Genomic DNA, 55,551 nt, shown 5'->3' with positions numbered 1-55,551 from the left:
CAACGCCACCAATCTGGTTTGAAAACCAAGGAGACTTCAATGCATTGCAAAACCCTGTTCCTGGCCAGCGCCCTGTGCCTGGCCGCCTTGTCCGTCAGCCCCGCGAACGCGGCATTTCCCGACCGGCCGATCGACATCGTGGTGCCCTTCTCGCCAGGTGGAGGTACCGACCAGATATCCCGCACCATCGCCGATGGCATGTCCAAGTCATTGCACCAAACCGTTTTGGTCCTGAACAAACCCGGCGCCGGCACCATCATAGGGACCGGGTTCGTTGCAAAAAGCAAACCCGATGGCTACACCCTGGTCATGGCCACGTTCGCCCATGCGGTGAACCCCAGTCTGTATAAAAACATCCCCTACTCGACCGACAAGGACTTCACCCCCGTAGCCCTGATCGGCACCTCGCCCAATGTACTGGTGGTCAACAGCCACAGCCCTTACAAGAACGTCAAGGACATCATCGACTATGCCAAGGCCAATCCTGGCAAGCTGACCTTCGGTTCCTACGGCACAGGCACCTCCGCCCATCTGGCGGCAGCCCTGTTCGAGAACCTCGCCAAAATCAAGATGACGCATGTGCCCTACAAAGGCAGCAGCCCCGCCATTACAGATCTGCTCAGCGGGCAGATCAATATGGTGTTCAGCACCGCGGCCAGTGTGGCGCAGTACGTCAACAGCGGGCAATTGAGAGCCATAGCCGTCACATCGAAAAAACGTTCTTTCGCCTTCCCCAAGGTGCCCACCATTGCCGAATCAGGCCTGCCAGGCTACGAAGCGGAAAGCTGGTACGGCCTGCTGGCTCCAGCCGGAACGCCTCCCGAGGTCATACAGAAACTGAATGCGGCGACCCAACAGGCCATCAAATCGAAAGCCTTTCAGCAACGGATCGAACAAGAAGGCCTGAATGCCCATACTGGACAGCCTCAGGACCTGCAGGCATATATTTCAAGAGAAGAAAAGCTCTGGCACAAAGTTGTGCAAGACGCACACATTACTCTCGACTAACACACTTACTACCTCGTAAACCCATTACATGACTACTCCACACACTATCCGGCTGGACATTGAAAACGATATCGCGGTCATAACACTGGCCCGACCGGAAAAACGCAACGCGCTCAACGACAGCATGCGGGAAGACCTGTTGGCGGCGCTGCGCCAGGCCGCTTACGACACGTCCGTCAAAGCCTTGATCATTACAGGGAGCGGCCAGGCGTTTTGCGCTGGGGGCGATATCTCCGCCATGCAGGAACGAGCCGGGGCGCCCGCGGGAGAAATCGCGTTCAATGGCTGGAGCCGGCAGCAGAAAACCCATCAGGCCATTGCATTCCTCCATGCATTCCCCAAGCCGGTCATTGCGGCCGTCAATGGGGCAGCCACCGGACTGGGAGCGGACCTGGCCCTGAGCTGCGACTTTATCGTGGCCAGCGACGAGGCCACTTTTGCCTGGAGCTATGTGCTCAGAGGTTTGATACCCGATGGCGGCGGCATGTATTTCCTTCCTCGGCGGGTCGGCCTGAGTAAAGCTAAACAGCTTATTTTTTCGGGCAAGACCATTACCGCACAAGAAGCCGAACGAATCGGCGTCGCCGACCTGCTGGCGCCGGCGGGAACCCTGCTGGCCGAGGCCAGGAACCTGGCGCGCGAATTCACCGGTGGCTCCTCCGCCGCCATCGCGCTGGGCAAATCAATATTGAACAAGAGCTTCGAACTCGACGCCGAAACGATTTTCGCTCAGGGTAGCCAGGCCCAGGCCATCTGCTACACCACCGGCGAACATCAGCAGTCAATCGCTGCTTTTCTGAACAAAACCCAGCGGGGCCGCTAGCCATGGAAGCCATCAATCGTTTATGGAAGCCGCGCAGCATTGCGGTGATAGGTGCCTCGTCGGACGTGACGAAAACATCCGGAAAACCCCTGGCCTATCTGAAGAAACATGATTTCAAGGGCCAGATTTACCCTGTGAATCCAAGCGCGCGCGAGATTGCGGGCTTGCCTTGCTACCCGGATATCGCCTCGCTTCCCGAAGCGCCCGATGTGGCTATCGTCATGCTGAGCGCCGAAAAAGCCATACCCGCCGTACGCGCCCTGGCCGCCATCGGCACCGCAACGGCTATCGTACTGGCCAGCGGCTATGCCGAGCTTGGCGAAGAAGGCGCGAGACGGCAGGAAGAGCTGAAAAAAGCGGCCGGCTCCATGCGACTGCTCGGACCCAATACCATCGGGCTGGTCAATCTGACCGATAACATTCCACTATCCGCCAGCGGCGCGCTGGAGGTCGACTCTTTGCCCAAGGGAAATATTGCACTCGTGTCCCAGAGCGGCGGCATCCTGGGCTCGCTGCTGTCGCGCGCCGCGACGCAGGGCATAGGGTTTTCGAAACTGGTCTCCACCAGCAATGAAGCCGATCTTGATCTGGCCGACTTCACCGATGCCCTGATCGACGACGAAGCCACAACGGTTATCGCCCTGTACATGGAAAGCCTGCGCAATCCGAATAAATTCCGCAAAATAGCAAAAAGGGCCCGCAGTGCCGGAAAACCCATCGTCGTCTTCAAGGTAGGAAGATCCGAATCCGGAGCGCGCTCCGCCGTCTCGCATACCGGCGCCATGGCAGGCTCCGACAGGATGTACGACGCGCTATTCAAAGAAGCCGGCGTCATACGCGTCCAGGAATTCGCCGATCTGCTGAGCGTACCGCTGGGCTTATCGATTGGGCGCCCGCTCAAGGGCAACCGGATTGCCATACTGACATCCACCGGTGGAGCGGGCACGCTTGTCGCCGATAGCCTGGGCCTGGCCGGTTTCGACACTCCGGTGCCCGACGAGGCCACGGCGGAAAAACTGAGAAGCATCCAGAACGGCCAGCAAGCGGCACTGGACCGCAACCCTATCGACGTGACGCTGGCCGGGCTGGATCCGAAGCTGCTGCGCGGCGCCATCAGCACCCTCATGCTCAGCGACTCGTACGATGCCATCGTAGCGATCGTGGGATCTTCGGCCCTGGCCATGCCTACCTTGGTTTCAAGCGCGATCGAGGACTGCCTGAGCCTGAACGGCAAACCGGTGTTCACTTATATCAGCCCCCATGCGCCGCATATCGCAGCCCAATTGAACCGGCTAGGCATCCCGGCATTTACGGCGCCCGAAACATGCGCATCGGTCTTCAAGGCCATGCTGGCCGCCAGCCAGACGGCGCCTGAATATGAACCGACGCCCTCCGCTACCCGCCAGCAGGAAAACATTCCGTCCGGCCCTTTGAATGAAACACAATCCAAGCAACTGTTTGCACGATTCGGCATTCCCGTTACCCGTGAAATCACTGTCGCCAATCCACAGGAGGCCGAACACGCCGCAAAAATTTTCGCCGGGCCGGTTGCCCTGAAGATGCTTTCCGATCAACTCACGCATAAAAGCGATGTAGGCGGTGTGATGCTCAATCTTCGGGCGGACACTATCGCTGAAGGCCTGCTCAAGATGCAAGACACGGTGCGCGACAAGACAGGCGATACACCGCAATCGTTTCTGGTGCAGGAAATGGCTGGAAACGGCGAGGAGCTGATTCTGGGGCTGGCCCGCGATCCCCTGGGCTGCGCCATACTGCTGGGCACGGGAGGCACAGCTGCCGAGCTGTTCAACGACACGGTGCTTGTAATGCAACCCCCAGACCGGGCCCTTACCAGGGTGGAGGCGGATTCCATGATACGAACGCTGAAGTCATGGCCGCTGCTGAACGGCTACCGAGGAAAACCGCTGCGGGATACCGAAGCCCTGGTTTCGGCCATTGTCGGTTTCTCGGAAATGGTTCATTGCCTGGGGCCGCGCTTGCTGGAGGCCGAGATCAATCCGATTTTTGTGAAAGACCAAGGCGAGGGAGTGCTGGCGGCGGACGGGGTTGTGGTTCTTGCGAAGGGCACTTAAAAATAAAGCCTGGCTAACGCATTTTTGGTTCAGGTGTTTTGGTTCAGATGTTTACGGGGGTGGACGAGTTTCCGTGACTTTTGTTTTGAGCTGCCTGTACTGGTTGGAGCGATGGTTTTGGACTGAGCGTTGCTGTGTAGGCGGCGGTTAATTCTATAAAGACGCCGCAGGGTGGGCGGTGCTGTGTAGTCCGGCACGTCCAGCGGTCGTGGTGCTACGCACCCCGACTGCCCGGGTCTGCCTCGTCCAGGCGGGCGTCGGGCCAACTCGCAGTGCCTCGCATGCGAGGCACTGCTCAGACAGGGCCCGCCGAAAGCCCCCGCCTTCCCTTCGTCAGCACCCGGCGCTGGACTACCGCCGGACTACACAGCACCGCCCACCCTGCGGCTTGCGTTGAGGCAATGCAGCGAGGGATACGTTGGGGAAGCCGCGTTGAGCCAATCACAGGCGACATTGAGGCGGTGGGTGCTTTTAGTACATCCAGTCGTCAATCGAGGTAGATGTGGCGACGTGATGGAGGCATGAGTGCAGGCACGTTAACGGTTCTATGGGTGCAGGCCCGTTAACTATCGGTGCAAGCACGTTGATTCCAGGCATGCCATTACGCGAGCCGTCTATCGGGGCTTGGGGTCAGGACCGGCGTAAGGCGTGCGCCGGATTTAGCTCGGCAAGGCGGGGGTAGTCGGCGGGCGCTGTCTGAGCGTCGCCCCGCTCTGCGGGGCGACGCGAGTTCGCCCGACGCCCGCCTTGACGTGCTAAATCCGGATGAAGCACGCCGTGCCGGGCCTGACCCCAAGCCCCGATAGACGGCGTCTTTAAATACCAAAGCTGCCAAAACGTCGAATGCTGCAAACAACTCGAACCAAAAACGCCTCAACGCAGCCAGGCTTTATTAAAACCGAACTTCTATTTCTGAATATGCACCGTAGCCAGCAGTTTTTTGAAGTAGCCCGATTGCAAAGCCATGAAAACGCCGAACACGGACAAATTCTTGATTTTCAGGCTTATATCTTGAAACCTTTTTAAAGAACAGCCAGCATCCCGCCATCCACATAGATGATCTGGCCATTGACATAATTGGATGCCCTGGATGCCAGATAAACCGCCGTACCGGCCAGTTCGTCGGGCAGGCCCCACCGGCCGGAAGGAGTTCGGCCCTTTACCCAGCTATCGAATTGCGGGTTGCTGATCAACGCGGCATTCATGTCCGTTGCCATATAGCCAGGGCCAATGGCATTGATCTGGATATTGTATTGCGCCCATTCGGCAGTCATTGCGCGAGTCAGCATCTTGATTCCGCCTTTTGCCGTGGTGTACGGAGCGACTGTCGCCCGTGCACATTCGCTCATCAAAGACCCAATGTTTATTATTTTTCCACCTTGTTTCCTGGCAATCATCCTTTTAGCGGCTTCTTTTCCCACCAGGAAAGCGCTGGTCAGATTCGTGTCGATCACGCGTTGCCATTCGCTTAACTCGAGATCCACCAGAGGCTTCCGGAGCTGAATCCCGGCATTGTTGATCAGAATGTCGATGATCAGCCCTTTGGCATCCAGCGTCTTGAAGGCCTCGACAACCGCTGTTTGATCGCTGACATCGAACAGCGCTTTTTCCGCCGCATAGCCCTTCGCATGTAAAGACTTGACCGCGCTGTCCAGCCTTTCGGCACTCGTGCCGTTCAGAACAATGGTGGCGCCATGAGCCGCCAAAGCCTCGGCAAAGGCGAAGCCAAGCCCCCTGGATGAGCCCGTAATCAGTGCGGTGGAACCGGTCAAATCAAATAAACCTGGCATTTTTCGAGCCTCACTCAATTATCTTCCCATTACAACAATTTCCCGGCCTGCTACACCGGTTCCAGCGTCGCGAACCAGCTCACCAGGCCCAGCACTCCTAAGCCCAATGCAATTTCCACGCCAACAAGACGGGCGAACATGTTTACGGCATTAGTCGAATCGCTGTTCATCCTTGGCACCAGCACATAGCGGTTGACCAGCGCCAACAACGTCATCAGGCCGACCAGCATTATTTTTACAAGCAGCAGGCGCTGGTAGATCGACGACCATTGCAAAGGCCATGCGCCCAACACCAGCCCTATATTGACCAGGCCGCTGACAACAACGGCAATAACGGCAAAATGACCGATGCTTGAAAAGCGAATGTGAGTGCGGATGACGTCCTGGCGATGCGCTGTTTTCAAATAGGCCATGGTCCAGAGCAAGGGGATCAGGCACCCCAGCCAGTACGCGCCCGAGAAAAGATGCACGGCCTGATTGACGCCCGCGATCGCGTTCACATAACCCTTGTGGCTCGCCGCATGTCCGACAAAGGCCATGCATAGCAACATCAAGGTCGAAAGAACGGGCAATATCCCATGCCGCTGCCGGCCAAGCCCCGTCAGCACGCACAAAAGCGCCAGGCCGGAAAGCCCCAGTTGCCAGCGCCACACTCGACCGAACGAAGTACCCAGCACCGCCAGCCAGGTAGAGGGATCAAAGGCATCCGGCCAGCCATTGCCCATCTGCCCCGCCTGCAAACACAGCAACACCCCGGCGCAAACACACGCGACAATGGTGCATCCATGCAGCATGAGCCGGGTACGGGATCTGGACGCGGGCCTGAACGCGCCTGGCGTCAGGCACTCTACGTAGATGCTTATGCCAAACATCAGGTAAAGCGCGGAAAAATGTATCCAGCGCGTGACTATATAGACTCCGTCGAGACTCATGAAGGCTACTTGAGGCTGAAGCTGTAGTCGCCCTTGGTCTTGTGCCCATCGACCGACACGGCATGCCAGTTCACCCGATATTGCCCCGCGGGCATTGGGCCTTGAACGGAGATAAGCAAACGGGAGTTGTCCTGCGGGTCCACTGTGGGCTGGCTCAGTTTCACCGGCACATTTTTCGGCCCGCTAATGGAAACACCGCTGAATTTCGGTTCGACGCCTTCGGAGAACTTCAGTTTAATCACACTGGGCGCAGCGCTGACGACTGACTTGGCGGCGGGGACTTCCGATTTAAGATGAGCATGGGCAAAGGCCGGTTGCGATATCAGGGCCAATGCCAGCGGCGTGGCATAAGCAACGAGTTTGCACAAGGGATGTTCGATCGACATGGCGGCAATTTCCTGAACATTAATGAGAACCATTACTATAATCCCTGCAACTGTCGCACCGCTGAACCTCCAGCCTCGGCGCGAACATGGCCGGCACATAGTATCGCAAAGCTCTCGTTTCACAACCGCCATGCCGGCGTTGATTCATCTGGTGCGAAAAGATCTGGATAGGCAATAGATCCATACTGCATATTGAAATCGCTAAATATTCCTATAAGTTCTATCTCGCGGGACTTAGAATCTTCAATATGGCTTGCCCCAAGGCAGTCGCCATCCGGCAACACCGTATTGAAGAACACGCTCATGACCCACGACACTTTCGACCCAGCGCAGTTCGACAAGCTGTTGGAACAGATCCAGCAGCTTGTCGGGCCGCTGCACTATGGCACGGTGGAATTGACGTTCCATCAAGGCAAGCTGGTGCAAGTGGAGAAAAAGGAAAAACTGCGGCTTGCCGATGGCAAGGCCCGCGCCTGATTCCAAACCGCCGCATACGCTTTCCCCAAACCAACAATCCGTTTATCTGCTGACTGGACCACCGGAAGCTGAAAATCCCATTTTCATTCTGGAGGTTCCATGTTTTTGCAATTCCGTCATTTCCGATCCCTCGCCGCAAACCGCGCTCAAGCCAAACGCCTGCTGCTCGGCCTGAGCCTGGGCCTGCTGGGCCTGGGCAACGCTCACGCAGACACTACCCTGCTGAACGTATCCTATGACCCGACCCGGGAACTGTACGCTGCCTACAACCCCATCTTTGCCGAGCACTGGAAGAAAACCACCGGCGAGACAGTGACGATCAAAACGTCCAATGGCGGCTCGGGATCGCAGGCGCGCGCTGTCATCGATGGATTGGGGGCCGATGTCGTCACTCTGGCGCTGGCGTATGACATCGAGGCCATCGCCGATAAAACCGGCAAGATTCCGTCCAACTGGCAAAGCCGCCTGCCCGACAACAGCGCGCCCTACACCTCGACCATCGTGTTCCTGGTGCGCAAAGGCAATCCCAAGCATATCCGCGACTGGAATGACCTGATACGCAAAGATGTGCAGATCATCACGCCCAACCCCAAGACATCGGGAGGCGCGCGCTGGAATTACCTGGCTGCCTGGGGCTATGAACTGAAGCAGCAGCTTGGCGACCTGACCGTGCTCAAGGACCCTGCCGCCAAAGACAAAATAGCCGCCGCCCAGGAAAAGGCCAAGGAGTTCGTCGCAAAGATTTATAAAAACACCCCCGTGCTGGACTCGGGCGCCCGCGGAGCGACCAATACGTTCGTCAAACGCGGCATCGGCGATGTGCTGCTGGCCTGGGAAAATGAAGCGCTGCTGTCGAAGTACAAACTGAAGGGCGATTTCGATATTGTCATACCCTCGATCAGCATCCTGGCCGAGCCGCCGGTGGCTGTGGTCGACGGCAACGCCGACAAGCATGGCGCTGGCAAAGTCGCCAAGGCGTATCTGGATTACCTGTATTCCCCCGCAGGACAGAAACTCGCGGCTGCCAATTATTACCGTCCCCAGCATCCCGAATTTGCCGACGCCAAAGATCTGGCCCTGCTGCCCAAAGTGGCTCTATTCAAGCTCCAGGACGTATTCGGCACATGGCAGCAAGTACAGAAAACGCACTTCAGCGATGGCGGCGTATTCGACCAGATCTATCTGAAATAGAATTTCCACAAGCGGTCAACTCCATCCAGAGAGACTAATGGCAACTATCTCATCGACTACCCTGCCAGGCGTGCGTCTGCCGCCTGGCAGCTCCACTCGCCTGAAAAAAAGGCGGCTTCGTTCTTCGTCAATCTTGCCCGGTCTGCGTCCGACATTGGGATATACGCTGGCCTACCTGTGCCTGATCGTGCTGATTCCCCTGTCGGCCCTGGTACTCAAGACCCTGCAGTTGAGCCCCCACCAAATCTGGGCGCTGCTCACCTCGCCTCGCGTGGTCGCCGCATTTCGAGTAAGCCTCGCGTGCTCACTCGCGGCGGCCATCATCACCGCTGTACTGGGACTGATAGTGGCCTGGGTCCTGGCCCGTTATGCATTTCCCGGGAAAAGGCTGTTCGACGCGCTGGTCGACCTGCCCTTTGCCCTGCCCACCGCGGTAGCCGGCATTGTCCTGACCACGCTCTATGCCCCCCAAGGGTGGCTGGGGCAAGGGCTGGCCCTGGCGGGCATCAAGGTTGCATTCACCCCCTTGGGTATTGTCGTGGCCATGATCTTCATCGGCCTGCCCTTTGTCGTGCGCACGATACAGCCTGTCCTTCAGGAACTCGATCCAGCCATGGAAGAAGCCGCGGCCAGCCTGGGCGCACACTATGGCCACACATTTGCCAAGGTGATCTTTCCCAATATCCTGCCCGCGCTGCTTACGGGTTTTGCGCTGGCGTTTGCCCGCGGCATAGGTGAATACGGCTCGGTTATTTTCATCGCCGGCAATATGCCCATGCGGTCGGAAATCGTCCCCCTGCTCATCGTGACCCAGCTCCAGCAATTCGACTACAGCAGCGCCACGGCAATAGCATTGGGCATGCTGCTGATTTCATTCACGCTGCTGTTGATCATCAACCTGCTGCAACTGTGGACTCGGCGCCATGCCGGCAAGGACGCCAAGAAATGACCGCTATCGCCCTTAGCCCCGCTGCCTTGAATGCAAGGGAGCCGCGCTGGATACGCGGCGTCCTGACCGCCGCCGCCCTCGGCATACTGGCGCTGTTCCTGGTGCTGCCCCTGATTGCGGTGCTGACGGAAGCTTTCCATCAAGGGCTGAATGCGTATGCGACCGCGCTGACACAAGCCGACGCCCTGTCCGCGATCCGCCTGACGCTGCTGGTCGCCGCCATTACCGTACCCTTGAATACACTGTTTGGCATCTCCGCGGCATGGGCCATCGCCCGCTTCCGCTTCCGCGGCCGCAGTGTGCTGATGACACTGATCGATCTGCCCTTCTCCATATCGCCCGTGATCTCGGGATTGATCTACGTACTGATCTTCGGCGCGCAAGGCTGGCTCGGCCCCTGGCTGGATGCCCACAATATCCATGTCCTGTTTGCCGTACCGGGCATTGTGCTGGCCACGGTCTTCGTGACCTTCCCATTTGTGGCGCGTGAATTGATCCCGCTCATGCAGGAGCAGGGCCAGGAAGAAGAGGAAGCCGCGCTAAGCCTGGGCGCCGGCGGCTGGACCACATTTATCAAAGTCACCTTGCCCAACATCAAATGGGGGCTGCTGTACGGAGTGCTTCTGTGCAACGCCCGCGCCATGGGTGAGTTCGGAGCGGTATCGGTGGTATCGGGACATATACGCGGCGAAACCAATACGCTGCCCTTGCAGGTGGAGCAGCTTTATAACGAGTACGACTTCGTGGGCGCCTTTGCCGTGGCTTCCCTGCTGGCCTTGCTGGCCATCGTTACCCTGCTGGCCAAGTCGATACTGGAATGGCAGCAAGCCAGGCAGCGCGCCGTCAAGACTCCGCAAGACCCCATTTTATATTCCGAACAGGCCGCATCATGAGTATTGAACTTCTGGACATCCGCAAGCAATTCGGCGGCTTTACCGCACTGGACAATGTCAGCCTCGACATACCCGAGGGTGAACTGGTCGCGCTGCTGGGGCCGTCGGGCTGCGGCAAGACGACCTTGCTGCGCATCATCGCCGGCCTGGAACAGGCCGACAGCGGCAGCGTTGCCATCCACGGCCAGGACAAGACCGATCAGCATGTCAAGAACCGCGGCATCGGTTTTGTATTCCAGCACTACGCGCTCTTTCGGCACATGACGGTATTCGACAATATCGCTTTTGGCCTGCGTGCCAAACCCAGGCGCCAGCGACCGCCCGAAACCGTTATACGCAACAAGGTCGTGGAACTTCTCGATCTGGTTCAACTGGGCTGGCTGGGCGATCGCTATCCCGACCAACTATCCGGCGGACAGCGCCAGCGTATTGCCCTGGCTCGCGCCCTGGCCGTGGAACCCAAGGTATTGCTGCTTGACGAACCGTTCGGCGCGCTCGACGCGAGCGTACGCAAGGACCTGCGGCGCTGGCTGCGCAATCTGCACCAGAATCTTAAGGTCACCAGCATCTTTGTCACTCACGATCAGGAAGAGGCCATGGAAGTGGCCAGCCAAATCGTCGTCATGAACAAGGGCCGTGTCGAACAGGTCGGTTCGCCCGCCGCCGTCTACGATCAGCCGGCTACGCCTTTCGTTTCGCGCTTCATCGGCAACGTCAATGTGTTCCAGGGTCGCATCCGCGACGGCCGCATCGATCTCGGGCACTGGCAGTTGCCCCTGACCGGGCCGGTCAATCCGGACACCGCCCGCATTTCGGCCTTTGTGCGGCCCCATGAAGCGGAGCTTACGCGGCAAGCGGACGCAGGGTTGCCGCCGGTACAAATCGAACATATTCTTCCCTTGGGCAGTGTGGTCCGACTGGAATTGAGCATGGCGCAAGGCGCGAACGCCGACCCTATCCAAATAGAAATCCCGCGCCGCGACTACAACGAACTCAAGCTCCAGGACGGCGGCAAGCTGTTTCTTCGCCTGTTGCAAGGCCAGGCATTTCCATCCGAGGCGACACATTGAATGGAATCGCGGGCGGCTCCTGTGGCTGCCCGCCCACGTCGGGCACTCCTGCTACTAAAATAAACAGACCCAAGGAGACAAAATGCTCAAAGCTCAGCAAAACTACCAGGCCACCTGCCAGGCCTTTGCATGGAATATTCCCGAACACTACAACATCGGGGTCGATGCCTGCGACAAATGGGCCGACGGATCGGGCCGCCTGGCCCTGATCAGCGAAAAATCCCCCACAGAACAAACGCGCTACAGCTTTGACGAACTGAAAAAACTGTCCAATCAGTTTGCCCATGCCTTGATCCGCCACGGAGTGAAAAAAGGCGATCGCGTTGGCATATTCCTGCCGCAGGCGCTGGAAACCGCCGTCGCGCATCTGGCCATCTACAAGATCGGGGCGATCGCCGTCCCGCTGTTTACCCTGTTCGGCACCGAGGCCCTGCAATTCCGCTTAAGCAATTCGGGCGCCAAGGCGCTCGTCACCCACGAGGAAGGCCGGCAGAAACTGGCTGAAATCCGCAGCGCCCTGCCCGATCTGGCAACCCTGTTCAATATCGACGCGGCAAAGTCACAAGCCGATTGTTTATCGTTCTGGCACGAGCTTGAACAACAGTCGCCGGACTTCACCCCCGTCGATACCCTGGCCGACGATCCGGCCGTCATTATTTATACCTCGGGCACCACAGGCAAGCCCAAGGGAGCGCTGCATGCCCATCGCGTACTGCTGGGGCATTTGCCCGGCGTGGAAATATCGCATAATTTTTTCCCTTCGCATGCCGAGCTCATGTGGACCCCCGCCGACTGGGCCTGGATAGGCGGACTGCTCGATGTCCTGCTGCCCGCCTGGCATCACGGCGTTCCGGTGCTCGCCCGCCGTTTCGCGAAATTCGACGCTCCCGCCGCCTACGACTTGATGTCGCACCACGGCGTCACGCACACATTCCTGCCGCCCACCGCCTTGAAAATGCTTAGAACAGTCGAGAACCCCCGCGCGCGCTGGCCGCTGAAACTGGTATCGGTAGCCAGCGGCGGCGAATCGCTGGGCTTGGAACTGATCGAATGGGGCAAGAAAAACCTGGGCCTGACCATTAATGAATTTTATGGACAGACCGAATGCAATATGATTGTCTCCTCGTGCTCAACGCTTTTTCCGCCTTTGATCGGCACCATGGGCAAGGCTGTTCCCGGCCATGTCATCGATATCGTGGACGATGCCGGCCAAGCCGTTCCAAACGGCAAGGAAGGCAATATCGGCGTGCTGGCGCCCGATCCGGTCATGATGCTGCACTACTGGCAGAACCCCCAGGCCACGCGGGAAAAATTTGCCGGCGAGTACCTGGTAACCGGCGATATAGGAATACGCGACGACCAGGATTTCATCCGGTTCCTGGGCCGCAATGACGACGTCATCACCAGTGCCGGCTACCGCATCGGCCCGGGCCCCATCGAAGACTGCCTGTTGGGCCATCCCGCCGTGAAAATGGCGGCAGTCGTGGGTGTGCCCGACGATGAGCGCACTGAAGTGGTCAAGGCCTTTATTATCCTGAACGAGGGCTATAGCGCCAGCGAGGCCCTGGTCCGGGATATCCAGAATCATGTCAAGCGGAAGGCTGCCGCTCACGAGTATCCACGCAAGATCAGCTTCGTCGAATCCCTGCCTATGACGGCAACCGGCAAAATCATCCGCAAGGAACTGCGCAAGATGTAGAGACGGCGCAAAGCGCAGGGGCGGCCCTTGTGCCCAATCCGCGCAGTTGCGAAACGCATTGAAATAAAAATTTCTCCGCAGCAAGCCTTTGAAACAGACAGCCCCGGCAAAGAAGCGCACTATTGGCAGGCCAAGCCACGGAGTGTTTCCCATGTGGGCAAGTCCGCTGAAAACCATACTGAGCGCCGCCGGCCTGCTTGCCGCATGCGGTGTGTTCACGGCTGGCGCTGCAACACCGATCAGCGCCGCGGATCTACGCCTGATACAGCGCGTCACGTTCGGCCCTACGGCCGAAACACTGCAAACATTTTCCCGGGAAGGCCGGCATAAATGGCTGGAAAGCCAATTGCATTATGTGGGCGATCAATGCCTGCCCGCCGAAATCCGCAACCGTATCGAGAAGTTGGATATCGAGCATGACAACCCCGCCGCGGTCTGGCGTGCGCGACAAGCGGCGCTTAAAGAAGCGCGGGAACAGGGTTCGCAGCAGGCCAGGATGGCAGTGCGCCGGGAATACGATCGGCAAAGTCTGGCGCAGGCCTTCGAACGCCGGACCTTGCGTGCCTTGTACTGCAGCAATCAACTGCAGGAAAAACTGGTCTGGTTCTGGTACAACCATTTCAATATCTATGGCCACAAGGGGATTACGCCGATCTTCGTACCCGATTACGAAGAGTGGGCCATACGCCCACATGTGCTGGGAAGGTTCCAGGATCTGCTGATGGCCACGCTGACGCACCCCGCCATGCTCGAATACCTGGACAATGCGCGCAATATCAAGGGCAAGCCCAACGAGAATTACGGCCGTGAAATCATGGAACTGCACACCATGGGAGTCGATGGCGGCTATACCCAAAACGACGTGCAGGAACTGGCCGCAATCCTGAGCGGCGCACGATTCTACGTGAAGGACAAGCCGCTCAAGCAGGTGCGGCGCCTCTCGGCGTACTACCTGGAGCACGGCGCTTTTATCTTTGATCCGGCCAGGCACGATGCGGGCGACAGGATTTTTCTAGGCAAGCAATTCAAAGGTTCGCCCGGCTTCGACGAAATAGAACGCGCCGCCGCAATACTCGCACACCAACCCGCCACCGCGCGCTTCATATCCAGAAAACTGGCCACCTATTTTCTGTCGGACGATCCACCCAAAGCCGTCGTGGATCAAATGGCGCAAACCTATATGAAGACCGACGGGGAAATTGCCTCGGTCCTGCGCACACTGTTCGAGTCGAAGCTGTTCGATGCCAATGTAAAGCCCAAGTTCAAGGACCCTGTTCAATATATTTATTCATCGATCCGCCTGCTGTACGGCGATCGCGTCGTGCGGAATACGGCGCCCATTCAGCGCTGGATCAAGGGCTTGGCCGAAGCCCCGTACGAGCACCTGACGCCGGAAGGCTATGGCATGACCCGCGGCGACTGGGCCAACGCCGACCAGTTGGCCAAGCGACTAGGCTATGCCGGCCAACTGGCGTCGCCTCGAAACAAATTGTTCACTCCAGCCGATTCCGGGCTGGCCTCGCGGGAAAGCAATATCGCCCTTGATCCAGCCAGTGCCGCTTATCTCGAATCCATATCGGAAAATTCCGCTCACAGCTACCTGGACAATGCCAGGCTGCAGGCATTGAAGCCGATCTATGAGTCCCCGAACCTGCCGCCCCTGCTGAACAAAGCGCCCCAGGCAGCACAAAAAGCCGCGCTGATCATTTCCTCGCCGGCTTTCATGGAATATTAGGAATCCCATCATGCGCCCGCCTCCTTATTCACTCCTCGCCCCCGAACTCCCCGGCCAGGCTGCATACGGGCGCCGCGATTTTTTGAAAGCCGCAAGCGCGCTCGCGCTGCTATCTTCATCGGCCAAGGTCTGGGCCGTTCCTTCGGCCCGGGGCGCCAGGCTGTTGACGGTGATGATGCGCGGCGGTTACGACGCGGCGAATTTCCTGGTACCCATCAGTTCCGAAGATTACTACGCGGCGCGCCCCCGCATCGCCGTTGCACGCCCTGACCCGCGCAACCCGGAGGCTGCCCTTGCTCTGGATGAACATTGGGGGCTGAACCCCGCTGTCAAAGAGCATTTTTTGCCGCTTTATCAAGCCGGCCAGGCGCTGCTGGTGCCCTATTCAGGCAACTCCGGCGCACCACGCAGCCACTTTGAAGCCCAGGATTTAATGGAGCTTGGCCTGGCATCCGGCAATCCGCATCCCAACCATCGCAGCGGCTGGATGGGACGACTGATCGAGCGCCTGGGTGTCGCCCACTCCGGCGGCTCGGGCATTTCATTTACGCAAAACCTGGCGCTCTCCATGAAAGGCAATGTCGCCGTTCCCAATATTGCGCTGTCCGGCGGCACAGTGGCCAGAAGCAAACCTCGGCATGACGCCGAAATGCAGCAGCTTTACCGAGGCAGCTCCCTGGAAAAGCTGCTCGATGAAGGTATCGCGACTCGACAGACCGTCGCCTCCACGCTGGATGCCCCCGATACGCTGCAAAAAGAAATGATCGCGGCCAGCCGCGGCGCGCCCGACGCTTCGGCATTCGAGAAACAAATGCATTCAATAGCCCGGCTGATGCGAACCCAGCAGGCCTATTCCGTGGGGTTTGTCGATGTAGGCGGCTGGGACACCCATGTGGGGGAAGGAAACGGCAAAGGCCAGCTATCCGGCAAACTTGGCAATCTGTCCAAAGGTCTGGCCGCTTATGCAAGGGAAATGGGCCCTGCCTGGCGCCACACCATGGTGCTGGTGATCAGCGAATTTGGCCGCACTTTCAGGGAAAACGGCAACCAGGGCACCGACCACGGCCACGGAACAGTCATGTGGGTACTGGGCGGAGGACTACGGGGCGGGCGCCTGGCCGGCCGTCAGGAGCCTGTCACAAACAGCATGTTGAACGAGCAGCGCGACCTGCCCGTCTACAACGATTACCGCGGCGTCGCCGCCGAGGCCATCGCGGCACTTTACGGCTTGGGAGCCAGGGATCTGGACTATATATTGCCGGGCGCGCCCCGACTCAAACTTGCTCTGGTGTAGGAGTGGGCCTTATGGTGCCGAATTTGAGTTCCGACAAAATGGCGGCAAGGATCAGGCCGCCGATCACGGTGAAGTGTTCGAGCACCAGCATCATGTCCAGAAAACTCGCCAAGCCTTGCAGCTTCCAGAACTGATGCGCCACCGGGATCGTTGCCAAGGTGAATACGGCCAGCATGCCCGCGCCCAGCCAGGCCCAGCGCCGCCCGAAAATAAGCAATGCCGAGCCAGCCAACTGCACCAATATAACCAGTGCGGCAATAAGCGCCGGCGGCTTCAGGCCGAACTGCGCCATCTCGGCCTGCGCGGTGGTGAAGTCCCATAACTTGGTGAATCCGCTCGCCCAATAAATGAACGTCAGCGCCGCCACACCCACATAAAACAGCCCATTGGAACGCAACAGGCACGGAATGAATTTGCACATCATGGATGAACCCCTTTTAGAAAGCGGCGCTATTCTGGACCCACGCTTTCCTCCCGCCGCCTGGACAAATCGCAAACGGATCGTAGTAGTATTTTGTTACGCCGTCCAGTCATTTCAGCTTGCTCGCCCACCAGCCATAAGAGAAGAATTCCTCGCCGCCTGCGCAAAAAAACGCGCCGATCCGCAACGATCGGCACGCTTCGATTTCCGGCGACCCCGGCGATTGCGCACCAGGCGCACGACGGCAGCCGGACTTCAAGCGTTCTCGAACTGCGCCGGGCGCCACTTCAGCAGACGGCCCTCGATGTAAGTCAGAATGTACTCGGCGATCAGGGCCACCACCGCCAGCACTATCATGGCGGCAAACACACCGCTGGCGTTGAAGGCGCCCTGAGCCGTGGAAATCAGCAAGCCTATGCCCTCACGGGCGCCCAGGAACTCGCCCACCACGGCACCCACCAGCGCGAAGCCGAAGCTGACATGCAGGCTGGCCAGGATCCAGCTCAAGGCCGACGGAATGACCACTTGCATGGTTACCTGGCGCGGCGAAGCGCCCAGTATCTGCGCATTGGCAATCATGTAGCGGTCGGCTTCGCGTACTCCCTGGAATGCATTGCCGAACACCACAAAGAACACCATCACCACAGCCAATGCCACTTTGGAGGCCATGCCCAGGCCCAGCGCAATTACAAAAATGGAGCCCAGCACGACACGTGGAATCGAGTTGGCAACTTTAATGTACACACTGAATATATCGGCCAGGAACTGGTTGCGTCCAAGCAGAATGCCGCAAATGACACCCGCAACGCCGCCGATCAGGAACCCGATCAAGGTCTCTTCCAGTGTGACCACCACTTGCAGCCACAAGGGCCCCTGCGAGGTGCCTTCCATGGTCCAATCGTAAATCTGCTTGGCGATCAGCGTAGGTTTGGAATAGAAAAAAGGGTCGATCCAGTGCAGGCTGGCGAATAATTCCCAGCCCCCCAGAACGCCGACCAGAATGGCTAGCCGCCAGAAAATAATCAGTTGGGCGCGACGGCGCACCATGCGCTGCGCTTCGGTTTCTGCTTGCTGCAGGGTATCTTTGACGGCATTGGCGCGATCGCTGGCCGTCGTGTAAGTATCAGCATGACTGGTCATGGTGGAGCACTCCTTTAACCGATTTTGACTTCAGCACGCAAATCGTCCCAGATTTCACGTGCATAGCGTATGAATGTTTGTTCGTAGCGCACTTCCGATATAACGCGCGGACGCGGCAATTCAATGTCGTAAATGTGCTTGACGGTCGCCGGGCGGCTCGTCAACACAATGACTTTGTCGGCCAGGGCTATGGCCTCTTCCAGATCGTGGGTCACAAACACCACAGAGCCGCCGCTGGCAGCCCAAAGCTGCAGCAATTCATCCTGCATTACCGTACGGGTTTGCATATCCAGGGCGCTGAAAGGCTCGTCCATCAACAGGATTTCCGGGCTGTTGATGAATGTCTGCGCCAGCGATACCCGCTTGCGCATGCCACCAGACAATTGATGGGGATAGTGCTGGCCGAATTTTTCCAGCCCCACACGCCGCAGCCAGTCCTGGGCCAGTTCCTTGGCCTGCGCCGGCTTCTGGCCGCGAAACATCGGGCCGGCCGCCACATTGTCGAGCACGCTGCGCCACGGAAAGATCGCATCGTTCTGGAATACGAAACCAATCCGCGGATCGATGCCGTCGACGGGCTGGCCCATGACGGTAACCGTGCCTGTGGTCGGTTTCAGCAAACCCGTGATCAGGCTGAGCGTGGTCGATTTCCCGCAACCCGTCGGGCCCACAATCGCACAAAACTCGCCGCGCTTGACGCTCATGCTGAAATCTTGCAAGGCAATGGTGGCTTTGCCGTCGGGAGAGATGAAACGGCACGTGATATTCTGCATTTCGATGGCAGACGTCGTGGATTGATCTTGCATGGTTTACTCAGTAGTTAAAGCATTAGGTTTACGGTGTCGCCCCGTTCGGACAGCGCGCAAGCGGCCTGGCCGCGCGAACCCGAAGGCCGTGGCTACAGAGCCTCTGCCCGGCCCGGAATCAAGGTTTGCGCACATCGCATCCACCGCAAAGCCGGGCCACGCGGCCGTCAACAGACTATTTTTTATTGGCGGCGTCCACAAATGCCGTGGTGTACGTCTTGGACAAATCGATATGAGCCGCCTTCACCTGCGGCTTGAAGGTCGACAGAACCTTCAGGACAGTCGGAGGTCCGTTTTCAGGCATGCGGCCATCGGCGGTGAACATCGGCATGGAGGCCTTCAGCGCCTTGATGTACAAGTCCTTGTTGCCGGCGTAGTAATCCTTGGGCATTTTGTCGGCGATTTCTTCAGCCGAATGCGTATGGATGTACTTCATGGTTTTCACAAAGGCATTGGCCAGTTTCTGGGCCTCGGCCTTGTGGCTGTCCACCCAGGCATTGGGCATGTACAGGCTGGCGGCGGGATACAAGCCACCCAGGGCTTTTTCCGTGTCGGCGGGAGTGCGCATGTCGACCAATACCTTGCCCTGTCCGCTGGCTACAAGCTGAGTGACGGTCGGATCGGTGGTCATGCCGGCATCGATGCGGTTTTGCTGAATGGAAGCAATAAAGGTATTGCCCGCGCCTACCGGCAGAATCGTGTAATCGCCATGCTTCAAACCGGCAACGAACGCCATGTACTGCGTCAGGAAATCGGTGGAGGAACCCAGCCCCGTCACACCCAGGGTCTTGCCCTTGAAGTCGGCCGGGCCTTTGATCTTGCCTGCCTGCTTGGCGGCAATGACTTCCACTTCGCCCGGCGCCTGCGAAAACTGCACTATCGATTCGACGTTCTTGCCTTTGGCCTGCAAATCAATCGAGTGATCATAGAAACCCACTACGCCCTGGACGGCGCCGGCCAGCATTTCGTTTTCGGCATTGACGCCGGCGGGCTCGGAGAGCAAATCGACGTTCAGGCCTTCGGCTTTGAAATAGCCCAGGTTGTCGGCCAGCTTGGCCGGAAGATAAATGATCTTGTTGATGCCTCCCACCATAATGGTGATCTTGTCTGCCGCTTGAGCTGTGCTCATTGCGCAGGCAGCCAAGGCGGAGGCAACCGCGGTATATTTAAGAATACGAGCAATACTGGACATAAGGGTCTCCTGATTGAAAAGCGATTTTTATCGACCTGACATTGGAAATGCCACAATTGCAATGCTAGAGGCGCCGACTTTCATCCAGCTTTCGCCAGGCAAGCGAAAACATAGGGGGAAACCCGTGTTTTGCCCGAAACCAGGCTTATCCACACCAGGCACGGCAATTTCTTTAAGGGCTTTGTCAGTCTGACACCCAATACTGCCCGTATGAACAAAGCCATCCACCCGCCAACGCTCCCATAGATTCAAAAACATGAGACTGCTACTCGTCGAAGACAACCAGGAACTGGCACTGTGGCTGTCCACTGTTTTGCAGGAAGACGCCTTTCGGGTGGATTGCGTGCACGACGCGGAAACGGCGAATGTCCTGCTCAACGACGAACATTACGACGCGGTGCTGCTCGACCTGAAACTCCCCAGCGCCAGTGGGCAAAGCGTCTTGCGCCGCTTGCGGCGCCAGCAGAACCAGACCCCCGTCATGGTGCTGACGGCCAGCGACTCGCTGGACCTGAAGGTCGAGTGCCTGGAAACCGGCGCCGACGATTATCTGGTAAAGCCCTTCGAAGTCCGCGAACTCGTGGCCCGCATCAAGGCCCTGATCCGGCGCCACAGCGGCAGCGCAACCCCGTTGCTGGCCTGTGCCGACCTGAACTACGACACCAATACGCGGCAATTCCAGATCGGCGGCGAAGCCCTGACTTTGCCTCCCCGCGAACACAGTCTGCTCGAAGCCCTGCTCATGCATCAAGGCAAGACCATGAGCAAGGCCAGCCTGATGCAGAGCGTTTTTGGCCTGAGCGCCGAAGCCAGTGAAGATGCCCTGGAAATTTATATTCATCGCCTGCGGCGCAAGCTCGACGCTTCGCAAGCCACCATCGTCACGCTGCGCGGGCTGGGCTACCTGCTGACCCCGCGCCACTCCGCATGAACAGCCTGCGCGTTCGCCTGGCGCTGTGGGTGCTGCTGCCCTTGTCGGTCGCCCTGTCGTTCAGCATCTGGTTTTCCTATCAGGATGGCCTGCAGGATGCACAGGCGCAGCAAGATCACCAGCTCTGGACCTCGGCCCAGATTATTGCCGGGCAGATACAGTGGGTCGACGGCCACCTGATGTCGTCCGTGCCGCCCGTGGCACTGGAAGTATTTGCGTCGGCAAGCCACGACCAGGTTTTTTTTTCGGCCTCTACCGATAACGGCCATCTATTGGCCGGCTGGCCCAATCTACCCATAGAATTCACGCCGACCGCGACTCAGCGCGAAAGCTACCAGGACATGATCTACCAGGGCCAGCAACTGCGCAGCTACAGCATGGTTCGCGATTTTTTCGATTCGGGCAAATCCCGGGAAGTCACGGTAACCGTGGCAAAGACCCAGAATCAGCTTGCCGCGGACGCCCGGGAGCTGTGGTGGCCCAATATGCTGCGCGAAAGCGGCATGCTGGTGCTGGTGCTGGTGCTGATGCTGCTTGGCCTGCGTCACGAGCTGAAACCCCTGGCGGCTCTGCGGGGCGCGGTGCTCAATCGCGAGCACACCGATCTGCGCCCCATACAACTGAAAGACCTCCCTCTGGAACTGCGCCCGGTGGTGGAAACCATCAATCAATATGGCGCACGCATACAAAGGCAGATCGATTCGCGCAAACGCTTTATTGAAGACGCCGCGCACCAGTTGCGCACCCCCATGGCCTTGCTCAGCACTCAATTGCATTATGCGGCCGGCCTGGCCTCGACACCGGAATTGAAAAAAATTCTTGCCGCGTTAAGCCAGAACCGGCAGCAAATTACCCAACTGGTGAATCAGCTGTTGAGCCTCTCCCAGGCGGAAAGCCTGCGCGCCGGGCACGCGGCGCGGGTACCGCTGGATATGCTCCCACTGGTGCACGAAGTGCTGGTCGAACTCGCCCCCTTGGCGGCACACCGCGAAATCGATCTGGGCATCGGCCCCGGAGCCGAGCAGGCCAGGCTCTACGCCCACCGCCCCGCCTTGTATGCACTGCTGTTCAATCTGGCCGACAACGCCATCCGCTACACCCCGCCCGGCGGCAGCGTCACGGTATCGGTCGCAACAACGCCCGAAGGCCATGTCGTGCTGGAGGTGGAAGATACCGGCCCCGGCATCCCGCCGGAATTGCGTACGCGTGTGTTCGAGCGTTTCAATCGCGGCAACGCCACCGACCAGGAAGGCACGGGCCTGGGCCTGGCCATCGTCCAGGAAGCCGCTGCCGCTTGCGGCGGCCATGTCAGCCTGCACACCGGCCGGCAGGGCACAGGATTGCGGGCGATAGTGAAATTCAAATCAGCCTGACCGGCCTGACGAAACCAGCAACGCCAACGCCCTGCCGCAAGACCCGGCATCCGGCGCCCCGCTTCCTTACAAGAACGACCGGACCAACTCCTTGGCCAGTTCGGCCTGATCGTCCTCGACCATCAGCATTTGGGCGTTGAGGCTGTTCGAGATCGGCCCGGGGTACATCGAACTGAATGCCCCGCCACGCATAAAGAATGAAATGCCATAGGCCTGCATCAGCGATGCAATCACAGCCGCCTCGGACTCCGACTTCGGAGAATATACGGGAATCATATCTCGCCCCCTCTGCGTATTTTTATCTGTCCAACGGCTTGCCCGCCCCTGCTTGCGGGCCAAGTCGCCGTTCCGCGAACCATAAGCTTACTCTTTGCCGCGCGCCACGATTTCACGCTCCACGCGCCGATCCGGGATCAACCACATGCAGGCCGCCCCAATATAAAAAGCGCCGGCCAGCCACGACGACACGAACGAACTGCCAATGCCCAGCAGATACAGCACCGGCGAGATCTTGCCTTTTTTGTCCGCGCCGACAGCATGGGCAAGCGGGGAATCCGCCCCTTGCGACCTGACGATCAGGTTCTGCAAAATGACATACGCGATTGCGCAGCACAACAGATTAAGGCCATAGAGAAACAACGCCGCCGGCGCAAAATGATTTTCCCCCATCCAGCCGGTGGTGAACGGCAATAGCGACAACCAGAACAGCAAATGCAGATTTGCCCAAAGTATCGTTCCATTTACCTTATTGACCAGATGCAGCATGTGGTGGTGGTTATTCCAATATATCCCCAGGTAGATAAAACTCAGGACATAGCTCAGGAATACCGGCACCACAGGCACAAGCGCCGCGAAATCCGACCCATGGGGCACCTTCATTTCCAGCACCATAATGGTCAGTATGATCGCGAGCACGCCGTCGCTGAAAGCTTCAAGGCGGTTTTTATTCATGGAACGCTTCCCGGTTCGATTTATTGCCGATTTTAAAGGTTCTGGCCGCTTTGCGGTAAATTGCAGAAAGCCCTCCGGGGCAAACGCCATGCGAGGAGAATTATTGAAGCATGGCGAATGGGGACTGGCGCAAACCCGCGCGAGCTAATACCATTAGCTCGCAGGCCTGTCGCCATTTCAGTTATGGCCGGGGTATTCGATTATAAAATTGGCGGTGCAAAGTATTGCCACGCATCGTAGACGCGTATCAGGTAGAAACCATGTTGAAATTCTCAGCCAATATTTCCATTATGTTCCAGGAACTGCCCGTACTGGAACGCCTGAAGGCCGCCGCGGACGCCGGCTTCAGGGCGATAGAAATCTGGTTCCCTTACGATATCCCTGCGCCGGAAATGAAAGAGCAGCTGCGGAAACACCACCTTGTTTGCGTAGGCATGAACTCGCCGTCCGGCAATGCGGCCGCGGGCGACTGGGGGCTGGCCGCCGACCCCGCCCGGCGCGACGAATTCATGGCAAGCGTGCGCCAGGCCATGGTGTATGCCCAGGCAATCGATTGCCCCAAGGTGCATGTCATGGCGGGCGTTGCACCGCCCTCGCTAAGCGTTGCCGATGCATGGGAAGTCTATGGCGGCAACATCAAGGCGGCGTGCGCCCTTGCACAGGATTACGGCCGCCAGGTCCTGATAGAGCCGCTCAATGCGCTTGACCGCCCCAGCTATCTTCTCACCCGGCAAGCCCAGGCCATCGATCTCATCCGCGCACTGAACTGCGGCAATCTGCAGATCATGCTCGATCTTTATCATGTGCAGCGCGGCGAAGGCAATCTGGTTGAACGGATGCGCGCCAGCATGCCGTTTGCGGGCCATATCCAGATTGCGGATGTGCCGGGGCGACACGAACCCGGAACGGGCGAGGTCAACTTCCCTTTTGTTTTCGCCGAGATTGAGCGCCTGGGCTACAAGGGCTGGATAGGTTGCGAATACGCGCCGCTTGGCGCCACGACCGAAGGCCTGGGCTGGCGGGAACGGCTTGCCGGATCGGCCACATGACGGAAACCCAGCTTCGAGACGAAATCGTACGGGTCGGGCGCAGCCTCTTTGAACGCGGCTACGTGCACGCCACCGCCGGCAATATCAGTTGCAGGCTCGACAATGGCTTTCTGATCACCCCCACCGACGCCTGCCTGGGCTTCCTGGATGCCGATCGCATTGCACGGGTCGATGCGCACGGCTCCTGGCTTGCCGGCGACAAGCCCAGCAAAACCCTGGCTTTGCACCAACACATTTATACCGCCGACCCAGGCGCCGCCTGCGTCATACACACCCACTCCACTCACCTGGTGGCGCTGACGCTCACGCGCACAACAGGCGAACCGGAACTCTTGCCACCCATCACACCCTATTTCGTCATGAAGGTTGGGCACGTCCCGCTTATCCCCTATCATCGCCCCGGCAGTCCGCAAACAGGCGTGCTGGTGGAACAGCAAATTCTGCAGGCAAGGAAAAAAGGCTCACCCATTTGCGCTGTCATGCTGGACCGGCTCGGGCCCAATGTCTGGAGCGAAACCCCGGGCGGCGCCATGGCAATTCTGGAAGAGCTGGAAGAAACCGCCAAACTATGGATGCTCAGCCGGCACAGCGCAACGCCCCTGAGCAGCGATCAGATCGAAGAACTGCGCCAGGCATTCGGCGCGCGCTGGTAATTCCATTTCGCCCCTGGCGGCATTACAACAACTTGCCCGGATTCATGATGTTGTGCGGATCGAACAGTTGCTTGATCTGTTGCATCAGCGCAATAGCGACCGGGTCCTTGTAATGGTGGAAAGCACGGCGCTTGAGCTGCCCTATGCCATGCTCGGCGCTGATGCTGCCTCCGTAAACCGCCACTTCATCGAACACGGCATCGGCCACCGCTTCTTCATGTTCGGCAGCCCAGGTTTTATCGGCGCCCGGGGGACGGGAAATGTTGTAGTGCAAATTGCCATCGCCGAAGTGGCCGAATATATAAGGCCGGCAATCGGGCGCCACCGCATGCAGGCCTTGCACGGCGGTGCGCATGAAATCGGGAATGCGCTCGATAGGCAGGGAAATATCGTGTTTCAGATGCGGGCCGTCGGCGCGCTGCGCTTCCGAGATTTCTTCGCGCAGCCGCCACAAGGTATGCAGTTGCGACAGCGATGCCGAAACGACCGCGTCCTGGCACAGTTCCTGCTCCAGCGCTTGGCCTATCACCTCTTCCAGCAAACGGTTCAGGCCTTCACCGTCGGCGGTGTCGGCCAATTCGATCAGCACATAGGCGGGATGGCGCTGCTCGAAAGGTTCATGCAGGCCCTCGGTATGCGCAAGCACCAGGTCCAGGCAAGCGTCGGTGAAAAATTCAAACGCCTGCAGGCGCGCGCCGCAGGCGCCAAACAGCAGGCGAAATAACTCGAGCGATTGCTGCGCGGACTCGACGGCCACCAGCACCACCGAGCGCACTTGCGTCTGAGCATATAAGCGCAAAGCCACGCCTGTAATAATACCCAGCGTGCCCTCGGAGCCTATGAACAGCTGCTTCAGATCGTAGCCGGTATTGTCCTTACGCAGGGTGTGCAGCCCATTGAAAATCGTGCCATCGGGCAGCACTGCCTCGACGCCCAGCACCAGCTCGCGCGTCATGCCATACCGCACGACATTCACGCCGCCCGCATTGGTGGCCAGGTTGCCGCCGATTTGCGCGGAGTCTTCAGCCGCCAGACTAAGCGGCAGCATGCGCCCAGCTTCGTTTGCCGCACGCCTCAGGTTCCCCAGAATGCAGCCCGCGTCGACCACCAGCGTGTTGGCAATGGTGTCGAGCGAACGAATGCTGTTCATGCGATCCAGACACAGAATGACATTGGCCGGATTGGCGTCGGGCGTGGCCCCGCCGCACAAACCCGTGTTGCCGCCCCGCGGCACCACGGGCACCTTGTGGGCATGGCACAGACGCAGGCATTCGGCTACTTGCTGCGTGGACCGCGGCCGCACAAGCGCCTGTGCCTGCCCTGTGTAGATACCACGCCAATCGCTTAGCCATGGCGCTATTTCCTCGGCTGCGGTTTGCACGACGTCCGGGCTCAGGGCGTTTTTCAATTCTTCCTGGAAACGGTTCATGATATCCATGCTTTCAAAGTTCAGATCTACAAAAAAGAAACATCGAGGCCCAGCCGCTGGCTGGCATTGTGCAAATGTTTTCTGGCCATGCTGCGGGCCAGCGCCGGGTCGTGTTGTTTGATCGCCGCCAGCACGGCTACATGCTCGTCATGCACATAGGATGCCAGTCCGGCTTTGGACGGCGTGGATTTCCGGGCGCGATCGAGCGCCAGGGTATTGAGCCTTGCCGCCCGCACACCATAGCGCCATTGCTCGTTGAGGTATTGCATCAATTGCATGTAGTGCGGATTATGCGTGGCCTTTGCAATGGCCTTGTGAAAAGCCAGATCCCACTCCAGCGCCTGATCGGGCTCGCCCAGGCTTTTTTTCAGGGAGCGCAGAATATCTTCCATCAGTGCAATTTCATCGGGGCCGGCATGCAAGGCGGCCAGGCTGGCCGCCCCCGCCTCGATTTCGCAGCGTAACTCGTAAATATGCCTGAGCGCCGTTTTGTCTACATCCGCGGGTACGATAAGCTGGAAGCCTTCATCGACCGAACTGGCCAGCACGCGGCACCCCGCCCCCTGGCGGCTTTCCACCAGCCCTTTGGTGCGCAAGCGTTCGGTCGCTTCGCGTATGACAGCGGCGCTGACATTGAACTCCTGCGCCAGCAGGCGCCCCGCCGGCAATTTGGCGCCGACAGCATAAACCCCCTGCTGGATACGCTCGATCAGGGCATCGGCCACGCGGCTGGTCAGGGTTTGCGGTGAAATTTGCATAGCGGCAATAATATCAGGTTATCTGATAACTTTAAAGAAGCAACAACTGGGGCATGGCATCGCCGCCGCACCACACTATGGCGTTCTGGCGGAATTTTTCGCCCAAAGCCCGGGCATCCGCACGATCAATGCCCAAAACCAGAAAGCTCGGCTCGCCGGGCCATGAGTTCGATGGATGCCGCCCGACTCCTTGCATACAGGTATACGCGCTTCGATCCAGCCAGTCTTGCAGCTCGCGCTGGCGCCGGCGATTTTCTGGCTCGGGCGTAATCCGGCTGAGCGGATTGAATGCCGTGATGAACGCCGCGCACCGCACGCCATGCCGCTCGAACAGGGCCGACAAGGCAGGGTTCGCAACTCCGACTCGCAGTGTGAAGCCGCTGGCACCGCTCACGATATAGTCCGTTTCGCGATAGGCGCGCAACAGCGTGGGGGAAATCAATGTTGTAGACACTCGATTTGTGGCCATAAGCGCACATCTTAAGGCTTTTCGGGCCCATTTCGCCGCCTGCGCTATTGTCTGCACAGATGAACCCAACCATAATGCAGGCATGGAGACACCTGAACGCGGGCGTCAGGCCCGGCCTTATTCCCTGCTGTTGATCAGCATGCTGTCGATCCTGCTGGCCGGATGCGCCGGCGAGTCGGGCCTCAAGTCATCCCAAGGCCTGCGTTCATATCGACACATCGTTATCGACGGAACAAAGCGCAACAACGTCGCGCTGACAGCCATGGGTTTGGTCGGCACGCGCTATCGCTATGGCGGCTCCAGCCCCGATAGCGGGTTCGATTGCAGCGGCCTGGTGCAATACGTGTTTGAAGACGCCACCAGCGAGCAGCTTCCCCACAACACGGCCGAAATCGCGCAGATCAGCCGGCCTGTATCCCGCGGCGATTTAAGCGTGGGCGATTTTGTATTTTTCAATACGCTCCACAGCGCCTATTCCCACATGGGCATCTATATTGGCGATGGGCAGTTCGTGAATGCGCCGTCCAGCGGCGGCCATGTGCGCATCGATGCGCTCAATAGCCCCTACTTCGCCAAGCGCTACGAAGGCGCCCGAACGCTGTTCCAGCGCTGACAGCCCGGCGCGTGTTACCGATTGCCGCTTGCCCGAAGGGCCAAAAGGATATTAAATAAGCCGCAAGCGACCAGCACAAAAAATATTCCCCAATCCGCCCGAGGAGGCCTCCGTGAAAATCACCCTGATAGCCGCTGCCCTGTCGGCAAGCGCCCTGCTTGTCCTGCCTGCCTCTTCAAATGCCCAAACGCCGTCGAGCCCAGCCGCACCCATTAAAATCGGCGTGCTGACCGATCTATCCGGCGTCGTTGCCGACGCGACCGGCAAAGGATCCGTGGAGGCGGCGCGCATCGCCGTCGAAGAAGCAGGCGGCAAGGTGCTGGACCGCCCCATCGAAGTCATTGCCGCCGACCACCAGCATCGTCCCGATATAGGCAGCGCGATCGCCCGCAAATGGTTCGATGTCGACGGAGTCGATGTCATCGTCGATCTGCCCAATTCCTCCGTCGCCCTGGCCGTGCAGAACATCGCTCGCGAGAAAAAGAAAATCGTGATGTTTTCCAGCGCCGGAACCACGGCTCTCAGCCAAGGCCAGTGCTCGCCTTATGGCGTGCAATGGACCTACACCACGTATGCCCTGGCTCGAGGCACCGCCAGCGCAGTGGTCAAGGCGGGCGAAAAAAACTGGTTCATACTGGCCACCGATTACGCTTTCGGAAAACAACTGGCCAAGGACACCAGCGAGGTCGTTACCGCCAACGGCGGGCACGTGCTGGGCACGGTTTACCACCCTCTGAATACGGCGGATTTTTCGTCCTTTCTGTTGCAGGCTCAATCCTCCAACGCACAGATCATTGCGCTGGCGAACGCGGGCGGCGACACCATCAATGCCATCAAACAGGCTGCCGAATTCGGCCTGGGCACGGGCAAGCAGAAGCTGGCTGCCATGCTGCTCATGATCACCGACGTGCACAGCCTGGGGCTTAAAGTGGCGCAAGGCACCTACCTGACCACGCCCTCTTACTGGGACGCCAACGACGGCACGCGCGCCTTTACCAAGAAATTCGAGGCCCGCGTCGGCAAGCCGCCCACCTTTTTGCAGGCAGGCGTGTACGGTTCGGTCAGGCATTACCTCAAGGCGGTAAAAGCCGCCGGCACCGATCAGTCGGATGCCGTCATGGCAAAAATGCGCCAGTTGCCCATCGACGACCCTTTCAGCCAGCATGCTCAAATCCGCCCCGATGGCCTGGTCGTGCGCGATATGCTTTTGGCGCAGGTCAAAACCCCCGAGCAATCCAAGAAGCCCTGGGATTACTACAATATCATTGCCACCATACCCGGTGAAAACCTGGTGTGGCCTTTAGCCGAAAGCCAGTGCCCACTGCTCAAGAACGACAAGAAATCATAGCAAGGCAAACCCGCCGCCCATGACCGCGTCAAAAACAGGAATAGCCCGATTCGGAAGCTTTTACGCGGGCGGCCGGCAACTGCGCATCAAGGGCGAGCCGGTTCGATCCATCGCCTTTACTCAAACGGCATCGTACGAGTACGATCCGAATGGCCTGTTCCATATCGAACAGGCCTATGTGCAGTACTTCATTCCGGCCGAACAGCGTTGCGCGCTGCCGCTGGTATTGCTGCATGGCGGCGGCATGAACGGAGCCATGTGGGAACACACGCCCGATGGCCGCACCGGCTGGGCGCAAGCCTTTGTCGAACAGGGTTTCGCTGTATACATTGTCGACAACGTCGAACGTGGACGCGCAGGCTGGGCTCCCTTTCCGGGCGTCTGGCCCGATGCGCCTATCATCCGCAGCGCCGAAGAAGCCTGGAGCCTGTTCCGATTCGGCAAGGCACCCGACTTTCCGGCTCGACAGGCCTTTGCCGGCCAGCGATTTCCAGTCGAACATCTGGATGCGTTCATCTGTGGGGCCGTGCCGCGCTGGCTGTCCAACAACGACACGGCCGTAACAACCTTGTGCGCGGCCCTGAATCATATCGGCCCCTGTCTTTTGCTGGCACACAGCCACGGCGGCGAAGTGGCTTTCCGTGCTGCCGCCCGCTGCCCGGACGTGGTGCAAGGCATGGTCGCGGTCGAGCCTTCCGGGTTTTGCCCTGCCGACGCGATTCCATCGCTGGGCCTGCGGGCCGGCCTGTTTGTCTATGGCGACTATCTGGGCGCCACTCCCACCTGGGAAAACCTCATGGAAAAAGGCGCCGCGTTCAGGAATGCCCTGGTTCACGCGGGCATCGGCGCCGAATGGTGGGAGCTGGCCAAGATGGGCATATACGGCAACTCGCACATGCTGATGATGGACAACAACAGCGACGACATCGCCCTGAAAATTGGCGCCTGGCTGCAGGAACATTTCTAATGTGCAGCGGCCGGATAACGCATCGGCCTCGTTGACGATGAGCGTAGAAGCGGCCTTTGCCGCCCCCCGGGTAACGCATCGGGTCGAACGAACGGGCACGGGGCCCGCCCCTACAGCCCGCCTGTCGTTCAGCTCTTATTCCTTGTACTTCGCATCGAAATCCCACACTTCCTTGAACCCCATCAACAGGCACAGTTTTTCGAATGAATACAAATCCGAGGTGACGTTCAAGGTACCTTGGCCGCTCTTGATCTCTGAATAAACCTTCTCCAAAGCCTTGGCAACCGCCAGAAAGCCCGTGCCCGGATAAATCGCCAGGGAAAAGCCCAGGGACTCCAGGTCTTGCGGCTTGAGCTGGGGGGTGCGCCCGCCTTCGACGATATTCACCAGCACCGGCAGGTCAAAAGACTTGCCGATGATTTCGAGTTCTTTTTCCGATTCGGGCGATTCGATGAACAGGATGTCGGCCCCGGCTTTTGCATATTTCTCGGCCCGCCTCAAGGCTTCGTCCAGGCCAAGCGAAGTTCGGGCATCGGTGCGCGCGACAATAAGGAATTCGGAACTTGTCCTGCTGTCGGATGCGACTTGGAGTTTCCTGACCATATCTTCGGCGGAAGTCACCCTCCTGCCCGCGGTATGCCCGCACTTTTTTGGAAACTCCTGATCCTCCAGCTGAATGCCGGCCGCCCCGGCTTTCTCGTAGCCTTTGACCGTATTGGCCACATTCAGCAGGCCGCCATAACCGGTGTCGCCATCGCAAATGATGGGGGTCTTGCTGGCGCCGCAAAACGCCGCTACGCGGTTGACCATGTCGGTATACGTCGCCAGCCCGGCGTCGGGGAGGCCCAGGTACGACGCCACCGAGCCAAAGCCTGTCATGTACAGGCAATCGAAACCCATTTGATCGGCCAGCTTCACCGATATCAGGTCATATACCCCAGGGGCGACAAGTAATTTGCCGCCGTTGAGTTTCTGCTTCAAGCTGCTCATGCAATCTGCTCCCATTTACAAAACATCAATTTCTTCCAGCGTTTTTTTGCGTGTTTCGATGCCCAGCACCAGCATCACGACTGTTAAAAACAATAGGGCGCCGACAATGAGCGACATTACGCTATTGACGCCGCCCACCACATACATGGCCACAATGATCTGCGGCGTCGCAATTCCCGCTATGCGGCCCATTGTGTTGGCGATACCGTTTCCGCGCATCCTGATTTTTGTGGGGAACAGTTCCGGCGTATAAGTCGCTATGCCCAACGCAACAAGCAGGTAGATCAGGGTAAACAGGATAAAGCCCAATAAGGTCGCCACGTATATGGAAGGAGACGACAGATACAGCCAGCCCGTAATGGCGGCCAGCAGGCACACCAGGGCAATACTGTATTTCCTGCCCACCTTGTCCAGAATAAGTGCGCCGATCAAGGCGCCGAAGGGGCCGCCTAAAGACATCAGCGTTGCATAACCCAGGGACGAAGTCACCCCCATGCCCTGCTTGACCAGGAACGTAGGCACCCAAACGATAAATCCGTATATCACGATGTTTGAGACGACATGGATGCAAATACCGAGTATCGTTCTTCTTAAATAGGGCGGCTTGAACAAATCGATGCTTTTCAAAGTGCTGTCTATCGTTGCCTTGACCGGCGCGGGCGGCGGCAATTTCGACTTGTCGTAGCCGGCCTCGACATCGCTGACTATCTTGTCGGCCTCTGCATACCGGCCCTTCGATTCCAGCCACCGCGGCGATTCCGGCATTGTTTTACGCAGGAACCAGACGATCAGCGCCCCAACGCCGGCAATCGCGAACATGAAACGCCAGCCCAGATTCGGAATAACGATAAAGCCCAGCAGTGTCGAGAAGAACAATGCCGAATTGGTAATCAGCGACAAATAAGCCGACCACTTGCCCCTGACCTTGGGAGGAACAAACTCCCCCAGGCATCCGTAGCCAACCACGATCTCGGCGCCAAGACCCAGGCCCATGAAGAACCGGCACACGATAAGCCAGTCTATCGACGGGGCGAAGGCGCCCGCAATCGAGGCTATGCCGAAAATGGCCAGATTGAACTGGTAGGTGAACTTCCTGCCTTTCAAGTCGCCCAAATAACCAGCCGTGAACGCACCGATAAGCATTCCTATGAATGTGACGGATAGAAACGTGGCATTCGAGCCGATCGTCGACCAGCCGCTTTTGACCAGCGCCCCCAGCACGCCCGCGGCCAGATAGATGTCAAAGGAATCGAAGAACATCCCTCCGCCAATAAGCCATATGATTCTCTTGTGGAAGGGGCCTATCGGCAGGCGATCAAGTCTTGGCCCTATGTTCTCGGTTGTCTCCACCTATGTCTCCTTTATTGAATCGTTACTTTTTAAGGTTCAGTAAAAACGAATTCTTGCCATGCAGAATATGGCTTTTCATGATCGATTCCATCAGCTCGGCATTCTTCGTCCGGATGGCATCGATCATTTCAAAGTGTTCGGTGTTGCTGCGGATGCGCTCGTGCTCGGAATAACCTTTGAAGGTCCATTTGATCAGGGGGATCTTCTTGATCGTATTCAGGGATGTGCACAGCACCTGATTATTGGAGCGTTCGGTTATCAGCTTGTGGAACCGGTCATTGGAAACTTGCCGCTGGCTGATGGCCTCGGGCGTATTGCCCTGATTGAGCGACATTTCCTCCGCCAATTGCACCAGTTGTTCAATGTCGTCAGGGCTCATATTGTTTACGCACAGTCTTGCCAGATACGGCTCGATCAACACCCGTGCATCGAATATTTCCTCGATATTCTTCAGGTTCCAGTCATTCACCCTGACACCCTGATTTTTCTTGATTTCCAGCCACCCTTCCGCCGCCAGGATCCTGAGCGCTTCCCTGACGGGCGTTCTGCTGACTTTCACAGTGTCGGCGATCGATTCTTCCCGGATGAATTCGCCCGGAGCAAGACGGCCGGCCTCGATCTCGCGAGTGATGTACTCGTAAGCCGTATTGACCGACTTCGTCATCAAGTGCGCGGACGCATTTTCATTTTGCATACAATTACTAATAAATACCTAGATCAAAGCGTGTTATTTTTTATAATTGCATACAATCTTCCATTCTGGAATGAGGGTTTACGCTAAAAAGCTTGGCCAAACAAGTTGCGCCCCGAGGGCCGGAACGAGTGTCCGGCCCTCGGGGCGCAGATCAAACCAGGAGAATCGCTTTAAACGAAACACCAGGATTTGCAGGGGTGCCTATTTAGGGGCTCGCGGCAACGCATTGGATCGCCCGCTCCCCTAGGCATACGACTACTCATTGACCGTAATGTGCTCGGCCTTGATCAAGGCCCCCCATTTCTTGGTGTCCTGCTGGATCAGTTTGGCAAATGCATCGGGCGAAATAACCGAGGCTTCCACGCCTGAAGTCTCTGCGTACTTCCTGGCATCCTCCGACGCCATGGCCACTTGCATGGCCTTGTTCAGCGCATCGATAGTCTGCTTGGGAGTTCCCGCAGGCGCAAAAATACCGTACCAGTTGCTGGCATACACATTCTTGAAACCCAATTCGTCAAACGTAGGAACGTCCGGCAGCTTGGGCGAACGCTTGGAATCGGCGATGCCGATCGCGGTCAGTTTGTGATCCTGGATAAAAGGGAGCAGGCCGGAAATGTCGCCGAAAAACCCGCCTACCTGCCCCGCCACCGTATCGCGTATGGCCGGCGCCGCCCCCTTGTAGGGCACATGCAAAATATTAGCCTTGGTGGCAATGCGCAGCAGTGAAATGGCCATATGCGGCATGCTGCCGATCCCCGAGGAGGACAAGGTCACCCCTTCCTTCTTGCTTTTGGCCAGATCGAGGAATTCCTTGACCGACTTCACCTTGCTGGTGGCCGGCACCACCAGGACCTCCGGCGTGGACACCAGCGTGGAAATCGGCGCAAAGTCTTTTTCAGGGTTATAGGTCAGATGCGGATAAAGCGTGGGGTTGATGGAAATGGCGCCCGCTGAACTGAGGAACAGCGTATGCCCGTCGGGCGCGGCGCGTTTCACAAAATTCGCGGCAATCGCCCCGTTGCCGCCGGGCTTGTTTTCAACGATAACCGAAGATCCCAGAGAGCTTTCCAATTGCTTGGCCACCACGCGGGCCAAGGTATCGGCCGGCCCGCCGGGCGGGAAAGCCACCACGACCGTGGTCGGCGGGGCCGCATAGGTGCTCAGTGCCGCCAAGGCCAATGCCGCGCCCAGCCCCAGTTTGGATATGAATGAAATTTTTCCAGTAAACATAGTGTCTCCCTTGCGCCCCTTGATCACCCTTGGGGCTGTGTGAATGTAAAAATCAACCGCAACGTGCGCTCATGCCGCCATCGACCAGCAATTCGGTTCCGGTCACAAACCGAGCTTCTTCGGAAGCCAGGAACAAAGCCGCGTTGGCCGTATCCCGGCCGTCGCCCATGAACGGCAAAGGAATCCGGGACTGACGCTGTGCAAGCAATTGCTCCACGTCGCCCCCGGCCCTCTGGCCGGCCAGCCTGGCTTCGACCATGGGCGTGTGCATCTGGCCGGGAATCACCGTATTGCAGCGTATGTTCTTTGCCGCATACTCAATGGCGACGACACGCGAAAACTGGATTACCCCCGCCTTGGCGCTGGCGTAGCCCACCTGGGCCGACCCGGTCCAGCGTATGCCCGAGGTCGACGCGATATTGACGACCGCCCCGCCGCCGTGCTGCTCCATCAGCGGCAACACATGCTTGCACGTCAGGAACACACTTTTCAGGTTGTAGTCGATCTGCGCGTCCCAATCGTCTTCCGACAAATTGACCGGACCGCCCTTGCGGGAGCCGCCCACGTTATTGACCAGGACATCGACCCGCCCATAAGCCTGGACGCAGGCCTGGACCATGTCCCGGACCGAGGCGCTCGAGGTGACATCCGCAATATGCGTCGTGATATCGCCGCCAATCTCCCGGACCCGGGCGACAGTTTCAAGCAACGCCCCGGCATTCAGATCGACGGCAAAAACCTGCGCGCCCTCTTCGGCAAAGCGAAAGGCAATCGCCCGGCCATTGCCCCAGCCGGGGCCTACGCTGCCCGCGCCCGTCACAATGGCTACCTTGTTGTGCAAACGTCCTGCCACGAAGACCTCCTGTGCATTGAATGAGAATTTCAGCCGGCGGCGCCAAATGCGCTCGGCGCCGCGGCATCCGCAGGCGCGACCTCGAAGACATTCAAGGTCATGGAGATCAGCGTGTAGTACCCCGCCAAACCGACCAGATCCACCACATGATCCTGGCCCAACACCTCGATTGCGCGCCGATATTGCAGCCCGGGTATGTGGCGTGTTTCGACCAGGGTTTTAACGAACTCGTAAACGACCTGTTCGTCCTGTTGCCGGAATTCGAGGGGACAGCCCGTGCGTATGCCCTCGGCGATGTCGCTCGATATGCCGGCTTCGATGGCAATGGGTTTGTGCGCCCACCATTCGAATTCAGAACGCCACAAGGCGGCGATGGTCAATATGGCCAGCTCGGACAGGCGCGGCGGCAGGCTCGAGTCGTAGCGGCAGTACTGGCCCAGCGCCTGGGCGGGTTCCGCCAGTCCGGGACGATGCAGCCATATGGCCAGGGGTCCGCGCACGCGCCCCCGGGGCCCCGACTGGATCGCCTGGTAGACGCGCCGCTGGTGCTCGTTCATCCGTTCGGGGTCGGGTGGCAAAAGTCTGGGCATTGCGATCTACCCCCGGCCCGGCGAGACGCCGTCTTTTTTGAACATGGTTCTTTTGGTATTGAAGAAATTGGGCCGCACCCGGCTGCTCCAGTCGGTCGCGCGCACGGCCACCCAGGGCTCCGAACCGAAAGTCTCCAGGGTCTCCAGATCGTAGGCGGCGTAATACCTGGGAGACCCGCTGCCGTCGGTATAGCGCCAGGCCTGGACCGTTCCAGGCACGGCCGCCAGGCCGGGCATGTGTTCAGTCTGGTACCACGCATTGAAATCGCCCTCGGCCTCGGGCCGCACATCCGTTTCCACCACATAGTGCCAGGCGGCTTTCTTGCCAAAGGAATGTCCAGGCAAATCCAGCGTACATTCCAGGGCAATGACCGCGGCGCCAGGGCACAGCCCCATGCATGCCGCCTGCAGCTTTTGGCACTGGCCATCAGTGTCGGCGGCGGCCAGCTTCAGGTACACATAGGTCTCGGCCTGCTCGATGGCACACTGCACGTCGAGCGAGGACAGCACTTCGGCAGACGACACGGCTGTCAGGGCGTGCCGAACTTCGGCGGCGCTCAGCCGCAAGCCTGGAAACTTGATCAAACCATTTTTCATATTGCCACGCGCACCTGTTCCATATAAGCATTCAATAGGGTCATGCCTGAACCTCTTCGTCAAATCCGTACAAAACCTGGGGATTGGCGACCAATATCTGCTCCAGCACCGCCGGGTCCGGACACAAATCGAGCAGAGTATTGGCCGAATCGCCGTCGTCGGGCATATCGCCCTGCACCCGGGGATGCGGCCAATCGGTGCCCCACAACAGGCGATTGGGCATATGCTCGATCAGTGCGCGCATCAGCGGCCTGCCGTCGGCAAAAGGCCGTTTGCCGCTGCTGGACACCCGGTCGATGCCGGAAATCTTCACCCACGCGCCGGGATGGCTCTTCAGATCCAGCAAGGCCTGGAAATTGGGATTCTCCACGCCCTTGTCCGCGGAGACCCTGGCCATATGGTCGATCACGAAAGGAACATTAAGGCTGGTGAACCAGGGCAATACCGAGATCACCGAGGCTTCATCGCCATGTACGCAAATATGCCAGCCATGCGGGGCAATCAAGCCGGCGATATGTTCGACCTCTTCCCGGGTAGAGCCCGCCAGATGGGACATGAAATGGAAGCGCGCACCGCGTATGCCGCCTTCGTGCAACCTTTTTATCTCGCCGGCGCTGACATCGGGCGCCAGCAGCGCCACGCCGCGGCACTGGCCGCGGCTGCGGGCGATGGCATCGAGCACCGCCGACATATCGTAGCCATGGCACGCCGCCTGAACCAGCACGGTACGGCTGATGCCCAGCTTGTCGTGCATGGCCTGCAATTTTTCAAAAGGCGCATCCGGCGGGGTATAAGGCCGTTTTTCGGCAAATGGAAATACAGCGGACGGCCCGAATATATGGCAATGACTGTCGCAGGCATGGGCCGGAAATCGGTGCCGGACCGGTGCAATCTGTTCCAGTGGCGGAGCGTAATCGAACATGGCTTTCTCATCAGTGAATCAACGCCATGATGCGTCAGACCAACTCAGGGCAGCAATGGCCGATATGTGACTTCTGATATACAAAAAACGTATATCATGCCGCTATGGACTTGAAACAAATCAACTATTTCATCGTCGTGTGCGAGCAGCGCAGCTTTTCCCGCGCCGTTGAAATCCTGGATGTCTCCCAGCCCTCGATCAGCCGGCAGATCCAGTTGCTGGAAGCTGAACTGCGACAGCACCTGTTGCGCCGAACCGGCCGTGGCGTGGAACCCACCGAAGCCGGCCTGCGGTTTTTGAATCATGCCAGGGCACTGCACAAGCTGGCCGGCCACGCAAAGCAGGATCTGCAAACCTTTCGCTCATCCGCCCAGGGCAAAGTCAGGCTGGGCCTGCCGCCCCGCGTTGCCCGGCGCCTGACCCCGCTGATCGTCCAGGAATTCAGGGCGCAGGCGCCGAACTCCTCCATCAGCATTGCCGAGGGGCTGAGTTCGGACATGCGCGGCTGGCTGATCAAGAACCGCATCGATCTCGCGCTGCTGTACGACCCTTCCCCCGCCGCCATGCTGGCCTACGAAACCATATATCGCGAAGACATGGTGCTGGCCTACGCAAAAACCTGCCAGCCCAGGCCGCCCCGCCTGATCAAAGCCGTTCAACTGGGCCAGTACCCCCTGGTCTTGCCCAGCATGCCGAACTCCATACGCACCCTGGTGGAAAATATCTGCAACGATTTCGAGGTCAGCCTGAATATCGTGGCCGAAGTCGACGTCGTGCAGACCGCGGTGGAAACCATATCCTACGATCAGGTATTCACGATTATTCCGCGCTCGGCCATCCACGACACCGCGCGCCACCGGGAATTGACATTTTCAGCCATCAAAGACCCGGTCATCATGAACAACCTGGTCCTGGCCATGCCTATCAACAGCCCCAACCCCGAACTGTCCGAGACAACCGCCAATATCTTGCGCAGCATCGATATGGGCAAGCATATGGTTTAAGACGATAGGTGTTTACGGCATGCGACGTTTAGGTATTTAAAGATGCCGTCTATCGGGGCTTGGGGTCAGGACCGGCACGCCCCCCTGCGGCGTCTTATAGATAGACACCCGCCCCAGCCCACACAAACCGCTACCCTACCCTAAAGTTCCCCTTCCCCACGCCGTTAATGTCTGTGAACAGGAAGAAGCGGGCTTGGTTTAAGTACGGGACTAAGGCCCTTGTGCTCAAAACAGGCTTCTTTCTTCTTGGCAACCAGGCGGAGCACCAGATTCGCCGTATTTATTCCTCTCAGGAGTTCTCATGTCAGTTATCAATACCAACACGCTTTCCCTGATTGCCCAAGGCAACTTGCAGAAATCACAATCAGCCCTAGGCAGCGCCATCGAGCGCCTGTCGTCGGGCCTGCGCATCAACAGCGCCAAAGACGATGCCGCCGGCCAGGCCATCGCCAACCGCTTCACCGCCAACATCAACGGCTTGACGCAAGCAACGCGCAATGCCAACGACGGCATTTCGATCGCTCAAACGACCGAAGGCGCGCTGAACGAAATGAACAACAACCTGCAGCGCGTGCGCGAACTGACGGTGCAAGCCGCCAACGGTTCGAACTCGGCGTCCGATCTGAAATCGATCCAGGATGAAATCGACCAGCGCCTGAGCGAAATCGATCGCGTGTCGGCACAAACCCAGTTCAATGGCGTCAAGGTTCTGGCAAGCAATTCCAACCTGAAAATCCAGGTCGGCACAAACGATGGCGAAACCATCTCCATCAATCTGCAGAAAATCGATACGTCCGCACTGAACCTGAAGTCCTTCAGCGTTTCAGGCGTGACCGGCCCCATTACGCAACTGACCGATACCTCGGTATCAGGCACGACCACTATCAAGACCCTGGATACAAGCGCAGTGGATGCGATTGCCGGCACCGGCGGCTTCACGGTTCATGGCGTGGGCACCGCAAACGCAAGCGGCACTTATACCGATTACGTGATCCGCCTGTCCAATGGCGCCCAGTACGAAGGCACGGTTAACGCATCGGGATCCGTGACATTCACCAATGCCGCCATCACCAACGCCGCCACGTTGGCGACCGCCCCGGAATACACACCGAGCGGCGCCGCCACCAGCAGCCCATTGAAAGCGCTCGACACGGCATTGGCTCAAATCGATGCCATGCGCGGCCAGCTGGGTGCGGTCCAGAATCGTTTCGAATCATCGATCGCCAACCTTAACAACACAGTAACCAATCTGTCATCGGCCCGTTCACGCATTCAAGATGCCGACTACGCGGTCGAAGTGTCTAACATGACCCGTGCCCAGATCCTGCAACAAGCCGGTACATCGGTTCTGGCTCAAGCCAATCAGGTTCCGCAGTCCGTGCTGTCCCTGCTGAAATAATCCGGCAGTCGTTCAAGCCCGGTAACGAAGCCGGATTCACCTCCGGTTTCCGCACAGCGCCCCGCTGCGATGAACCCGTTCATCAAGGCGGAGAAAGCCAGCCCCAGGGCTGGCTTTCGTGTATGCGATCGGCTCTGGCAAGCCCGCGGAAAAATGAATAACGAACCGCTAAAAAATCATTGCGGCGTGGGCCCCCGCTCGCACATCAGAAATATGCTGGAGCATAGATCGGGATACTGCTGCCCCAACTGGAAGCACCCGTCCAGGTATTCTTTGGAAATAATATCCGTGCGCAGCAAACGATCCCATTGAAAGTTCGCCAATGCCTTGAAAAATATCCCTGAACGATGCACCACCTTCAGGCCGGCCTTCACCGCATCCCGCTCCAGCGTATCCAGGGAATACGTGTATCGATGCCCATGTTCGGCCTCGGCCGGCGTAACAGCCGCATTATGCGTGATCAGGCCCATCTTGACAGCAATCTGCCTAGATGGCGCATTGGCATTCGGGCAAACCAGGAAAAAGCGGCCGCCTTCGGCCAGCCATTCGTCATTGATTCGCTTCAGCACCAGTACGGGATCATCCAGATGCTCCAGTACATGCGTCAATACGATGTTTTCGTAGCGTTTGGGCAAAACCGCTGTCTCAAACGTGGAATTCACAAAATCGACTTGATTGCCCAACACCCGCTTTGCCTCTTCAATCGCAAGGTCCGATGCCTCTACGCAGGTTACGTCTTCAGAATAGGCAAGAAGCCGTTTGGTGAAGTCGCCCTTGAAACTCCCCAATTCGAGCAGACTGCCCTTTCTGAAAAAGGGTTCAAACGACCTGATCATATAGGGATGCATAACGTCAAAATCAAAGCTATATGCATACTGATGAGTATCAGTGTCGTTTATTTCCGTATTGTAGTTACGCTGCTGTTTCATTCTTTTCCGTATCCCTTACAAGATTCAGGCACATTGTGATCGTCTTGCCATGCAGGCTCTTTTCCAGGAAACCATGTTTTTCGTACAGCCTGATGGCCTTTGTGTTTTCAGAATGCACATCGAGTTCGATCCGGCCTGCCGCCAGGCCCGTGACATGCTCGATGCACTGGCTCACTAAAAGAGAGGCAATGCCACGGCCACCCCACGCCGGCAATACACTGACGCTCGTGATGTAGGCGGTGCGGCACTTGAATTCGTTGCAATACACAGCCAGCAATCCAAGCAGCGCGTCATCTTTCCATGCTTCAAAGCGTATCGCGTTGGCAGCGATCTTCCGTGCATAGTTCTCTATCTCTACCCGTCCGCTCAAAGGCGGCATAAAATTCGTATCGCAATATCGCAAATGATCGGCAAGTTCCCGTTCGGAAGCTCTATTCAGGCGAAACGAGACAGACTCGTTCATGGTTCCAGCACCGCCAGCCCAAAACCATAACGGCCGAATTCATTGCCGTTATAAAGCAGATACACCAGGCCCTCGCATTCGAACACATGCGGGTAACATTGCATGTCGCTATCCCACGCTCCGGGAGAGATATCGAGCAAGGGGTTTTCATCGTCGCGCGTCCAGCTGTCCAGGTCGTCCGAATAGGCATGGCCAATCCGATAGCCTCGACCCTTGTTGTTTCTAAAGTCGAAAGACTGGCGATAGCAAAAGAACAAATGATAGCGGCCGGCGATCTCTATCACGGTCGGTAAAGCCTGGCTCTCATCCGGGCCCAGGCGATCGCCGATAATCTGCCGGGCTTCTTCTTTGCTCCAGTTGACGCCATCATCCGAAACTGCATGCCCGATCTTGTACGTGCGATCGGGCGGAGCATCGGGCGCATACTTTTTCCAGCCCGTGCCAAAGATGTACCACATGTGAAACGTATTGCCGAAGATCCTGACAAAACCGTCGCCAACCAGGCAGGGCTCGTGTATCGATGCGGCAAGAACCGGCCCCTGGCCAATGCGCTCAAAGGTAAGTCCCTCGTCATGGCTGACGGCCAAGCCTATGGCGGTATCGACCGAGACGGAAATCCGCCTGTTCCAGCCGCAAGTGTAGCCATAGACGACGTTGTCGTGGCGCAGCACATTCATCGGGAAAATACCATGCTCGTCGAAACAGCCGAGCCCGCCCAAAGGAATGACTGTCTTGTCCGACACGCGAATGACATCGCGCAAATTCTTGCGCATGTCGACATAGGCAATATGGCTCAGGTATTTGCCATTGTTCCGATCCACCGCGCGGGTGGAAAAATAGATTCTGACGAACTCACCAAACACCAGCGCCTGCGGAGACTGAGCAAACTGTGCGCAACCGTTGGGCAAAGCATATTGCGTCGGATCGAATATCTGCCCCAGTTTTTTCCACTTCATCGCCGCCACCTTATTCGAATGTTCCATCCAGCACGGCCAGGCCAAAGCCGTATCTGCCCACCTGGTCGCCAAGATAAGCCATGTAGATTGCGCCATCGAGTTCGAACACATGGGGATAGCTGATCATCTGCGCATCCCAGCCATGCTCCGATATGCCGATACCAGCCTTCGCATCGTCCCGCACCCAATCGATCAGATTCAGGCTGGAGGCATAACCAATCCGATAGCCATTCTCCTTGCTTCGATAATGGCTGCTGTAGCGGTAGCTGAAGAACATGTGATATTTACCCTTGGCGTAGAACACATCCGGGCTGGCTTGCGCCTCGTCTTCCTCGATGCGGCTGTCGATGAGATCCTTGTTCAATTTAGCCCAATGGATTCCATCGCGAGAAGTCGCCATGCGTATCTTGTAAACAGGCTCGGCTCGGCCGTCGACCCACTTCCACTTGCGCCCGGCGATATACCATAGGTACCAGAGATCATTGAATCGACGTATTTTCGGCCCGCTCAGGACGAACGGCTCGTCAAGCGAATAGCCAAGCACCGGCCCGTTGCCGAGTTTTTTGAATGTTTTGCCGCCGTCTTTGCTGATTGCGCACCCTATGGCAACATTGAATGGAACGGACTCGCAACGCGTCCAGCCGGCATAATAGGCCCGGACATCTTCTCCATCCCGTATAACGGAGACAGGGTAGGTGCCGAACTCGTCGAACTCGCCCAGGCCACCCAGGCTCAATATAGGCTGCTCACTGATGCGCAGCACTTTAAAGAGATCAGTACGATCCAGATCGACATAAGCGGAGTAACTTACATACTGGCCATTTGCGTCGGCCGGTGGCCGGCACGAAAAATAGACACGCACGCAGTCGTCGAATAACAGTGTCGCAGGCGCTTGTGCGAATTCCTTGAGCCAACCGCGGCCTTCGACCTGCTCCGGGGCGAACACCTTGCCTAATTTCTTCCATGTGAACATATGCCTGTATCCCTATCTATTCAGATCAGCTCATAGTTCGATTCGATGCACTCACGAACAGCCTCGGCTCGGTTGAACATCATGACATCCATAATGGAAAGCCAGGGAATAAATTCGTTGTCATATTGGGAATAATCAAACGGCTTCGACCTGATGAAATTCAGCTCGAAGCCCCGGGCCCGAAACGCATCCTTCGAATAAAGATCCACACCGCCAATCGCATTCGTGTAGGAATCGGCACCGGCCGCTGCGCACAAGGCAAATACCTTGTCCTGGCTTTTCAGGCCATGGTCGATGGCCATCTCGGACGATACCTTGATCGTTGTCGCGATTCCCAGATAGTCGCAAACCCTTGTGATCGAATGATGAATGAACTTGAATAAATTATTGTCCTCATGCCTCACGATGCGTTCGATCAATGGAAAGGCCTGTGAAAAGCAAGGTGCGCGCCGATATGCTTCGGCAATCTGTTTAAGCAGCTTTTCGCGGTTGAAATCCGCCGACAACTCCCTGTCGCGCACATCCAGATAATCCGAGCCGCTCTTGAGCGGCAGTGAAAACAATGCCTCTTTGCCGTTTTGCAACATGCGATTGCGATTGATCCAGCCCTTTTTCGTATATTTGATGTTGTCGTACACGATGAACAGATCGACCGCGGCAATCAGCTGAAAATAGCCGATATAGGGAAGAAAATACGGCTGCATGATGGCAAGCTTCACGCCGCGGCCCTACTGGCAATCACTGCGGCGGAATACCCTTGCGGCGCTCTGATCAGTTGGGCAATGGCTTCAATTTGCCCGTTCTGCAGCGCAGGATAAATCGGCAGGCATAATACTTTTTGGGCCGCGGCAGCGGCCATCGGAAGGCCGTCCCGGCGCGCCGACGGCAGCCCCCGATACATGGGAAAATCCGAAATCAGGGGATAGAAATAGCGGCGTGGATGAATGCCATGGCCTTTCAGAGTCTGGTACAGTTCGTCGCGGCCAATCGGGTAGGCCGCATCCACCAGAATTGGGAAATAAGCATAGTTGGCGGCTTTCTCGCCGGCATCCGGCAGGCATTCAATACCTTCTATCCCTTGCAGAAGGGCCCGATAGGCCGCGTCGATTTCTTTACGCCGGGCAAGCGCCTGATCGATGTACTTCAATTGCAGCAGCCCCAAAGCGGCATTGAATTCGCTCATTTTCCCGTTGATTCCCGGTGCCACCACGGTAACCTCGCCCACATGGCCAAAATTCTTCAATTGGTCGATACGGATTTTGGTCTTGGCGTCGGGGCAAATGATTGCCCCTCCCTCAAAGGTATTGAACACCTTGGTCGCGTGAAAACTCAATACCGATAAATCACCATGTCTGAGCAGGCTGCCTCCGCCGTCCTGCACGCCAAAGGCATGAGCCGCATCGTAAATCACCTTGAGATTGTAGTTATCGGCAATCTTCTGGATGGCGTCCACATCGCAGGGATGCCCATAGCAGTGCACAGGCATGATTGCCATGGTCTGGGGCGTTATCGCTGCTTCGATTTTTTCGGGATCGAGGTTGAGTGTCTTCGGGTCGATATCGACAAACACCGGTTTGATGCCATTCCATAACAGGGAGTGCGAGGTCGCCACAAACGAATAAGGGGTCGTAATGACCTCGCCCGTGATGCGCAAGGCCTGCAGCGCGGTGACCAGCGCAAGGGTGCCGTTGGTGAACAACGCAATGTGCTCGACACCCAGGTATTCGCAAAGCGCACGTTCCAATTGCTGGTGAAACGGGCCGCCATTGGTCAGTATTTTGCTTTCCCAGATTTTCTCCAGATAAGGAATGAATTCCTTCAAAGGCGGAAGATAAGGCTGCGTTACATAGATGTTGGCAATATCGTCGCGGCTCATTCTTGCACCTCGAAACTTTCAGGCGGCCTGCCATCGCACCAGCATTGCCACATCTGCCGTAATGCGGCTTCCAATCCTTGCGTTACAAGCCCCTTGGCACTTGACGATGAGCGCTCAATCCGCCCCCGGATATCGGTTCTAAGTGCGGCAAGCTCAGGCCGTTTCATGCTCCAGGCAAGCGCCTTGTCCACGTATTCGTCCTGAGTCCCGGCAACGAAATCGTTCAAACCAAACTGACTCATCAAGGCAACCCCTTGGCGCCCGGGCAAGGTTTGCCCGGCCAGAGTCAGCGTGGGAATACCCATCCACAAACCATGATAGGTCGTCGTTCCGCCTGTATAAGGAAACGTGTCCAGCAGCAGATCCACCTCGTGATGCAAACGCAGGTATTCCTGGATCGAAGTTCGATCGCGGAATACCAAGCGTTCCGCGCCGATTCCATGTTTTTCAAAGCGCGCCGCAATGTCTCGGCACATGCTTTCACCCTGCATATTGCCCAATAGCAGTTGCGAGCCGGGAACCGCATCCAGCACGCGGGCCCATAGCGCAAACACGCCCTCGCTGACCTTGCTTAGGCGATTAAAGCTTCCAAATGTGAATCTCCCCGCGCCCAAGACGGGCAGTTCATTGACATCGGGGCTACCGGCCACCGGCTCGAAGGCAACCGCCAGCGGCAGGCGCACCAGTTTTTCAGTGAACTGATCATCCAGCATGCCAGGGGGCGCAAAATGCTTGTCCACCAGGTAATAATCCATGGCGTCCAGGCCTGTCGTGGCGGGATACCCAATCCAGCTGGCCTGAACAGGCGCGGGCTTTAGCGTGAACATGGGCAAACGGTTGTAGCCGGTATGACCCGACAGGTCGAACAGAATATCGATGCCATCACGCCGAATCTGCTGTGCAAGTGCGGCATCGCTCAAACCGGCAGCCAGGGTCCATTCTTTCGCATAGCGGCGCAAATTCAGGCTGGTATCGTCTTCCAGGTCACTGCAAGTGCTGTATGCATATATTTCAAATAGCTTCTTGTCGAGAGACCGCCACACCGGCTCCAGAAAGTGCGCGACAGCATGGGCTCGAAGGTCGCCCGAGACAAAGCCCACACGCAGCAGCCGCCCAGGATCGCGAGAATTGGCATGCATGGTGATGGGCGCAGCGCCCGCTTTTTCTTCCGCCTTGAGCGCGAAAGACCGATGCGCCTTGAACAGCTCAATAGGGCCGGCTGACTCGTCGTGCGTCATGATGAACAGCCAATTGCTGAACACCCGAAAATTATCAGGCTGGGCGTCAAGTACCTTTCTATACAACATCATGGCCTCATCGACGCGAAGCTGCTCGGCGCATGCATTGCCCAGATTGCTATATACCGCCCAATAGTCGGGCTTTTCCCTGATTGCACGGCGATAGCAGGCCTCGGCCTCCGATATTCTCTTCTGTTGGCGGAAAATATTGCCCAAATGGTTCCATACCGACGCATCATGAGGGTCCAGCCTCAGGGCCCTACGGGCGCTTATCTCGGCTTCCACCACCAATTTCAAAGAAAGAAGAGCCGCGCACAAATCCGAATACAGGCCAGCCTCCATGGGCTGCAAGGCGATCGCCTTGAATAAGGGCTCCAGGCCCTCCTGGGTCCGTCCCGTTTGGCTCAGCACCTGGCTCAACGCATGCCAGCCAAACATATGCCGCGGAAACTGGACAGTAAGTTGCCGTGCCAAGGACTCCGCTTCCGGGAATAGCTCCTGCTGCTGTAAACGCGAAATGCGTTGTATGGTTTCCTGGGCAGGGCTTTGCCCCGCCGGCAAGGCGCGTCGCCCGGACGCTTTCTGGATTTGGGTCGACAATCCGGATTTGTCGGAACTCAGCCCCCCTTGCTTAAGTGGACTGGCATATAGAATCAGCGGATCCAGATAGCCAAGGCCGTTATATCCCTGCCCCGCATTCACCTCCAGCGCCATCGTGAAATAATCCACCCAGGCAGCGCTTGCGCCCATAAGCGCGCCCTGCCGCTTCAAGACATCCACCAAACGCGTCGCCATAAGCCGTGCTTTGGCATCGACCGCATTCTTTTCCGTGTCTTGCGTCGGCATGCCATCAGCTTGCAAGATCTTGCGCAGCAAGGCGACGATCTGCGGGAAATTGTTTTGACCATTGAAAGCCGGCAGCAGAGCGGTCTCTATGTCATTCAGCTTAAAATCCACGCCGTCATGCCAGAGATTGAATCTGGCCACGCCATACGCGGCTTCTTTGCCCGGCTGCGACAAGCTCGCCAGCCCAGGCACCAGGTGCAAATTGCCTGGCGCTACCGTGTCGTAGGGACTGGGCCCGAAGCTATAACGCAACAGGCCTGCCTTGAACAAGACTTCCAGCGTTCGCTGCACCGCTTTCGAATGATCGTGTTCCTCACCGGGCAAAGAGGTCACATCCGCGGTGTTGAGAACCAGGCTTTGAAAGCTTAGCGAGGCGGGCCAGGCATAACTCAAAGCCTCGACGATGGAAATCTCAAGTGGTTCCCCCACCATGATTTTCCTACCGGTGTGGGTGATATAGATTGTTCCTTTCACCGACACGCCGGGTTCCGGATTTGCTCGCCGGAACCCACCGGCCCAGCGCAGATCGGCGAAGCGCGCAAGATCCGGACCTATGCGGATCCCCTCAGCCCGCTCTTGTCGCACGAGCAGACTTTTACGCAACTGGCGGCCAACCGCAAAATCCAGGTACTGCTGCCGCATAACCTTGGGCTGCCCAAAGGCAATCAGGCTGTGGTTAAGCTGTACATTCACCCCATAGCTTGCTGAAAGCTCCTCCTGGGGTTCGGCATCGCCCACGTACGCCAGGCCGGCCTCCTGAGCCAGGCCGGCGAAATCAAGAAAATAGCTAGGGGAACTAAACGCTTCCAGATACTCTTGCGCCGTGCTGTAGTAGTCCGCGTACCTGTGCAACTGCTCCACCGCCGACTTGAGCTCAGCCGCCTGCGGATTGTGTACCGCCACCCCATCCGACAGCAAGGTCAGCATGGTTCTGGCGCTGGCCAGCTTTTCTTCATCGTCAGTGGCCGAGTGGCTGTGCAGCAACATGGCGTCGCGCACTGTCTCGCCGGCCTTCCAGCCAGGATACGTGTGGTAACTGATATAGGCTATGCCTTTGGGCGACAGGTTTTCACTGCAGATGCGCAAGATTGCCTGGCGCACCTCAAGCGGCACCCAGCTGAACACGCTATGCACGATGATGTAATCGAACTCGCCAAAGCTTTTGTCGATGCCTGCCAAGCTCATGGCGTGCAGTTGCAGGTTTTCAACGCCCAAATCCTGCACAACCTTCCTGCCTTGCTGGATCTGCGCCGGCGATAAGTCAACGCCCACGGCCTGCGCGCCGGAATATGCCAGTACAAACGGCAACAGGTTTCCACCCGACCCACAGCCCAACTCCAGCACCCTGGCCTTTTCCAGCGGCTCCGTTTCCACTCCGTATAAATGCGCCGCCGCCCTCAAATGGCCGGGCGACGAATAAAAAAAGGCATTCGATGTGTACGGCGCGCAGTCGCTCTGCCCGGCGATTTGCTGATTGACGGTATCGGGCGGATTCAAGCCAGACTCCTGAAGGTATAAAAACGGATAATGAGCAGTAGCGTAACAGGCGCAGCAACGAGCTAATCCGCCGAACTATGGCGGATTTTGGAGGTAGCTGGACAGGATTAAGCGCTGGCGCAGGCTCGCTCGAAAGGATGAAACGCACTGCCACTGCCCGATCCTTTAAAGAACGCGCCACTTCTGCCGTTAAATTGAAAAAGCGCCAATAAACGAAGGGAAGCGGGACCACGCAAGCCAGGAATCATCATGGAAATCGAAAAATTCAAGCTGCAGCACGTTGAAATACTCACTGCCATTGCCGCCCTAAGAAAATACGCTCACGCCGGCATCAAAGAACATGCCGGCGACATTGCTGGCTTGATTGTGTCCATGAACACCGTAATCAAGGTGCATTTGGCCGTGGAAGATCGTCTCCTGTACCCGGCTCTGCAAGACGGCAAAGATAAAGCCCTGGCCGACATGGGGCGCCGCTATCAGGAAGAAATGAAAGACATTGCATCGGCCTATATCGCGTTCTCACGACACTGGAATACGCCAACACAGGTGGCGCACGACCCTGAAAGCTTCAGGGCCGAAGCCAATACGGTGTTGCGGCGGGTACATGAGCGCATGCAAAAGGAAAACACAGAGTTCTATCCCGCAATCGAGAGATCGCAGAAAGGGTAAAGCGGGAATTCGGGCGGCGATGCAATCGGAAACCGGGCGCGGGACCATGCATCGGATTCGGGGGCCACAAGTGCACCCCTACAGAAGGCTTTGGTATTCCATTTCGCTGGGCGCTTCGTGCCAGTTTTTCCGAGTCAGGGAGGCTCGGATGCGTGCAACGGCTTGCGAACGTATCTGCGACACGCGCCCTTCGCTTACATCCATGACCGCGCCGATTTCCTTCTGGTTGAGGTCCTGCTCGAATTGCAGCGACAGCAACAACTGCTCACGCTCAGGCAGGTTTTTAATGGCGTCCGCCAGGGCTTGCCGCAAACCCTGCGACAACAATTGATTTAGGGGATTACCCTGAGCGACCGGCCGATCCGAATCAAGCACGGTGTGGTCCAGCGCGTCGTGCGAATCGGACTGATGGCGCAACAGGTCTTCATAATGAACGATCTGCACTCCACGCGCATCATCCAGCAGTTCGTGATAATCGGACAGGGGCAGGTCAAGCTTTTGTGCGATTTCCAGTTCAGTGGGAGGGCGCATCAACTGTTGCTCAAGCGCATGAATTGCCTGCTCGATGCTTTTGGCCTTGCTGCGCACACTGCGCGGCAGCCAGTCCTGGCTGCGCAACTCGTCCAGCATGGCCCCGCGCACTCGCGTGACGGCATAGGTTTCAAACTGTGCGTCAGGAGTTTGCTGATAACGGCGCGCGGCGTCCAGCAGGCCGATCATGCCGGCCTGCATTAAATCATCGAGCTCGACGCTGGCAGGCAGCTTGGCAACAAGCTGCAATGCCAGGCGGCGAACCATGGGAGCGTACTGACCGACCAACAGGTCTTCCGAGCTGGACATGCGCGAGCAAACAAAAATACAGACAAGCTATTCTCGCGCCAGACCCGGCACGGCCATGCCACGATCAAGACGGGATTTCATGGACTGTTCCAGGCATTGAGGCATGATAGGCGTGGCCCCGCCGCAGCGATGAAACCCCGAAAAACTAAAGTTCCTGGCGGTGCGGCCGTTAAAGCTTCAGGCAAGCATGTATACCCATGCTCAAACCCATGCGCTGGGCGAAACGCAAAAACGTTGCGCCCAGCGCCCGTTTGGCTACATATCCCAGGAGCGAGTCCCATGATCAGCCCCCTTGCGCCCATTCAGGCCCAGGCCAGCCCGGTACCTGCGGAAGCAGTTCGCCCCGCCACTGTACCCGACCCCGCCCAGCAGGTCACCGCGGCCCAGGATACCTTGAATAGCAATACCGCCACTGCGGGAAAACCGCAGCCGGATACAAGCAGCCAAGCCATGGATCCCCTGGAAAAAGCCCTGAAACGGGTCAATTCCAACTTGCAAGCCTGGTCCACCGGTATGCGCTTCGACGTAGACCCCGATTCCAAACGCATTGTGGTGTCAATTATCGACAACGCCACCGGCGCGGTATTACGTACGGTGCCCAGCGAGACCGTCATACGTGTCGCCAAGATGATTTCCCAATTTCAGGGCACTGGAATCGATACCAAGGCCTGAGTCCCGTGAAGGCAAATGCGCAAAATGGCGCAGCTTATAGCCGCTGACACAGGGATTAAACCCATTCGAACCACAGCACAATAGTCCCACCTGGAGATTTATCATGGCAAACGTTTCTTCCCTCGGCGTCGGGTCTGGCTTGCCGCTGGATACCCTGCTTACCAACTTACGCAATAGCGAAAACACCGCGCTCGTAGCCATCCAAACTCAACAATCCGGAGTCCAGAGCCGGATTTCAGCCTACGGACAGCTTAAAAACACCGTCACCACGCTTCAAGGCACTATCGCCGCGCTCTCCAGCAACGATACTTACGGCGCGCTTAAAACCAGCGTAAGCAGCAGCGCCTTTACGGCCAGTGCCACCAGCCAGGCAATTCCCGGGCAATACAGCATACAGGTCGATACCCTGGCGACAGCGCAAACCCTGATTGGGGCCGGACAAGCCAGCCAGACCGCCGCCAACGGCACGGGCGGCCAGGTAACCATTACCCTGGCCGACGGCACCAGCAAAGTGCTGGACATGACAGGCAAAGACACCTCGCTCAATGGCCTGGTCAGCGCCATCAACTCCGACTCGACCCTGGGCGTGCAAGCCACCCTGATCAACGACGGTTCGGGCACTCCGTACCACTTATTGCTGACTGCCGCCAAGACCGGCACTACCGCTTCGGTGACCAGCATCAGCGTATCCCCCGACAATACAGCCCTGCAGTCTGTAGTGGGCTTCGGCGGTTCCAGCCCAGCCCTGACGGCAACGGCGGCCACCAACGCCAGCCTGCGCATCAATGGCATCGCCATCAGCAGTCAAAGCAATCAGGTCGCGAATGCCATCCAAGGCGTTACGCTCAATCTGAATACAACCACGACCGCGCCCTCCAACCTGTCCATTACCAGCGACAACAGCGCCGTCAGCGCGGCAGTCAATGCCTTTGTCACCGCCTATAACAGCCTGCAAACCACGCTCCAATCGTTGACGGCGTTCGACACCACCGCGAAAACCAGCAGCGCACTGACTGGCGACAGCGTCGCACGCAGCATTCAGAACCAGGTTCGCAATGTGATGAATGTGGTGTCTTCGACAGGAACCGTGCGTACATTGTCGCAACTGGGTATTTCAACCAACAAGGACGGCACCCTGGCCATAGACAGCACCAAGCTGGCTGCCGCCGTCAACAGCAATCCCGACGATGTAAAGAACCTTCTGAGCGGCACCAATGGCGTGGCCCAAACGCTTACGACCGTAACGAATAACATCCTTGGCACCAACGGCTTGTTAAGTACCGCCACCGATAGCGCCAACAGCATCAGCAGCGATCTGCAAAAACAGTACGACGACACATCGGCCCGCATCGATGCGGTCATGGCCACCTACCAGACGCAGTTCACCAATCTGGATACCATGGTGGCGCAGATGAACTCGGTCAGCAGCTACCTTACCCAGCAATTGTCGTCTTTAAGCATTTCTCAGAGCAGCACTAAAAAATGACCTATACCATGCAACAACGCGGAGCCGGGCGGATGAGATCGGCGCAAACCTATGCCAGCATCGGCCTGGAAACAGAGGTGCTCAGCGCCAGCCCGGAACGCCTTATCACCCTGCTGTTCGACGGCGCGCAAGCCGCCATCGGCAAGGCCCGCCTGTACCTGCAGCAGGGAAATATCGAAGGCCGCGGCAAAGCGATATCCCAGGCCATAAATATCGTCGAATCCGGGCTCAAAGCCAGTGTCGATCTGGAAGCGGGCGGCGAACTGGCCAACAACCTGGTGGCTACCTACGAACTGATCGCGCGCAAGCTCCTGTTGGCCAACTTGAATGCCGACGCCGAGAATCTGGCCCTGGCCGAGCAGTTGCTATGCAATATCGGCGATGCCTGGCGCACCGCCGTAGATACCAAAAGACCTGTTATAACAAGCCTTTGAACCCACACTCACGCAGACCTACTATTAATATACTAATCATCGGAATGCCCGCAGGCATTTTTTGGTGAGCGACAAATATGATCATCACAAACTCGGTTTTGCGCCAGTATCAAATCATCGCCGCCATTTCGAACAGTATGTTCATCGCGGCTCACGCCAACCAATGGGACCAACTCGTCGAACTGGGGGATCAATACCATCGGGAAGTCGAAGCGCTGCGCAACATAAGTGAGCTTAGCAACGAAGACCGCATGGCGCGCAGAGACCTGCTGAACCAGATTCTGGCCAACGACGCCCATATCCGGGAATTGGCCAGCCCCGAACTGAAGCGCCTGCGCTCCTTATTGGGCACCATGAGGCGCCAGCAATCCGTGCTGCAGGCCTATTGCGCCCCTGCTGCCAATAAAGAATGAGCATAGGCGGCCCATCCGCCTTGGGCACACTGCTGGTACAAAGGCTGGATGCTGTGCTGGGTACCACGCTGTCGCAGCAAGCCAATATCGTGTCCGGCGCGCGGCCCGACGCCGTCACCCAGCCCGACAATCCTTCCTGGCTGGGAGCCGCTGAAAACGAAATGCTGCGCCATCCGCGCGAAGCCGTGGACCAGGCCAAAGGCCAAGCCGGGCAACAAAGCCCCCTGGACAAATCCCGGCTTGGCGCGAACCGGCCCGACTCCAATCTGGCCTACAGCTCGACGGCAACAGACAGCACGCCTTCGGCCCCCACCACGCTGGGCTACGCCGCCAGAACCATACTCGCCCTGCTCAACACCTTCCCGGAACAGGCCCCGGCCATGATGGGCAAGGCGCCTTTGGCGAATCCTGAGCCGACTGCCGCGAATTCTCAAACGGCAGGCGCGCCGCCGCCCGGCACCCGCGCAGACACCGCTTCGGCCAGCCCGGCCAATGCCGCATCCACCGCACCTGCCGCAGCCGCCACTGCCGGCGCGGGCATGACACGCGGCGCCGGCGAAGCAGGCAACGCGGGAATTCCTGCCCGAGTATTCGTGCAAGCCTTATCGCAGGCACTGCAAAGCAGCGGCCTGTTTTATGAATCGCATCTGAGCGATCTCTCATTTGGCCAACGCAGCGTCGATTCCCTTTTGCCAGAGCCTCAAGCGCAACTGGCCCGGGCCGCACCGGGCCATGCGCAGCCAGATACCTCGGCATACCAGCCCTCCACCGCGGGCGCCACTGCACGCGATGCCGACGCTTCCCTTGCCGGGGCCCCGGCTGCGCGCAGCGACCCGTCTGCCGCCGGCGCGCAGGCCCAGACAACATCCAGCGCAGCTTCCAGTGCTCAAACCGCTCAATTGGCCGGCCTGCACCCCGATACTCACCTGCTGGTGCGCCAGCAACTGGAAGTGCTGGCCAATCAAGCCTTCATATGGCGCGGCGAAGCATGGCCCAATACCCCGATGCAGTGGGAAATCAGGCGCCAGGCAGATTCACCCGACACGCCCGAAGCCGATAATCATTGGGCAACCCGCCTGAATCTGACTCTACCCCGGCTTGGCAATGTCGAAGCGCGCCTGAGCCTGGCGGGACAACAATTGGTGATGCACCTGGTGGCGCCCGAATCCGCCGATCAACTAAGCGAACAAAGCGCCGAGCTGCGTTCACGGCTGCTTGGCGGAGGCCTGCAACTGAGCCGTCTGTCGATCGCCCAGACAGAATCGGCGTCCGCGGCCAGCGAAGAGATCATCCCATGAAAAGCCCGCCCAAGGCACTCGTCCGGCCCAGTGCGGTGGCCATCACATACGACAAAAGCGATTCGGCCCCACGCGTCGTTGCCAAAGGCTATGGCACCTTGGCCGAAACGATTATCCGGACAGCCCGGGAGCACAATTTGTATGTGCATGAATCGCCCGAACTGGTGGGCCTGCTGATGCAAGTCGACCTGGACCGGCATATTCCGCCGCAACTCTACCTGGCGATCGCGGAGTTACTGGCCTGGCTATACTCGCTGGAGTCCAAAACCGGTGCGCCATTCGAAGCCAAAGCAGGAAAACCCTCAGCCTGAGCGGGTAATCGGCAATGCGCGGCCATGCGGCATGAAGCCGCAATATTCACACCGCCATGCTGGCGATTTCCTGGTAGGCGGCCACCAGGCGATTGCGCACTTGCACGGTAGACTGGAACGCGATATTTGCTTTTTGCATATCGATCATCACATTGTTCAGCGATATACCCGGCGCGCCGAGCTCAAAAGCCTGCGCCTGCGTATTGGCGGCGTTCTGCATGCTTGAAACCTGCTGCAAAGAGCGCTGCAGCTCGGCCGCGAACCCGCCGCTGGCGGACGACGATGCCGCCGCGCTGGCCTTGGGCGCAGCCGCCAGATCGGCCACGGCACGCATCTGCTGCAGCACGGTTTCTATACTTGATAAGCGATCAATAGCCATTATTGCAAACCATATGAAGAAGGGGCCGGAGCGGGAAAACAGCCGGCGCATTGCTGTCGATCGAATACCTCGCCGAAGCAAGCCATTTCGCGCACGGCATTCCACACCGACTATGACGTCATGGTACGCAAAAACCAGGCTGGCAAGCGTCGCAACAAATGGCAAAACCCCACCCAATTCGAGGCTTACCAAAAAACCTCAA

General features: G+C 58.0%; 58 protein-coding genes (1 of these 58 running past the window's edge). 28 read left to right on the top strand and 30 right to left on the bottom strand.

Going from position 1 to position 55,551, the window contains the following annotated elements:
• The 4 genes in view from ACYVIS_RS16755 to ACYVIS_RS16740 are tightly spaced (at most 28 nt apart) and all read left to right on the top strand, a layout consistent with a single transcriptional unit that may run on beyond the window.
• Positions 1-22: the final stretch of a D-2-hydroxyacid dehydrogenase family protein gene (locus ACYVIS_RS16755; protein ID WP_460874510.1), read on the top strand. Its footprint begins 926 nt before the window's first position; only the last 22 of its 948 coding nucleotides appear in the window; its start codon lies beyond the left edge, outside the window; its stop codon occupies positions 20-22.
• A gap of 17 nt (positions 23-39) precedes the next feature.
• Positions 40-1,008 (top strand): tripartite tricarboxylate transporter substrate binding protein, encoded by a 969-nt coding sequence (locus ACYVIS_RS16750; protein ID WP_460874509.1) that lies wholly within the window; start codon positions 40-42, stop codon positions 1,006-1,008.
• Between the two features lie 28 nt (positions 1,009-1,036).
• Positions 1,037-1,831, top strand: a complete 795-nt coding sequence (locus ACYVIS_RS16745) for an enoyl-CoA hydratase/isomerase family protein (RefSeq protein ID WP_460874507.1) — start codon at positions 1,037-1,039, stop codon at positions 1,829-1,831.
• A 2-nt stretch (positions 1,832-1,833) separates the two neighbouring features.
• Positions 1,834-3,924 carry an acetate--CoA ligase family protein gene (locus ACYVIS_RS16740; RefSeq protein WP_460874505.1) on the top strand — a complete coding sequence of 697 codons (2,091 nt, stop codon included), beginning with the start codon at positions 1,834-1,836 and terminating at the stop codon, positions 3,922-3,924.
• Between the two features lie 1,022 nt (positions 3,925-4,946).
• Here the strand turns inward: ACYVIS_RS16740 and ACYVIS_RS16735 are convergent.
• From ACYVIS_RS16735 to ACYVIS_RS16720, 4 genes are all read right to left on the bottom strand, one after another.
• Positions 4,947-5,714 (bottom strand): SDR family oxidoreductase, encoded by a 768-nt coding sequence (locus tag ACYVIS_RS16735; RefSeq protein ID WP_460874504.1) that lies wholly within the window; start codon positions 5,712-5,714, stop codon positions 4,947-4,949.
• A 50-nt stretch (positions 5,715-5,764) separates the two neighbouring features.
• Positions 5,765-6,646 carry a copper homeostasis membrane protein CopD gene (gene copD / locus ACYVIS_RS16730; protein WP_460874503.1) on the bottom strand — a complete coding sequence of 294 codons (882 nt, stop codon included), beginning with the start codon at positions 6,644-6,646 and terminating at the stop codon, positions 5,765-5,767.
• Positions 6,647-6,651: 5 nt separating this feature from the next.
• Positions 6,652-7,065, bottom strand: a complete 414-nt coding sequence (copC, locus tag ACYVIS_RS16725) for a copper homeostasis periplasmic binding protein CopC (RefSeq protein ID WP_460874502.1) — start codon at positions 7,063-7,065, stop codon at positions 6,652-6,654.
• 86 nt (positions 7,066-7,151) lie between these two features.
• Complete coding sequence (locus ACYVIS_RS16720) at positions 7,152-7,337, bottom strand: hypothetical protein (protein WP_460874501.1); 186 nt, start codon at positions 7,335-7,337, stop codon at positions 7,152-7,154.
• On the opposite strand from ACYVIS_RS16720, the gene ACYVIS_RS16715 reads away from it, so the two are divergent.
• From ACYVIS_RS16715 to ACYVIS_RS16680, 8 genes are all read left to right on the top strand, one after another.
• Positions 7,336-7,509, top strand: coding sequence for a YezD family protein (locus tag ACYVIS_RS16715; protein WP_232743588.1), 174 nt, complete (start codon positions 7,336-7,338; stop codon positions 7,507-7,509). The genes ACYVIS_RS16720 and ACYVIS_RS16715 overlap by 2 nt on opposite strands.
• Before the next feature lie 99 nt (positions 7,510-7,608).
• Positions 7,609-8,700, top strand: a complete 1,092-nt coding sequence (locus tag ACYVIS_RS16710) for a sulfate ABC transporter substrate-binding protein (RefSeq protein ID WP_460874499.1) — start codon at positions 7,609-7,611, stop codon at positions 8,698-8,700.
• A 37-nt stretch (positions 8,701-8,737) separates the two neighbouring features.
• Positions 8,738-9,649 (top strand): sulfate ABC transporter permease subunit CysT, encoded by a 912-nt coding sequence (gene cysT / locus ACYVIS_RS16705; RefSeq protein WP_460874498.1) that lies wholly within the window; start codon positions 8,738-8,740, stop codon positions 9,647-9,649.
• On the top strand, positions 9,646-10,542 hold the full coding sequence (gene cysW / locus ACYVIS_RS16700; protein WP_460874497.1) for a sulfate ABC transporter permease subunit CysW: 897 nt from the start codon (positions 9,646-9,648) through the stop codon (positions 10,540-10,542). Before cysT ends, cysW begins: the two co-directional genes overlap by 4 nt.
• Positions 10,539-11,612 (top strand): sulfate/molybdate ABC transporter ATP-binding protein, encoded by a 1,074-nt coding sequence (locus ACYVIS_RS16695; protein ID WP_460874496.1) that lies wholly within the window; start codon positions 10,539-10,541, stop codon positions 11,610-11,612. Before cysW ends, ACYVIS_RS16695 begins: the two co-directional genes overlap by 4 nt.
• An 82-nt stretch (positions 11,613-11,694) precedes the next feature.
• A complete protein-coding gene (locus tag ACYVIS_RS16690; RefSeq protein WP_460874495.1) occupies positions 11,695-13,311 on the top strand; it encodes an acyl-CoA synthetase in 1,617 nt (538 codons plus the stop codon).
• A 151-nt stretch (positions 13,312-13,462) separates the two neighbouring features.
• A complete protein-coding gene (locus ACYVIS_RS16685) occupies positions 13,463-15,046 on the top strand; it encodes a DUF1800 domain-containing protein (RefSeq protein WP_460874494.1) in 1,584 nt (527 codons plus the stop codon).
• A 10-nt stretch (positions 15,047-15,056) separates the two neighbouring features.
• Positions 15,057-16,340, top strand: a complete 1,284-nt coding sequence (locus ACYVIS_RS16680; RefSeq protein WP_460874493.1) for a DUF1501 domain-containing protein — start codon at positions 15,057-15,059, stop codon at positions 16,338-16,340.
• On the opposite strand, the gene ACYVIS_RS16675 is transcribed toward ACYVIS_RS16680, so the two are convergent.
• From ACYVIS_RS16675 to ACYVIS_RS16660, 4 genes are all read right to left on the bottom strand, one after another.
• The gene (locus ACYVIS_RS16675) at positions 16,321-16,764 is read right to left on the bottom strand and encodes a DoxX family protein (protein WP_460874492.1); all 444 of its coding nucleotides are present in this window, start codon (positions 16,762-16,764) and stop codon (positions 16,321-16,323) included. The genes ACYVIS_RS16680 and ACYVIS_RS16675 overlap by 20 nt on opposite strands.
• Before the next feature lie 252 nt (positions 16,765-17,016).
• Positions 17,017-17,808 carry an ABC transporter permease gene (locus ACYVIS_RS16670; RefSeq protein ID WP_232744564.1) on the bottom strand — a complete coding sequence of 264 codons (792 nt, stop codon included), beginning with the start codon at positions 17,806-17,808 and terminating at the stop codon, positions 17,017-17,019.
• Between the two features lie 107 nt (positions 17,809-17,915).
• A complete protein-coding gene (locus tag ACYVIS_RS16665) occupies positions 17,916-18,707 on the bottom strand; it encodes an ABC transporter ATP-binding protein (protein WP_232743597.1) in 792 nt (263 codons plus the stop codon).
• 175 nt (positions 18,708-18,882) lie between these two features.
• Entirely contained in the window at positions 18,883-19,899 is a 1,017-nt protein-coding gene (locus tag ACYVIS_RS16660; protein ID WP_460874491.1) for an ABC transporter substrate-binding protein, read from the bottom strand.
• Between the two features lie 256 nt (positions 19,900-20,155).
• Here ACYVIS_RS16660 and ACYVIS_RS16655 point away from each other — a divergent pair, with 256 nt between their 5' ends.
• Together ACYVIS_RS16655 and ACYVIS_RS16650 are read left to right on the top strand one after the other, a co-directional pair.
• On the top strand, positions 20,156-20,830 hold the full coding sequence (locus ACYVIS_RS16655) for a response regulator transcription factor (RefSeq protein ID WP_232743599.1): 675 nt from the start codon (positions 20,156-20,158) through the stop codon (positions 20,828-20,830).
• Positions 20,827-22,203, top strand: a complete 1,377-nt coding sequence (locus ACYVIS_RS16650) for a sensor histidine kinase (RefSeq protein ID WP_460874490.1) — start codon at positions 20,827-20,829, stop codon at positions 22,201-22,203. Before ACYVIS_RS16655 ends, ACYVIS_RS16650 begins: the two co-directional genes overlap by 4 nt.
• Before the next feature lie 66 nt (positions 22,204-22,269).
• On the opposite strand, the gene ACYVIS_RS16645 is transcribed toward ACYVIS_RS16650, so the two are convergent.
• The gene (locus ACYVIS_RS16645) at positions 22,270-22,479 is read right to left on the bottom strand and encodes a putative signal transducing protein (RefSeq protein WP_232743601.1); all 210 of its coding nucleotides are present in this window, start codon (positions 22,477-22,479) and stop codon (positions 22,270-22,272) included.
• An 87-nt stretch (positions 22,480-22,566) separates the two neighbouring features.
• Positions 22,567-23,154 (bottom strand): TMEM175 family protein, encoded by a 588-nt coding sequence (locus ACYVIS_RS16640; protein ID WP_232743602.1) that lies wholly within the window; start codon positions 23,152-23,154, stop codon positions 22,567-22,569.
• A 260-nt stretch (positions 23,155-23,414) separates the two neighbouring features.
• Between ACYVIS_RS16640 and ACYVIS_RS16635 the strand changes: the two genes are divergently transcribed.
• Positions 23,415-24,203 carry a hydroxypyruvate isomerase family protein gene (locus ACYVIS_RS16635; RefSeq protein WP_460874489.1) on the top strand — a complete coding sequence of 263 codons (789 nt, stop codon included), beginning with the start codon at positions 23,415-23,417 and terminating at the stop codon, positions 24,201-24,203.
• On the top strand, positions 24,200-24,856 hold the full coding sequence (locus ACYVIS_RS16630) for a class II aldolase/adducin family protein (RefSeq protein WP_460874487.1): 657 nt from the start codon (positions 24,200-24,202) through the stop codon (positions 24,854-24,856). Before ACYVIS_RS16635 ends, ACYVIS_RS16630 begins: the two co-directional genes overlap by 4 nt.
• A 22-nt stretch (positions 24,857-24,878) precedes the next feature.
• Here the strand turns inward: ACYVIS_RS16630 and ACYVIS_RS16625 are convergent, their stop codons facing one another.
• From ACYVIS_RS16625 to ACYVIS_RS16615, 3 genes are read right to left on the bottom strand one after another with little or no spacing between them, the layout of a single operon-like run.
• On the bottom strand, positions 24,879-26,285 hold the full coding sequence (locus tag ACYVIS_RS16625) for an FAD-binding oxidoreductase (protein WP_460874486.1): 1,407 nt from the start codon (positions 26,283-26,285) through the stop codon (positions 24,879-24,881).
• Between the two features lie 26 nt (positions 26,286-26,311).
• On the bottom strand, positions 26,312-27,043 hold the full coding sequence (locus ACYVIS_RS16620) for a FadR/GntR family transcriptional regulator (RefSeq protein ID WP_232743612.1): 732 nt from the start codon (positions 27,041-27,043) through the stop codon (positions 26,312-26,314).
• 31 nt (positions 27,044-27,074) lie between these two features.
• Positions 27,075-27,512 (bottom strand): DUF3293 domain-containing protein, encoded by a 438-nt coding sequence (locus tag ACYVIS_RS16615; RefSeq protein WP_460874485.1) that lies wholly within the window; start codon positions 27,510-27,512, stop codon positions 27,075-27,077.
• 82 nt (positions 27,513-27,594) lie between these two features.
• On the opposite strand from ACYVIS_RS16615, the gene ACYVIS_RS16610 reads away from it, so the two are divergent.
• From ACYVIS_RS16610 to ACYVIS_RS16600, 3 genes are all read left to right on the top strand, one after another.
• Positions 27,595-28,125: a C40 family peptidase gene (locus tag ACYVIS_RS16610; protein ID WP_232743614.1), complete on the top strand. Its 531-nt coding sequence runs from the start codon at positions 27,595-27,597 to the stop codon at positions 28,123-28,125.
• A 112-nt stretch (positions 28,126-28,237) separates the two neighbouring features.
• Positions 28,238-29,473, top strand: coding sequence for an ABC transporter substrate-binding protein (locus tag ACYVIS_RS16605; protein WP_370635952.1), 1,236 nt, complete (start codon positions 28,238-28,240; stop codon positions 29,471-29,473).
• A 19-nt stretch (positions 29,474-29,492) separates the two neighbouring features.
• Positions 29,493-30,440, top strand: coding sequence for an alpha/beta fold hydrolase (locus ACYVIS_RS16600; protein ID WP_460874484.1), 948 nt, complete (start codon positions 29,493-29,495; stop codon positions 30,438-30,440).
• A 135-nt stretch (positions 30,441-30,575) separates the two neighbouring features.
• Here ACYVIS_RS16600 and ACYVIS_RS16595 read toward each other — a convergent pair whose 3' ends face one another.
• The 8 genes from ACYVIS_RS16595 to ACYVIS_RS16560 form a co-directional block, all read right to left on the bottom strand.
• A complete protein-coding gene (locus ACYVIS_RS16595) occupies positions 30,576-31,430 on the bottom strand; it encodes an isocitrate lyase/PEP mutase family protein (RefSeq protein WP_460874483.1) in 855 nt (284 codons plus the stop codon).
• Between the two features lie 15 nt (positions 31,431-31,445).
• Positions 31,446-32,690, bottom strand: coding sequence for an MFS transporter (locus ACYVIS_RS16590; RefSeq protein WP_232743617.1), 1,245 nt, complete (start codon positions 32,688-32,690; stop codon positions 31,446-31,448).
• 112 nt (positions 32,691-32,802) lie between these two features.
• Positions 32,803-33,474 (bottom strand): GntR family transcriptional regulator, encoded by a 672-nt coding sequence (locus ACYVIS_RS16585; RefSeq protein WP_460874482.1) that lies wholly within the window; start codon positions 33,472-33,474, stop codon positions 32,803-32,805.
• A gap of 255 nt (positions 33,475-33,729) precedes the next feature.
• Positions 33,730-34,704: a Bug family tripartite tricarboxylate transporter substrate binding protein gene (locus ACYVIS_RS16580; RefSeq protein WP_460874481.1), complete on the bottom strand. Its 975-nt coding sequence runs from the start codon at positions 34,702-34,704 to the stop codon at positions 33,730-33,732.
• 52 nt (positions 34,705-34,756) lie between these two features.
• On the bottom strand, positions 34,757-35,557 hold the full coding sequence (locus ACYVIS_RS16575; RefSeq protein WP_232743620.1) for an SDR family NAD(P)-dependent oxidoreductase: 801 nt from the start codon (positions 35,555-35,557) through the stop codon (positions 34,757-34,759).
• 29 nt (positions 35,558-35,586) lie between these two features.
• Entirely contained in the window at positions 35,587-36,147 is a 561-nt protein-coding gene (locus tag ACYVIS_RS16570; RefSeq protein WP_460874480.1) for a carboxymuconolactone decarboxylase family protein, read from the bottom strand.
• A 6-nt stretch (positions 36,148-36,153) separates the two neighbouring features.
• The gene (locus ACYVIS_RS16565) at positions 36,154-36,744 is read right to left on the bottom strand and encodes a DUF4286 family protein (protein WP_232743622.1); all 591 of its coding nucleotides are present in this window, start codon (positions 36,742-36,744) and stop codon (positions 36,154-36,156) included.
• A gap of 40 nt (positions 36,745-36,784) precedes the next feature.
• Entirely contained in the window at positions 36,785-37,666 is an 882-nt protein-coding gene (locus ACYVIS_RS16560; RefSeq protein WP_232743623.1) for an amidohydrolase family protein, read from the bottom strand.
• A 104-nt stretch (positions 37,667-37,770) separates the two neighbouring features.
• On the opposite strand from ACYVIS_RS16560, the gene ACYVIS_RS16555 reads away from it, so the two are divergent.
• Both ACYVIS_RS16555 and ACYVIS_RS16550 read left to right on the top strand, forming a co-directional pair.
• Complete coding sequence (locus ACYVIS_RS16555) at positions 37,771-38,670, top strand: LysR family transcriptional regulator (RefSeq protein WP_460874479.1); 900 nt, start codon at positions 37,771-37,773, stop codon at positions 38,668-38,670.
• A gap of 301 nt (positions 38,671-38,971) precedes the next feature.
• Positions 38,972-40,069 carry a FliC/FljB family flagellin gene (locus ACYVIS_RS16550; protein ID WP_460874478.1) on the top strand — a complete coding sequence of 366 codons (1,098 nt, stop codon included), beginning with the start codon at positions 38,972-38,974 and terminating at the stop codon, positions 40,067-40,069.
• Between the two features lie 176 nt (positions 40,070-40,245).
• On the opposite strand, the gene ACYVIS_RS16545 is transcribed toward ACYVIS_RS16550, so the two are convergent.
• The 7 genes from ACYVIS_RS16545 to ACYVIS_RS16515 all read right to left on the bottom strand — a co-directional run bounded on the left by ACYVIS_RS16545 (position 40,246) and on the right by ACYVIS_RS16515 (position 48,847).
• Positions 40,246-40,905, bottom strand: a complete 660-nt coding sequence (locus tag ACYVIS_RS16545; RefSeq protein ID WP_460874477.1) for a class I SAM-dependent methyltransferase — start codon at positions 40,903-40,905, stop codon at positions 40,246-40,248.
• Positions 40,906-40,981: 76 nt separating this feature from the next.
• Positions 40,982-41,377 carry a GNAT family N-acetyltransferase gene (locus ACYVIS_RS16540; RefSeq protein WP_460874476.1) on the bottom strand — a complete coding sequence of 132 codons (396 nt, stop codon included), beginning with the start codon at positions 41,375-41,377 and terminating at the stop codon, positions 40,982-40,984.
• An 80-nt stretch (positions 41,378-41,457) separates the two neighbouring features.
• Positions 41,458-42,417, bottom strand: a complete 960-nt coding sequence (locus ACYVIS_RS16535) for a hypothetical protein (RefSeq protein WP_460874475.1) — start codon at positions 42,415-42,417, stop codon at positions 41,458-41,460.
• Between the two features lie 10 nt (positions 42,418-42,427).
• On the bottom strand, positions 42,428-43,390 hold the full coding sequence (locus tag ACYVIS_RS16530; RefSeq protein ID WP_460874474.1) for a glycoside hydrolase family protein: 963 nt from the start codon (positions 43,388-43,390) through the stop codon (positions 42,428-42,430).
• Between the two features lie 20 nt (positions 43,391-43,410).
• Positions 43,411-44,109, bottom strand: coding sequence for a WbqC family protein (locus ACYVIS_RS16525; RefSeq protein WP_460874473.1), 699 nt, complete (start codon positions 44,107-44,109; stop codon positions 43,411-43,413).
• Complete coding sequence (locus tag ACYVIS_RS16520) at positions 44,106-45,266, bottom strand: DegT/DnrJ/EryC1/StrS family aminotransferase (RefSeq protein ID WP_460874472.1); 1,161 nt, start codon at positions 45,264-45,266, stop codon at positions 44,106-44,108. Before ACYVIS_RS16520 ends, ACYVIS_RS16525 begins: the two co-directional genes overlap by 4 nt.
• Positions 45,263-48,847, bottom strand: a complete 3,585-nt coding sequence (locus tag ACYVIS_RS16515) for an O-linked N-acetylglucosamine transferase family protein (protein ID WP_460874471.1) — start codon at positions 48,845-48,847, stop codon at positions 45,263-45,265. The genes ACYVIS_RS16520 and ACYVIS_RS16515 overlap by 4 nt, the downstream gene beginning before the upstream one ends.
• A gap of 249 nt (positions 48,848-49,096) precedes the next feature.
• On the opposite strand from ACYVIS_RS16515, the gene ACYVIS_RS16510 reads away from it, so the two are divergent.
• Positions 49,097-49,516, top strand: a complete 420-nt coding sequence (locus ACYVIS_RS16510) for a hemerythrin domain-containing protein (RefSeq protein ID WP_460874470.1) — start codon at positions 49,097-49,099, stop codon at positions 49,514-49,516.
• A 78-nt stretch (positions 49,517-49,594) separates the two neighbouring features.
• Here ACYVIS_RS16510 and ACYVIS_RS16505 read toward each other — a convergent pair whose 3' ends face one another.
• Positions 49,595-50,356 (bottom strand): RNA polymerase sigma factor FliA, encoded by a 762-nt coding sequence (locus ACYVIS_RS16505; protein WP_460874469.1) that lies wholly within the window; start codon positions 50,354-50,356, stop codon positions 49,595-49,597.
• 279 nt (positions 50,357-50,635) lie between these two features.
• On the opposite strand from ACYVIS_RS16505, the gene ACYVIS_RS16500 reads away from it, so the two are divergent.
• The 6 genes from ACYVIS_RS16500 (at position 50,636) to ACYVIS_RS16475 (ending at position 54,970) form a co-directional block, all read left to right on the top strand.
• Positions 50,636-51,028 (top strand): flagellar protein FlaG, encoded by a 393-nt coding sequence (locus ACYVIS_RS16500; RefSeq protein ID WP_460874468.1) that lies wholly within the window; start codon positions 50,636-50,638, stop codon positions 51,026-51,028.
• Positions 51,029-51,131: 103 nt separating this feature from the next.
• Positions 51,132-52,514, top strand: a complete 1,383-nt coding sequence (gene fliD / locus ACYVIS_RS16495) for a flagellar filament capping protein FliD (RefSeq protein WP_460874465.1) — start codon at positions 51,132-51,134, stop codon at positions 52,512-52,514.
• Positions 52,511-52,948 (top strand): flagellar export chaperone FliS, encoded by a 438-nt coding sequence (gene fliS, locus ACYVIS_RS16490; RefSeq protein ID WP_460874464.1) that lies wholly within the window; start codon positions 52,511-52,513, stop codon positions 52,946-52,948. Before fliD ends, fliS begins: the two co-directional genes overlap by 4 nt.
• 77 nt (positions 52,949-53,025) lie before the next feature.
• Positions 53,026-53,361, top strand: coding sequence for a flagellar protein FliT (locus ACYVIS_RS16485; RefSeq protein ID WP_232743636.1), 336 nt, complete (start codon positions 53,026-53,028; stop codon positions 53,359-53,361).
• The gene (fliK, locus tag ACYVIS_RS16480; RefSeq protein WP_460874463.1) at positions 53,358-54,659 is read left to right on the top strand and encodes a flagellar hook-length control protein FliK; all 1,302 of its coding nucleotides are present in this window, start codon (positions 53,358-53,360) and stop codon (positions 54,657-54,659) included. The genes ACYVIS_RS16485 and fliK overlap by 4 nt, the downstream gene beginning before the upstream one ends.
• Positions 54,656-54,970: an EscU/YscU/HrcU family type III secretion system export apparatus switch protein gene (locus tag ACYVIS_RS16475; RefSeq protein ID WP_232743638.1), complete on the top strand. Its 315-nt coding sequence runs from the start codon at positions 54,656-54,658 to the stop codon at positions 54,968-54,970. The genes fliK and ACYVIS_RS16475 overlap by 4 nt, the downstream gene beginning before the upstream one ends.
• Before the next feature lie 46 nt (positions 54,971-55,016).
• Here ACYVIS_RS16475 and fliE read toward each other — a convergent pair whose 3' ends face one another.
• A complete protein-coding gene (gene fliE, locus ACYVIS_RS16470; RefSeq protein WP_232743639.1) occupies positions 55,017-55,349 on the bottom strand; it encodes a flagellar hook-basal body complex protein FliE in 333 nt (110 codons plus the stop codon).
• Between the last annotated feature and the right edge of the window lie 202 nt (positions 55,350-55,551).

The organism is Paralcaligenes ginsengisoli (assembly GCF_054781135.1).
Note: the sequence above shows the minus strand (reverse complement) of the source record. Positions and strands in the feature narration are given on the sequence as shown.

What these genes read in the sequence shown, in the direction of transcription:
- ACYVIS_RS16650 (WP_460874490.1), top strand. Translation starts at nt 20,827, where the DNA reads ATGAACAGCCTGCGCGTTCGCCTGGCGCTGTGGGTGCTGCTGCCCTTG.
- ACYVIS_RS16690 (WP_460874495.1), top strand. Translation starts at nt 11,695, where the DNA reads ATGCTCAAAGCTCAGCAAAACTACCAGGCCACCTGCCAGGCCTTTGCA.
- ACYVIS_RS16505 (WP_460874469.1), bottom strand. Translation starts at nt 50,356, where the DNA reads ATGTCCAGCTCGGAAGACCTGTTGGTCGGTCAGTACGCTCCCATGGTT.
- ACYVIS_RS16710 (WP_460874499.1), top strand. Translation starts at nt 7,609, where the DNA reads ATGTTTTTGCAATTCCGTCATTTCCGATCCCTCGCCGCAAACCGCGCT.
- ACYVIS_RS16530 (WP_460874474.1), bottom strand. Translation starts at nt 43,390, where the DNA reads ATGTTCACATGGAAGAAATTAGGCAAGGTGTTCGCCCCGGAGCAGGTC.
- fliD (WP_460874465.1), top strand. Translation starts at nt 51,132, where the DNA reads ATGGCAAACGTTTCTTCCCTCGGCGTCGGGTCTGGCTTGCCGCTGGAT.
- ACYVIS_RS16540 (WP_460874476.1), bottom strand. Translation starts at nt 41,377, where the DNA reads ATGCCGCCTTTGAGCGGACGGGTAGAGATAGAGAACTATGCACGGAAG.
- ACYVIS_RS16750 (WP_460874509.1), top strand. Translation starts at nt 40, where the DNA reads ATGCATTGCAAAACCCTGTTCCTGGCCAGCGCCCTGTGCCTGGCCGCC.
- fliS (WP_460874464.1), top strand. Translation starts at nt 52,511, where the DNA reads ATGACCTATACCATGCAACAACGCGGAGCCGGGCGGATGAGATCGGCG.
- ACYVIS_RS16510 (WP_460874470.1), top strand. Translation starts at nt 49,097, where the DNA reads ATGGAAATCGAAAAATTCAAGCTGCAGCACGTTGAAATACTCACTGCC.
- ACYVIS_RS16695 (WP_460874496.1), top strand. Translation starts at nt 10,539, where the DNA reads ATGAGTATTGAACTTCTGGACATCCGCAAGCAATTCGGCGGCTTTACC.
- ACYVIS_RS16550 (WP_460874478.1), top strand. Translation starts at nt 38,972, where the DNA reads ATGTCAGTTATCAATACCAACACGCTTTCCCTGATTGCCCAAGGCAAC.
- ACYVIS_RS16645 (WP_232743601.1), bottom strand. Translation starts at nt 22,479, where the DNA reads ATGATTCCCGTATATTCTCCGAAGTCGGAGTCCGAGGCGGCTGTGATT.
- ACYVIS_RS16655 (WP_232743599.1), top strand. Translation starts at nt 20,156, where the DNA reads ATGAGACTGCTACTCGTCGAAGACAACCAGGAACTGGCACTGTGGCTG.
- ACYVIS_RS16715 (WP_232743588.1), top strand. Translation starts at nt 7,336, where the DNA reads ATGACCCACGACACTTTCGACCCAGCGCAGTTCGACAAGCTGTTGGAA.
- copC (WP_460874502.1), bottom strand. Translation starts at nt 7,065, where the DNA reads ATGGTTCTCATTAATGTTCAGGAAATTGCCGCCATGTCGATCGAACAT.
- fliE (WP_232743639.1), bottom strand. Translation starts at nt 55,349, where the DNA reads ATGGCTATTGATCGCTTATCAAGTATAGAAACCGTGCTGCAGCAGATG.
- ACYVIS_RS16595 (WP_460874483.1), bottom strand. Translation starts at nt 31,430, where the DNA reads ATGAGCAGCTTGAAGCAGAAACTCAACGGCGGCAAATTACTTGTCGCC.
- ACYVIS_RS16590 (WP_232743617.1), bottom strand. Translation starts at nt 32,690, where the DNA reads ATGTTCTTCGATTCCTTTGACATCTATCTGGCCGCGGGCGTGCTGGGG.
- ACYVIS_RS16610 (WP_232743614.1), top strand. Translation starts at nt 27,595, where the DNA reads ATGGAGACACCTGAACGCGGGCGTCAGGCCCGGCCTTATTCCCTGCTG.
- ACYVIS_RS16535 (WP_460874475.1), bottom strand. Translation starts at nt 42,417, where the DNA reads ATGAAGTGGAAAAAACTGGGGCAGATATTCGATCCGACGCAATATGCT.
- ACYVIS_RS16500 (WP_460874468.1), top strand. Translation starts at nt 50,636, where the DNA reads ATGATCAGCCCCCTTGCGCCCATTCAGGCCCAGGCCAGCCCGGTACCT.
- ACYVIS_RS16720 (WP_460874501.1), bottom strand. Translation starts at nt 7,337, where the DNA reads ATGAGCGTGTTCTTCAATACGGTGTTGCCGGATGGCGACTGCCTTGGG.
- fliK (WP_460874463.1), top strand. Translation starts at nt 53,358, where the DNA reads ATGAGCATAGGCGGCCCATCCGCCTTGGGCACACTGCTGGTACAAAGG.
- ACYVIS_RS16580 (WP_460874481.1), bottom strand. Translation starts at nt 34,704, where the DNA reads ATGTTTACTGGAAAAATTTCATTCATATCCAAACTGGGGCTGGGCGCG.
- ACYVIS_RS16635 (WP_460874489.1), top strand. Translation starts at nt 23,415, where the DNA reads ATGTTGAAATTCTCAGCCAATATTTCCATTATGTTCCAGGAACTGCCC.
- ACYVIS_RS16570 (WP_460874480.1), bottom strand. Translation starts at nt 36,147, where the DNA reads ATGCCCAGACTTTTGCCACCCGACCCCGAACGGATGAACGAGCACCAG.
- ACYVIS_RS16555 (WP_460874479.1), top strand. Translation starts at nt 37,771, where the DNA reads ATGGACTTGAAACAAATCAACTATTTCATCGTCGTGTGCGAGCAGCGC.
- ACYVIS_RS16630 (WP_460874487.1), top strand. Translation starts at nt 24,200, where the DNA reads ATGACGGAAACCCAGCTTCGAGACGAAATCGTACGGGTCGGGCGCAGC.
- cysW (WP_460874497.1), top strand. Translation starts at nt 9,646, where the DNA reads ATGACCGCTATCGCCCTTAGCCCCGCTGCCTTGAATGCAAGGGAGCCG.
- ACYVIS_RS16675 (WP_460874492.1), bottom strand. Translation starts at nt 16,764, where the DNA reads ATGATGTGCAAATTCATTCCGTGCCTGTTGCGTTCCAATGGGCTGTTT.
- ACYVIS_RS16745 (WP_460874507.1), top strand. Translation starts at nt 1,037, where the DNA reads ATGACTACTCCACACACTATCCGGCTGGACATTGAAAACGATATCGCG.
- ACYVIS_RS16545 (WP_460874477.1), bottom strand. Translation starts at nt 40,905, where the DNA reads ATGATCAGGTCGTTTGAACCCTTTTTCAGAAAGGGCAGTCTGCTCGAA.
- ACYVIS_RS16685 (WP_460874494.1), top strand. Translation starts at nt 13,463, where the DNA reads ATGTGGGCAAGTCCGCTGAAAACCATACTGAGCGCCGCCGGCCTGCTT.
- cysT (WP_460874498.1), top strand. Translation starts at nt 8,738, where the DNA reads ATGGCAACTATCTCATCGACTACCCTGCCAGGCGTGCGTCTGCCGCCT.
- ACYVIS_RS16660 (WP_460874491.1), bottom strand. Translation starts at nt 19,899, where the DNA reads ATGTCCAGTATTGCTCGTATTCTTAAATATACCGCGGTTGCCTCCGCC.
- ACYVIS_RS16560 (WP_232743623.1), bottom strand. Translation starts at nt 37,666, where the DNA reads ATGTTCGATTACGCTCCGCCACTGGAACAGATTGCACCGGTCCGGCAC.
- ACYVIS_RS16520 (WP_460874472.1), bottom strand. Translation starts at nt 45,266, where the DNA reads ATGAGCCGCGACGATATTGCCAACATCTATGTAACGCAGCCTTATCTT.
- ACYVIS_RS16670 (WP_232744564.1), bottom strand. Translation starts at nt 17,808, where the DNA reads ATGGTGCGCCGTCGCGCCCAACTGATTATTTTCTGGCGGCTAGCCATT.
- copD (WP_460874503.1), bottom strand. Translation starts at nt 6,646, where the DNA reads ATGAGTCTCGACGGAGTCTATATAGTCACGCGCTGGATACATTTTTCC.
- ACYVIS_RS16565 (WP_232743622.1), bottom strand. Translation starts at nt 36,744, where the DNA reads ATGAAAAATGGTTTGATCAAGTTTCCAGGCTTGCGGCTGAGCGCCGCC.
- ACYVIS_RS16665 (WP_232743597.1), bottom strand. Translation starts at nt 18,707, where the DNA reads ATGCAAGATCAATCCACGACGTCTGCCATCGAAATGCAGAATATCACG.
- ACYVIS_RS16615 (WP_460874485.1), bottom strand. Translation starts at nt 27,512, where the DNA reads ATGGCCACAAATCGAGTGTCTACAACATTGATTTCCCCCACGCTGTTG.
- ACYVIS_RS16735 (WP_460874504.1), bottom strand. Translation starts at nt 5,714, where the DNA reads ATGCCAGGTTTATTTGATTTGACCGGTTCCACCGCACTGATTACGGGC.
- ACYVIS_RS16475 (WP_232743638.1), top strand. Translation starts at nt 54,656, where the DNA reads ATGAAAAGCCCGCCCAAGGCACTCGTCCGGCCCAGTGCGGTGGCCATC.
- ACYVIS_RS16625 (WP_460874486.1), bottom strand. Translation starts at nt 26,285, where the DNA reads ATGAACCGTTTCCAGGAAGAATTGAAAAACGCCCTGAGCCCGGACGTC.
- ACYVIS_RS16600 (WP_460874484.1), top strand. Translation starts at nt 29,493, where the DNA reads ATGACCGCGTCAAAAACAGGAATAGCCCGATTCGGAAGCTTTTACGCG.
- ACYVIS_RS16585 (WP_460874482.1), bottom strand. Translation starts at nt 33,474, where the DNA reads ATGCAAAATGAAAATGCGTCCGCGCACTTGATGACGAAGTCGGTCAAT.
- ACYVIS_RS16740 (WP_460874505.1), top strand. Translation starts at nt 1,834, where the DNA reads ATGGAAGCCATCAATCGTTTATGGAAGCCGCGCAGCATTGCGGTGATA.
- ACYVIS_RS16640 (WP_232743602.1), bottom strand. Translation starts at nt 23,154, where the DNA reads ATGAATAAAAACCGCCTTGAAGCTTTCAGCGACGGCGTGCTCGCGATC.
- ACYVIS_RS16680 (WP_460874493.1), top strand. Translation starts at nt 15,057, where the DNA reads ATGCGCCCGCCTCCTTATTCACTCCTCGCCCCCGAACTCCCCGGCCAG.
- ACYVIS_RS16620 (WP_232743612.1), bottom strand. Translation starts at nt 27,043, where the DNA reads ATGCAAATTTCACCGCAAACCCTGACCAGCCGCGTGGCCGATGCCCTG.
- ACYVIS_RS16485 (WP_232743636.1), top strand. Translation starts at nt 53,026, where the DNA reads ATGATCATCACAAACTCGGTTTTGCGCCAGTATCAAATCATCGCCGCC.